Raw genomic sequence first — 49,646 nt, forward strand, 5'->3', positions numbered from 1 at the left:
GCCGCCTGCACCTGTGGTGATGAAGATACTGGGTACAGTACCGCGCACCTATGGACTGGAGCATGGCATTGAATTACAAACGCCTTTGGCGCTTGCTATTCCAACAGATCCTGCCCTTCCTAATATCACCGGCAATCCTGGTTTGTGGATGTTGCCTTCCGATCTGCAGGAAAAAGCAAGAAATGGTGTTACTACCCTGTATGAAATATTAACAGTGCAACAAGGTACAGCTGCAGGAAGCAAAGCTGTTCAGATCAACAGCAGTACCTATGGCACGCTCATTCCGTTTAAAGTGAAACGGATGAATGACAGTTCATCGCAGTTCAATCTGATGGGTGTAGATACCGATAAACGCAACCTGCTGATTACACTCAGTAACTGGCTGCGCCAACAGGGCAGTACCGATAAAACCACCGTAAACCTGCTGCTTGCCCCTGCTCCTAATGCAACCAATACTTCGGGACTAACAATACTTTCAACAACTGCGGCAAATGCATTTTTAATAAAAACCAATCTGTCTACCGTATCAGTTCCGCCTGCTATGTTGACAAGGGCGGCGAACCTGAAAGACACAGGTAATAGTGTTTATTATGCAACCCTGGCTTCCCTGGCCGATTTCCTCGAATTGTTATGGGAAGGAAGCGTAGTAGGCGGGATAGGTTATTATTTCAGTCCGGGTATGCAACTCCCGGGAAGCGCATTCGACCAACAGGGAAATATTACCCTTCAATTATTGGTGATCGCAGGTACACAACAATCGCTCGCTCCTAATGGACGCAGCCTGCTTCCTTTCAATAACTGCGCATTGATTGGCCCTGGCGCTTACAATGCCCAGTTCTCTCTTTTCATGGAAAGCGCTGGCAGCACCGATCCTTCCGAAACCATTGCGCAGGCATTGGTTCCGCCGGGTAATGTAGGTTTTGAGCTGGTTACTGCCAATCCGGATACCATTACACCTGCCCCCCCTGTCCCGGTAAAATTATTACGTAACCTGTACAGCCTGTTGAGTTTTGAAGTGGCGCAACAAACTGGATCTCCTTTCTATGCACCACCATCAGGTATGCCCGTGATGCCCGATCCTTCGGACAATTCAAGACAACAGGCGTGGGAAAAAGCGCGTGCTCTTCGCAAAGCGATTGCAGCTAAACTTGTAACAACAGCAGATACAAGTGCTAAACCTTACTGGCGTTATGCACAGGTATTACCTGTGTCGCGGTTTATACGGCCTGGCACAACGCTTGCTGGCGCAGATGTAACGGGACTGCCTCCTTTCAATGAAGATCCTTACCAGGGATTCGGCACCCAGACAGCTTTGCCCGTTGCTAATTTTGTGTTTGGTTTCGGCGATGTATTGGGTAACCGTACCGGCGCCAACGGAACCGGACAAGGCACTACGCCTGTTAAAGTGGGTTATACTGACAACATAGTTTCGGTGGGCGACTGGTCATCTGTTGCCCGTTATTTCAATGTACAGCAATCGGGTTCCAATGCAGTGCTCACTATTTACATTGCACCGCGCCCTTCCGAATTACTGCCAACACCTGCACAGCCGGGCGATGTAAACAATGACCTGCTTAAACAGCAACAAAAGTTATTCAGTCAAACGTATTACCAACTCATACAACCCGGACTCACCGCCTGGCTGGTTACTTCACTGAATTATATCAGCGACCCGAACTATGGAAACAAAGGTGTTGCTATCAGTGACAGCAGCCCCTTATGGAAATTCGCAGCCGGCTCCTATGCTATTACAACATCGCTACGCAGCTTCCTGCCGGCGAAACCTACAGGCATTACTACGCTGGGTGATATCATTACAAAGTATGGTGTTGAGAAACGTTATGCAGAGCTGGCCCAGGCTAATGCCGGTTATGCAGTACAACAATTGTTTGGCACTACTGTTCCCGTTGTGCCTGCATATTTTCCTTTTGTAGAACACCTTTCCATCACAGCGTTAGCAGCATTGCCTCCGGCAGGCTGGCCTGTACCGCCTGTTGCTACCACCTTACTTACTTATACAGAAAACACTTCACTGTTGCTGAAAGCCGGTACACTGCTGGTGATCCCAGGTAAAACAATTACAACAGGAACAACACCACCTACTGCTTGCCTGCAAGACCTTGCAGACGGCGCTCATACTACGGTGATACATCTTGCAGTGCAGAATAGCGAGCAGCCCGTTCTGCAAACCGGTTTCGAATTTACCGTAGACGTAGATGAGCATACAGAAGTAGTGGTAACAGTAGATGCCGCTACCAATAGTCTTAAACTGGTGGTTGATGCATTCGCCAATAATGGCGTGAATACTACGGTAGAAGCGCTGGCAACTACGCATAATAAAAAAACAGGCATGCTTGCCCTCGACAAAACACTCGATGTAAAAGCATACCTAGTGAAAGACGGCAATACGCTTGCCGACAATCAGAGTGGTGTAAGCGTCACAGACCTGGCCAATAACAATGGCAATACGCCGGATCTTTTCGACACGGGAGCCCTGATCTATTTCGGAAACTTTGCAAACGTTATTACCGGAACGGCTCCTGTTTCCCTGCAACAGTTTGCAGACAGGTATGCTTGCCCGGTTGCGTTGCTGCTCAGCAATAATTCAGGTCTTACACTTCCATCCAACAGCGCTTTCGTTTTGCCAGGTACCCTGGCCTGGCCAACTGATACCGGTTCTATCAAGATTCCGTATACCGTGCGGAATACCGACACACTAAACAACATAGCTCAACAGTTCGATTTCAATACTGCCACTGTTTCTGCTGCCCTACAACTGGCAACGAATAATACCAATATGCCAGGCACATTGATTCCTAATATTGATGTTACGATAACTGTTGGCACTAATACCTACCCGGTCAATACCGGTTCAGGCAACCCGTCTTTCACTTCATTTTTAAAGGCCTTGCAGCAGAAAGCACCTGCGGGTACATTGCAGGATATCGTTAATTCAATGGGAGGAAGCACCGGTGTATTGAACCCGGGCGCTTTATTCCTTTGTCCGCCTGCCAAATTCCAGCAAGACACGATGCCTGTCAACATACCAGACATGTATGGTGTAAGTGCAGCTGCCTTTGCATTAGCCAATACAGCCATACAAGGCATTATTGCTCCACAAAAAACCTTACAGGCATCTGTAGAACTGGGAAGTATTACGATTCAAACAGGTGACGACGACACATTCAATACACTGATCGTGCGCTTTGCGGCAAAAGGAATTAGTCTTAGTGCAAGTGAGATCGTCGATATCAATGCAAATGTAGCCTTCATTAAATCGTGCGCTCTTGCCATGCTCCCTCCTGCCGTCATCAGCTTTAGTACATCGCTTGATCAGAACGGTCCTTATGAATCACCCATCGTACCATTGAAAGTATCCCTCCGCCTGCTTCGTCCCAAAGCGCTGATCTATCCGGGCTTTGAAACAACAAAAGGAACAGGGGCAGTAGAAATGGCCGAATCCGATTTCCCTGCACCTGTAAAAGACAATAATAAGACCAGTGGTCTTACCCTGAATGATTTTGTTGCCAATATGAAAACCGCCTTGCCACAGCTGCGTTTGGGAACCGCGCAGGTAACCGGTGTAGTGCAGGACCTGTGGCAGGTAAACTTCACCAGCAGCGGGTTTAAAAAAGTAGAACTCATTGGGGCAATCATCATAAACAACGAACAGAAACCCCGATACTTTGCCCTGAAGCCATTGTACCAGCAACTGGTAACGCGCCCGGTAACAGTAAGTCCTTTGAAAATCGATGGCACGCTGGATGCAGGACAGCAGCGTTCCTTTCAGAGTATTGATGTGGAACTATGGGCGCGACGTTTTGTAGAGGACATGGACCGCTTCCTCTCCGGCCCTTATGCAGCAGCTATTTATAACAATACCAATATTCGTAACCAGTTAAAGCTGGTACTCGATGCAAAGACCGGGCTGATCCCTGCTATTGCAGCAGGGTTGAGTAATGTATTGAATGTACAGGATGCCAATAAAGTACCGGCATTGGCCAGTGCAGTAGATGCGCTGGAACAACAACTGGGTGTGAGTCTTGCAAAAACCTATGAATCAACCGTGCTTATTCAGTATGATTCAAAAACAGAAGCTGCTGTTCTGCCAAAGCCAGCCGGTCTATACGGTAATGGAAAGATCATCGATACTACTACCAATGAACCTCTTTTCGGGCTCAGCATGATCGCCGCCAAAACGGATCTTTCCAAAGCCAGCTCCTATGTGAATTTCCTGATGACACTGGACAACCCGGCGTTTCATAAAGATGTATTAGGTTACTTCTTCTACGACATATCGCATCTTGAATTTAACATCAGCAGCGATCACCTGCCGCAAAATTTCAAAGCATCCGACTGGCTTAGTTTTATTCCGCTACTGTCTAAACCAGAAAAGCCTGCTGCCTTATCTGGCACAGACCCAGCCATTAAAATTGATGTGCCCATTCCATTGCGGAATTTCCCCGATATGCCCAAGATCGTTTCGCAACAGGCGAAGCAGACCTTCCCAGATGGAACTGAAACAGTTAACCAGCTAGGCGTTTGGAATTACGATTACGTATATACCCACCAGCATGCAGAGCAGGATTATGTGGTATTGAAAGCAGAGTTCAACCTTAAGCTGCCGGCTGCTGTACGGAAAATGACAGACCCGCTGCGCGACCTGTTCACCGAATTGGCCCAGTACATTACGGTAGCCGATCCGTTATGGCAACTCATCAACGGATTAACCGACCCGAAAACAAAATTGCCCATCGGCTATATTGAGAATGCAGTACGGACCTTTGCTACGCTCGCCGGAAATATCAACCAGTATTGGAGTGCACGAATATCACAAAAAGAAATAGCAACCAATAAACTCGACCTGGTGGTGGCAGCCCTCAGCTATGAGTTCAATGCACGGGTAAGTTACCGGAATAACCACGATCTGGATACGCTTACATTAAAAAGATTAGGCAGTCAGCCCGGCCCTAACAATAGCTGGCCCGACGCATTTGCACAGTCACCCGATGGTACTTTCACACAATTGGATATGCAAAGCAATGCGCCGGATACGGCCATATACAAAGTTCCTGCCGGGATGAGCATACCTCCTGTTACCTGGCCTGTATTCAAATTAACCTGGGGCAGCCTGAACCTGGCAACCGTACAGAATGCACGCTCACAAATGCATGTGCAGCGCAACCAGGACCTGATCGATTATGCGAGTACCAATACTGATTTTATTTTCTCAACAGATACCATCATTGCACCCGGTATCGTTACCCCGCTCAACACATTCGGTAAACGTGTTGACATCAGCGCTTTGGGCAGCAATCTCACCGATGCACTGAATGCCTGCTTTAATGGTTTGTTCGGACCAGCCATGAACGGGCAGCCAGTAACCATTCAGCTGAGTTACGGTTTTGAACTGGTAGCGCCTTCTGGTCCTGATGATGAAGGGCTTATTACTTATCTGCCAATCGGGCTGTATCCTAACCAAACCTTATCCGCCACTACAGCAAACGACCTGAACAATGTTATTGTTGAATGGAAAAGGGACAATAACCCGGCTGAAAAAGGAGGTGCATGGGTCTTTTCTTTGAAACAGTATTCTCAACTTACGGATTACCCGCAGACTTTATTGAATATTGAACACCTGGTGTATCGTATTCCGCCGAAGCAGGGTTAAAAAAGTTAGTCAGGGTGTGTCAGGCGACAGACAGTATTAAAATACAATTCGGAAAAAGGTTAAATTAAAAAGTTCTATCACCGCTGTAATACACTCTCTAAATAAAACCTGCAGTTATGACCTGATGTATATAGCGAAAACGGGGTGTCAGTGGCGGACGTTTCCGAAGTAGCAGCTGGTCCATTACTACTACCGTAAGTGGATTGGGCATCAAGGCAATTTGACGTTCAAATTAAATTATCCAAACCTTAAAATATTTACTATGCCTACAGTAACATTTACCGTAACCATTAACTCGGGCGTGGGAGACACCTCCATAAATATATTCAACCACCGGGTGACATTAGAACATTTTTTCGACCGCAGTGACAGTTGGGATCAGATTCTAGCCCAGGAATCATATAACATTGGCATTGCCGGCCATTGTCCTCCCGGCGGCAATATTTCGATAGATATTAAGGGTATAACGTCTAGCAGTAAAACCCTCCCCTTGACAGTAAATTCCGCAGGCCCCTTCTTAAAAAGCCTTACAATAAGCGTATAAATATATTTTATGAAAACCAGACAAATACTGCTGACAACTTTCCTCTCATTAAATATTGTGTTTGCTTTGAGCCAAAATACAAATAGAGACAAAAAAATCAATGATTCCGTCAATAGCAGAGCAACAGAGGAATATAATAACCAATTGACATCATACTTCAGAGTGGTAGCAGATCACATTACAAGCGGCACCAGCGGTTATACTTTTAAAATGTCGCTAATGTCTTTAAAATCAATTAAAGATTCCGCTAAGTGGGCCATTGATACAAATTTCGTTAAACCTAAAAATCGTTTTCTACGATACACCGAAATTAATGCAGGTGTCAATATGGATAAGTCTCAAAATATCACCAATATTAATTTAGGATCTGTATTTACCATTTTGAATAAAAGAGATAGTGCCATTTATGTATACCGGAACAAACAAAGTGAGCTTAACGCTTTATCAATAATGCGCATAGCCAAAATTAAATATTATGACGATTTAATCAAATCCGGCAAGTCAGAACCCGAAGCAGATAACATCACTAACACCGCATTTAATACTATTAATTTGGAAGGAGGAAAATCAATCGGCGAAATAGACAAAAATTACCTGAAATATTTGAATGCTGTTACTGATTCAATTACAAAATCTAAGGCACTATCATTCCTTGATTATTATACAGGATGGCACAAGGATTTTAATCTGTTCGCAAAATCCATACAGAGAAAACCCTTATGGATTGCATACCCGGCCATATCCTACAATTATCAGTATGGAGCATTTTCAAAACTGGGAGCAGGAAGTAATCTATTAGTTTCATTAAACAAAAATCCGGAGAAAAAACCATTGGAATTGATTAGTACAGTGTCTTATTATTTCCAAGATGATACTGCCACTACCAAAGTCAGTTTAGAGCAGTCGATAGGAGACTTCTCATTGGGAGTTAACAAAATTCTGTTGGAAAATGAGAAAGGCGAATCTCAAATGGAATTAAAATTCAGTGGCGACTACTCCTACGTATTTAACACTGCTAAGGACAGGGGAAAACTAACTGCAAATGCAGTTTTTAAATATAAACTGTTTCAGAGTGTGTGGTTTCCATTGACAGTAAGCTATGATCCTTCAAAGGGAAATCTATTTGGATTTATTAGCGTCACGATCAATTTCATGCCATCTTCCAAATAGATGCCAATTTTGTCAGCATATTAAATAATTCCACAAGTTGCAGGACTATTCCCTAATGACTTTATTATACGGTACCTTTTATTGGAGATATCAATATATTAACATTTTATATTTCGGAATAAGCCATTTTGTCGGGGCGAAAAATGGGACAAATCGGCTGAAACTCAATATGGACAAGGGTCGCAGACTGTTTTCCCATCACTGACCTACCAAAACAAAAAAGACCAAACTTTCGTTTGATCTCTTCTTCGTCGGGAAGACAAGATTCGAACTTGCGACCCCTTGCACCCCATACAAGTGCGCTACCGGGCTGCGCCACTTCCCGAACATGGGTTGAATTGGGCTGCAAATATAGGGATGTAAACGCAAATAGAAAATTTCAGATTATATTGCATAAAATTTTACACTGCTACATGAAGATTCTCATCAGCCAGGTTAAAATTACCGACCCACTCTCCCCCTTTAACGGTTCCGTAAAAGACATTCTAATCGACGATCATCATATCTCAAAAATCGCAGATAAAATCAGCGAGAAAGCAGATATCCAACTACAGGAAAAAGACTTGCAGGTTTCGCCAGGTTGGGTAGATCCTTTCGTTCATTTTTGTGATCCTGGATACGAATTCAAAGAAACATTGGATACCGGAGCAGCAGCCGCGGCGGCTGGCGGCTTTACCAGGGTTTTTACCCTGCCCGATACACAGCCGGTAACCGATAATAAAGCGCAGGTTGAATACATCGCACAACGCGCTGTTTCACTGCCCGTCACCATTCACCCAATAGGTACCGTTACCAAGAAAAAAGAAGGCAAAGAATTAGCAGAGATGTACGATATGCGCAACAGCGGGGCTATCGCTTTTTCAGACGGACTGGAGCCGGTACAATCAGCCGGACTGTTCCTGAAAGCGCTGCAATATGTAAAAGCATTCGACGGTGTACTGGTACAAATTCCCATTGATAAAAGCATTGGTGCAGGCGGACTCATGAACGAGGGCATCATCTCTACCCGGTTAGGCCTGCCTGGCTTGCCCGCCATAGCAGAAGAACTGATGATCCGCAGAGACCTTGAACTGCTGCGCTATACGCAATCGAAACTGCATATCACAGCTGTGAGCACGCAGAAAAGCCTGGAACTGATCAAAGCCGCTAAGCAAGATGGTTTGCAGGTAACTTGCAGTGTTACACCTTACCACCTCTTCTTCTCCGACGAACACATGCAGCGTTACGATACCAATCTCAAACTGAATCCGCCACTCAGAAGCAAGGCCGATGTACTCGCCTTGCGCAAAGCAGTATTGGACGGCACTGTGGACTGCCTTGCTTCACATCACCTGCCACAGGATTGGGATCATAAGACCTGCGAATTTGAATACGCACTGCCCGGCATGCTGGGCCTGCAAACACTGTTTGCTGTAGTCAATGAAGTACTGCCTGAATTAACAGATGCAAGACTGGTTCAACTGCTGGGTTCCAATGCCCGCGCCATCTTCGCGCTCCCCCCTGTTACCATTGCTGAAGGAGCCGAGGCTGAATTGAGCCTGTTCAGTAAAAAAGAAAACACCCTGCTTACCAAAGCAACCATCAGGAGTAAATCGGCTAACACGCCCTTCCTTGACAAGCCGTTGAAAGGAAAAGTTTTCGGAATTATCCATAAAGGAAAACTATCTTTAAACAACTAAAACCAAACCTAAACAGCATATCATGGAAAACAAAATCACTCCACCCTGGCTGAAGGGCTTGCTCATCAGTCTTATATTGATCGTGATCGGACTGATCATCTATTTCGCCGGACAAGCACAGAATAAATCCCTCGGATGGATACAGTTCTGCATCATGATAGCTGCTATTATCTGGGCATGTACCAATTATGCCAAGCAGATGCAGGGCAATGTAACTTTTGGCAATGTGTTCGCACACGGTTTTAAAGTAACGGCCGCTATTGCTGCCATCACCGCTGTATATGTTTTCCTGGCTTTCAAATTCATTTATCCTGAAATGATCGACGCTTCTATAGAAGAAGCACGAAAGAACATGGAAGCAAAAGGCAATATGTCCGATGACCAAATCAAACAGGGACTGGATATGATGAGGAAATTTTTCATGCCTTTTGCCATCGGCGGCATGCTGATCATGAGCGCTATATTGGGCGCCATAGCATCGCTGATCGGCGCCGCAGTTGCTAAAAAGAATCCCAACCCAACTTTAGAGCAGTAAGCATATATGGATGTATCGATCGTAGTTCCCCTGTTCAATGAAGATGAATCGCTGCCCGAACTGTGCAGCTGGATTGAATCTGTTGCCACCACCCACCAGCTCAGCTATGAAGTGATACTGGTAGACGACGGAAGTACCGATGACAGTTGGAAAGTGATCGAAGAGATCCATCAACACAATAACCGTTTCAGGGGCATCAAATTCCAACGGAACTATGGTAAATCAGCTGCGTTAAACGAAGGCTTTAAAGCAGCCCAAGGCGATGTAGTCATTACCATGGATGCCGATATGCAGGACTCTCCCGACGAGATTCCCGAACTGCGCAGAATGATCGTTGAAGAAGGTTATGATATGGTGAGCGGTTGGAAAAAGAAGCGATACGATAATACTTTTACCAAAAACATTCCTTCCAAAATATACAATGCTGCGGCACGGAAAAGTTCCGGCATCATGCTGCACGATTTTAACTGCGGTCTCAAATCATACAAACGCAAAGTGGTTAAAAGCATTGAAGTGTTTGGGGAGATGCACCGCTACATTCCTATCCTGGCCAAATGGGCAGGCTTTCGTAAGATCGGTGAGAAAGTGGTGGAACACCGCCCCCGCAAATACGGCGTAACCAAATTTGGCTGGAACCGTTTTGTAAACGGGTTCCTCGACCTGGCCACCATCATGTTCCTGGGTAAGTTCGGCAAGCGCCCCATGCAATTCTTCGGACTGCTGGGAACAGTGTTCTTCCTGATCGGTTTTATTGCCAGTATATACCTGGTGATTGCCAAATTTACCGTTGCCGATTTTGCATTGACCAACAGGCCCAGTTTTTACATCGCACTCACCACCATGATCATTGGTATGCAACTTTTCCTTACTGGTTTCATAGCAGAGTTGGTTGCCCGCAATGCCAGTGAAAGGAATGCATACCTGGTCGAAAAGAAATTGGACTGACCGCTCTTTTGTTGATATTTGGATCATGAAGAAAAAGCTGATCATCATAGGTCCCGCCTGGCCGCTGCGCGGCGGCGGTTTGGCAACTTTCAATGAAAGGTTGGCACTGGAATATATCAGGCAGGGATTTGATACTACCATCTATACTTTTTCATTACAATACCCCAATTTTTTATTTCCCGGGAGTTCGCAATACACTGATGAACCTGCGCCTGAAAGCATACCTATTAAAGTACGCATCAATTCCATCAACCCCTTTAACTGGTGGAAAGTTGGCAGGGAATTGAAAGCATTGGCTCCCGATTACATTGTAGTACGCTACTGGATTCCATTCATGGGCCCCTGTTTTGGTACCATCCTGCGAATAGTAAAAACGAATAAGTTTACCCGGATCATCTGCATCGCAGATAATATCATCCCGCATGAAAAACGTCCCGGCGACAAACTTTTCACACAATATTTTATACAACCGGTGCACGGGTTCATCACCATGAGCAAACAGGTGCAACAGGATCTGCAACAGTTCACCAACAAACCATCGCAACTGGTACCGCATCCGTTGTACGATAATTTCGGTCCGGCCATACCAAAAGATGTTGCAAGAGGCAAGTTGAAACTACCGGCAAACGATCAAATCATTTTATTCTTCGGCTTCATCCGTAAATACAAGGGACTCGACCTGTTACTGGAAGCGATAAACGATGAACGCATCCGAAAAGCAGGGATCAAATTGTTGGTTGCTGGCGAGTTCTATGAAAACCGCGAACCTTACGACCAGCTGATAGAACGGTTACAGATCGCCCCGCAACTGTTGTTGCATACGGGGTTCATACCCAATCACGAAGTGGCTTATTATGTCAGCGCCGCTGATTTCATTATTCAGCCTTACCGTGATGCAACCCAAAGCGGCGTAACACCACTGGCATATCATTTCGAAAAGCCCATGCTGGTTACCAATGTTGGCGGATTGCCCGACCTGGTGCCGGATGGTAAAGTGGGAGTGGTTGTTGAACCGAATGCCGCAGCCATTGCCGCCGGTATCTTGCAACTGTATGAATTAGGTGAAAATTATTTTTTGCCGCATCTTCGCAATGAAAAACAGCGGTATAGCTGGACAAGGCTCACCGAAACCATTACAACCCTAGTTCCATGAACGGAAAAATAAAAGAGCTCATTGCAGCATCCATTGAAGTGAAGCGCCAGGTGCTGGAAGATGCAGCTCTCCAACAAACCATACAGCAGGTAATTGATATAGTGACCACCGCCTTCCAAAAAGGCAATAAAGTATTGTTTTGTGGCAATGGTGGCAGTGCTGCCGATGCCCAGCACCTGGCAGCCGAATTCTCCGGCAGGTTTTATAAAGACCGTAAAGCGCTTCCTTCCGAAGCACTGCACTGCAACACTTCGTACATAACAGCCGTTGCCAATGATTATAGTTACGATGTAATTTATTCAAGACTGGTAGACGGCATGTGTGTAGCCGGTGATGTATTGATCGGACTGAGCACATCGGGTAATTCGGGTAATATCCTCAAAGCTTTTGAAACAGCAAAAGAAAAAGGAGTGATCACGATTGGCATGACAGGCGCAAGCGGAGGAAAAATGAAAGCCATCAGCGATTACCTCATCAACGTGCCTTCCACTGATACACCACGTATACAAGAATCACATATACTGATCGGACATATTATTTGCCAGTTGGTAGAAGCTAATATTTTCGGATAATCATGCTGCCACTCAAAGAGATTGATCATAACTGGACCCTCTTCCTCGACCGCGACGGAGTGATCAACCACGAAAAGGATAATGACTATATCCTCAACTGGAGTGAATTTGTATTTTACCCCGAAAGCCTGCAAGCGCTTCCCTTGCTGGCCAGGCATTTTCGCAGAATCATATTAGTGACTAACCAGAAAGGCATTGGAAAAGGCTTGATGAGCGAAGCCGATCTTACCAACATCCACAGGCATATGTTGGATGAAATTGAAACCAGGGGCGGGCGCATCGATCGCATCTATTTTTGCTCCGACCTCAACAACCTTTCCCCAAACCGGAAACCCCAGCCAGGTATGGCTTTCCAGGCACAAAAAGATGCTCCTGAAATCGTATTCAGCAAGAGCATCATGGTTGGTAACCGTTTAAGCGATATGCAATTCGGACGCAATGCAGGCATGCACACGGTTTTCCTGGCCACTACGCATCCCGAAGTACCCTATCCCGATCCGCTGATCGACCTGCGGGTGGACAGCCTGTTGGAATTTGCCCGCCTGCTCTAACAAAATCTTTACATAAGATTCCTGATATTTGTTCATATCCTTCGTTATGAAAAGAACAGGTTTTGTTTGCCTGCTGCTGTTGACAACATCTTTACTCAATGCACAAAAATCTACCAATGAATATGTGCAAAAAATACAGGGCATTGAAACGGTTATCAAACCTTATGCTACGGCCATTATGGAGTCGGAAGAAATGCCGGACCGGTTCAGGGCAGACAGTTTCTTTACACGCGGACTGGTGCAGGCTTTGCGTGTTCCGTATTCTTTTTCTTACCCCTTCGATTCACTGACCACCATTTCAAAATTATACGCGCCTGATAGCAGTTTTCGCATCTTTACCTGGCAGGTGATGAAAGATTACTCGTATTACCGCCAGAAAGGTGTGATACAAATACATACAACCGATGGTTCGCTGAAGATATTCCCTCTGTTTGATTTTTCTGAATTCACCGAAGCGCCGGTGGACTCTGTACGCAGCAACCGCAACTGGATCGGCGCTATTTATTACAGCATCATCCTCAAAGAATACAACCACAAAAAATATTATACCTTGATAGGGTATGACGAGAACGATGCACGCACCACCAAAAAATGGGTTGAAGTACTAACGTTTGCTACCGATGGTAGTCCGCAATTCGGCGGCCGTTATTTCAGCTATCCCAACGATGCGCTGAAACCGCCGCAGCCCGCTTACCGTTTCTGCCTGGAATTTAAAAAAGGCGCCAACGCCAAACTCAATTACGACCGCGACCTGGACCTCATTATATTCTCACATCTTACCAGTGAGACTGGTGAGACTGCACAGAAACATACACTAGTGCCCGAAGGAAGCTATGAAGGCTTTCAATGGATTTCCGGCAAGTGGGTGTACAAACGGGTGGTTGCAGAAGTAGATCCCAGTTCCAAGGTTAATCCGCCGCGACAATGAGTTGAGAGTTGTTAGATGTTAGTTGTTAGAAATATGAAAGATAATCTACCAACTGACAACTAATCTAATTTGAGTACAGCCAAAAACGCTTCCTGCGGCACTTCTACGTTACCGATCTGTCGCATGCGTTTCTTTCCTTCTTTTTGTTTTTCCAGGAGTTTCCGCTTACGGCTGATATCACCACCATAACATTTGGCGGTAACGTCTTTGCGCATAGCGCTGATATTTTCGCGCGCAATGATCTTGGCGCCGATGGCAGCCTGGATGGCTATCTGGAACTGTTGCCTGGGTAGCAACTCTTTTAATTTTTCGCAAAGCTTCCTGCCGAAATCCTGCGCACGGCTGCGGTGGATAAGGGCGCTGAGGGCATCCACTTTATCATTGTTGAGGAGGATATCCATTTTTACGATATCTGCTTCGCGCCAGTCGATCGGTGTATAATCGAAAGAAGCATAGCCCCGTGTAGAGCTTTTCAATTTATCGTAGAAATCAAATACGATCTCAGTAAGCGGCATTTCAAAGATCAGCTCAACACGTGTGGGTGTGAGATAACTTTGATTGATGAGTATGCCCCGTTTACCCAGGCAAAGCGTCATGATGTTGCCGATGTACTCCGGCAAAGTGATGATCTGTGCCTTGATAAAAGGCTCTTCAATCCTGTCTATCTTAACAGGGTCGGGCATTTCGGCCGGGTTATTGACAATGATCTTCTCCCCTCTTGTAGTATAAGCGTGGAAGCTAACGTTGGGTACAGTGGTAATAACCGTTTGGTTAAACTCCCGCTCCAGCCGCTCCTGTATGATTTCCATGTGCAGGAGACCCAGGAAGCCGCAACGGAAACCAAAGCCCAGCGCCTGGGAAGTTTCCAGTTCGAAAGTAAGTGAGGCATCATTCAACTGCAGCTTGTCCATACAATCACGCAGTTCTTCGAATTCATCTGTATTCACCGGGAAGATACCGGCAAATACCATGGGCTTCACTTCCTCGAAACCATGGATCATTTCACCGGGATTGTTGGCAAGGGTAATGGTATCACCCACTTTCACCTCTTTGGCGTTCTTGATGCCCGTAATGATGTATCCTACATCTCCTGCCGCAACTTCATTTTTGGGCGTCATGCTGAGCTTGAGCACCCCTACTTCATCTGCAAAATAATCGTTACCGGTAGATATGAAACGTATCTTATCGCCTTTGCGGATCACCCCGTTGAGGATGCGGTAATATACAATAATACCCCTGAAACTATTGAACACGCTATCGAATATCAGGGCCTGCAAAGGAGCGTCTACATTGCCTTCAGGAGCAGGTATACGCTCAACAATAGCCTGTAAAATTTCTTCGATACCAATACCCGATTTGCCGCTGGCCAGCAGGATGTCTTCCTGCTTACAACCAATGAGGTCCACGATCTGGTCGGTCACTTCAGGTATCTTGGCACCATCCATATCGATCTTATTGATAACCGGGATGATCTCAAGGTCATTGTCAATTGCCAGGTATAAGTTACTGATTGTCTGAGCCTGTATGCCCTGTGAAGCATCCACCAGCAAGAGGGCTCCTTCACAGGCGGCCAGTGCGCGGCTCACTTCATAACTGAAATCCACGTGGCCGGGTGTATCGATCAGGTTCAGTACATATTGTTCGTCCTTATATGAGTAGTTGATCTGTATCGCATGGCTTTTAATAGTAATACCTTTCTCCCGCTCAAGGTCCATATCGTCCAGCACCTGGTCCATCATCTCCCGCTCGCCAATGGTCTTGGTATGTTCCAATAACCTGTCAGCCAGCGTACTCTTACCATGGTCGATATGCGCAATGATGCAAAAATTCCTGATCTTCTTCATAGAGCAGCAAAGATAATTGATCAATTCGGCAATTCGGCAATTCGACAATTGACGCATATTTTCATTGTCGAATTGCCGAATTAACTAATTGGCAAATTGTCTAATTGTTTTTCAGTGCATTGATAATAGCCACAAATTCGTCGGCAATAAGAGAAGCGCCACCTACCAGTCCGCCGTCAACATCAGGCTGACCAAAAATTTCGCCTGCATTGGCTGCCTTCACGCTCCCACCGTAAAGAATGGTGATTTCATTGGCTGTTGCAGCACCATATTTGGCAGTGAGTTGTTCGCGGATGAAAGCGTGCATTTCCTGCGCCTGTGCACTGGTGGCTGTTTTGCCGGTACCGATGGCCCAGATGGGTTCATAAGCGATCACTACCTGTTTCAGTTGTTCGGCACTGAGGTGGTATAAAGATTCTTCGAGTTGTTTGGCAACAAAAGCATTCTGTGTATTGGCTTCGCGAATGCTCAATGGCTCGCCGCAGCAGAAGATGGGATGTATGTTGTATTCCAGGCAGATATTGATCTTTTCTGCAAGGAACTGGTTGCTTTCCTGAAAATATTCGCGGCGCTCGGAATGTCCCAGCACCACATAAGATATGCCCAGCGACTGCAGCATTTCAACCGATACCTCACCGGTATAGGCACCGCTTTTTTTGCTGTAGCAGTTCTGTGCTGCAATAAATACATTTTGTTTACCGGCCAGTTGCTGCTGGGCCATGGGTAGGTATGGGAAGGGAACGGCAAATATGGCCAGTTGGTTAGCGCCTAATGTATGAGGCTTGGATTGAATATCTTTCAGTAATTGTTCTCCCTGTGAAAGGGTCAGGTTCATTTTCCAGTTGGCGGCGGCTATTTGCTTTCTCATGTTAGGGGGTTCCTTTATTTTGAATGATGCGCAAAGATAAAGGCCAGCACCGAAGCTTCCGCCTCCGAAACTGTTTGCTGCTTCATTTTTTTCCAATTACCGATGTCTTCCAGGGCTTTATCGAGTTCATAAACAGCTCCTTCCGTTCCCCAACTGAAATCTTTGATCCTTTTGGGCAGCAGTCCGTTCCCAAATACATTACAGCTCACCCCTATTACCGACCCGGTATTGATCGCTGCATTGATAGCCACGCGGGAATAATCGCCCATAAATACACCGCATTTTTGTGCAGCAGGTATAAAGGCTCCGCTCTGCTCGTCCCATACCTGTACCATTCCGGCCGTATTCTTGACATTACTGTTGGTAGCCCCCGCCCCGAAATTGCACCACTCACCCACTACCGAGTCGCCTAAATAACCATCGTGCGCTTTGTTGGAGTAGCCCATGAGTATGCTGTTCTTGATCTCGCCACCACCCAGGCACCAGGGGCCAATGGTGGTAGCGCCATAAATGCGGCTGTTCATTTTCACAGCGGCCCCTTCACCCAATGCAAAAGGTCCGCGTATGGCTGAACCTTCCATTATAGTGGCATTCTTACCTATATAAACCGGTCCGGTAGCTGCATTGATGATGCAATGTTCAACCACCGCTCCTTCTTCAATAAAAATCACTTCCGGTTGACTAACACGATTGGTTTCCGGAATAGGCTGCGAATTACGGCCTTCAACCAGCAGGTCGAAATCCTGCCGCAGCAAAAAATCATTGTATTGCGTCAGGTGCCAGGGATGTTGTATCCTCCTGGCCTGTGCATACTTACGCACTTCTTTAAAATAATGCAAGCTGTTAGCAGGATTAAACGACTCAAAAGCTATTTGCGCTTTCCCTGCAATCAACCCCTGTTCATCTGCCAGGCATACGCCTTCTTCAATGTCTGATAAAGCACTTAACAGCTCAGCAGAAGGCAATGCCGTAGCATCGATCCATAAATGCGTTTCTGCAGCCGGACTTTCATATAACTGTTGCAGGTAGCCGGTTGTGTGCACATACACTGGCTCGCGTGTCCACAATGACCATCGTTCACGAATGGTCGCAATGCCCATGCGCAATCCGGCAATGGCGCGGGTTTGGGTAAGCGGGTAGAAATGAGCCCTTACAGCATTATCGAACAGAATGATGGCCATGCAATCAGTTAACCGGAGGTATATGACAGGGTTTGCCTTTCTGAGGCCCACCACCATCTTCTGCACGCTTGCAAACCGGCGGTAGTTTTTTGTACGCTTCAGGTTCCGCTTTCTCTGCATCAGCATCAAAGCCTGCATTATTCAGCGCTGCTTTGATGGCACCTGTGGTGGTTCTGTCGGGTAAAAACTGAACACGTATTTCACCCTGCAATAAATTTATTTTCCACTGCAAAATACCATTGTCGGTATTGTCCTTTTCCAGCAACAGGTATCTGTCTAACCGCTCTTTACATTCCCAACAACGCAGGTTCGCCGATTTGATGGTTACCCATTCCGGTTTGGGTTGCTGTGCCCTTAAACAAAGGGAACTTCCCAAAATGAATACTACTAAAAAGTAAATTGTTCTTTTCATAAAGCTTTATACATTGCTCAATGGACTCCTTTCCAATTCGCCGGATCATTTCTCCATTCCAGCAATACAGGCTCCAGTGATGAAGCTACCTGTCCTTTTTCAATGGCCAGTTCAATCAGATTGCTGTAATTGGTGAGCGACCGGAATGGCACACCCGCCGTTTCAAAAGCTGTGTCCGCTATCGAAAAACCATAATTGAAAATGGAAACCATGCCCACCACTTCCACACCGGCGCCGCGCAATACATCAACCACCTGCAAGCTGCTCTTACCGGTAGAAATGAGGTCTTCTATGACCAGCACTTTTTGTCCGGCTGTATAAGCCCCCTCTATCTGGTTGCCTAATCCATGTTCCTTGGGTTTGGGACGCACATATATATAAGGCAATTTCAGTTGATCAGCAGCCATGGCTCCCCAGGGGATGCCGGCAGTAGCTACACCGGCCAATACTTCCGCTTCCGGGAATTTCTCAAAAATCACATTGCACAGCTCACTTTTAATAAAATCACGCACAAAGGGAAATGATAATACTTTACGGTTGTCGCAGTAAATAGGGCTCTTCCAGCCACTGGCCCAGGTAAATGGGGCATCGGGACTTAACTTCACTGCTCCAACCTGCAAGAGTTTCTCGGCTACGGCTTTTTCATTGGTCATGCTGCGAAAATACGTAAAACAAGTTGGTAGTTGTTACCTCAGTATCCCTTCGATCAGCGCCAGCTCTTCTGAACTGAACTGGTAATTTTTGATGCATTGCAATGAATCCGTTACTTGCTCCGGTTTACTGGCGCCTATCAATACCGAAGTAATGCGGGGATCCTTCAGCACCCATGCCAGCGCCATTTGCGCGAGCGACTGTCCACGCTGCTCTGCCAATACATTCAAGCGTTTCACTTTATCCAGCTTCTCCGGTGTTACCTGGTCTTCTTCCATGGCACCATTCCCCCTGTGCGATGCAGCCCGTGAATCTGTTGGCACACCTTTCAGGTATTTATTGGTAAGCATGCCTTGTGCAAGCGGGGAGAAAGGTATACAACCCACTCCTTCACGTTCCAATACATCGAGCAAACCATTTTCTACCCAACGCTCGAACATCGAGTATTTGGGTTGATGAATAAGACAAGGCGTACCCAATTCCCTTAAGATGGCAATGGCTTTGGCCGCTTCTGCCGGCTGATAGCTGGAGATACCTACATACAAAGCTTTACCCTGGCGAACAATGAGATCGAGTGTAGACATGGTCTCTTCCAAGGGTGTATGCGGATCGGGACGATGGTGGTAATAAATATCTACATAATCAAGTCCCATTCTTTTCAGGCTCTGGTCAAGACTGGCCACCAGGTATTTCCGGGAGCCCCAGTCGCCATAAGGCCCTTCCCACATCTTCCATCCTGCTTTGGTGGAGATGATGAGCTCGTCGCGGTAAGGCAGGAAATCCGCTTTGAAAAGCTGTCCAAAATTTTTCTCTGCCGATCCGGGAGGCGGGCCATAATTATTGGCCAGATCGAAATGCGTAATGCCGTGGTCGAACGCTGTGCGCAAGATATCACGCGCTTTATCCATTGAATCGATATCACCGAAATTATGCCACAGGCCCAGCGAAACGGCCGGCAGCATGAGACCGCTGTTGCCGCATCGGCGGTATTCCATCTGTTCATAACGATTGGAGCTTGCTGTATAAGACATGGTTATTGAGAATTGATGAATGATAAATAAGGCTAAAAATACGTGACAGGATAAAACTAATCGTAACTTTTCAAAAATCTTTTCCCTGTATTGAATCGCAAAACCGCAAGCCTGGTTTTAGCCATTGCTTTGGTCAACGGCATTTCGGCCCAGCAACCCGCAGGCAGCGATTCCTCCATTGCTCATGCCAAAAAAATATTGTTGCAAACCCGGATGCGGAAAGATACCCTTGGTTCGCTTATCCCATTGCGAGACCTGGGAATAGCTTTTTATCTTGCCAAGCAGTACGACTCTGCCATCCTGTACTTTAAAGAGGGATTGAACCTGGCCATTTCCCGGCGCCAATACTATTTGGAATTGCATGATTTCAGGCCAGTCCTGAACAACAATTTTTTCCTGCTGGGTAATTATACCGCCGCCATGGAGATTTCGGTAGATGGACTGGCCAGGGCCGAAGCCCTCAACAACCCTGAACGGATAGCCCATTTCAAAGGAGTGATCGGTTATATTCTAATGAAGCAGGGTAAGCTGGTAGCCGCCAAACAATATTTTATCGATTTCCTGAAGCTCGCCACCGGGCTGCACAATAAATTGCTGGAAGCAAAAGGACTCTTTTACCTGGCCGACCTGTCGATCCTGGAAAAAAACTATGCCAATGCCATCTCTTATATCCATAAAGCCATGACTGTTTTCGATGATCCTAAAACAGTGCTTAGCATCAATAAAAATGAGCAACTGGCTTATGCGAACAACAAACTGGCCGAAGTTTATGCGCAGATGAACGACCTGCCGCATTCCCTGCAATACAGCCTTACTGCCATCCGTATCAGTGAACAAAACATTCAATGGATCAACCGTTATGACATGGCACGTTATTATGTGAACGGAGGTACTACCTATAACCGGCTGAAGCAGTACCAGCAAGCGCTCTCATTGCTGAGGAAGGGATTGTCCATTTCCAAAGAACCCATGTACATGGAATGTATACAGGATGCCGATGAGCAATTGTCCATTGCTTTTGCCTCATTGCGCAATTACGACAGCGCTTATGCCTACCATCTTCGTTTTACACAGGTGAGGGACAACATCATGGCCGAAAACAACCAGCGCGTACTGCTGGAAAAAGAGACCCGTTACAAGATGGAAGCCCAGCAGCGGTTGCAGGACGCCGCACTGAACCGGCAAAAGCTATGGAAAGACCTCAGTATTTGCATCGCTTGCGCCAGTATCCTGATCGCGTGGTTGCTCTACAAATGGTATAGCCTGCGGCAAAGGAATCATTTCCAGGCTGCATTGAACATGCAACAGCAGGAAAACCTGCGCGCTACCATTTCAGCGGCCGACAGGGAAAGAAAAAGAATTGCCGATGACTTGCATGATACACTGGGTTCGCTCTTATCGGCTACCAAACTCAAGCTGTCGGCCATAGAAGAAACAGGCACCATGCCCGGGCAGGAAAAAGAAGACCTGAAAGAAGTACTTGCATTGCTGGATGAAGCCATGCAGGAAATGAAAAACATTGCTTATAATATCATGCCGGCTACCTTATCTCGACTGGGCGTGATCGCTGCATTGCAGAGCCTGTTTAACAGGATCAGTCATCAATCGGTTATACACATCAATTACACTACATACGGATTCACAGAACGGCTGCATGAGACAGTAGAGCTGGGTATTTATCAGGTGGTGTTGGAAGCCATGAACAATATTGTAAAGCATGCACATGCCAGGAACGGAACAGTGCAATTGGTTCGTTATGAGCGCCATATCAATATTACCATTGAAGACGATGGCCGTGGCTTTGATGCGCTGCGTGAAAATACGGTGGGAAACGGACTCAACAATATGCAGTCGCGCACCAAAAATATGCGCGGAACCATTGACATCGACAGCCAGCCTGGCATGGGAACCACCATCATCATTGAAATTCCATACACCTGATACCGGGTTGCTACCGGAATATTGGTATTGTGAAACAGCGGCGCAGCCTTTAGATTTACGTATATGAAAGCAGTGGCATCGAAAAGGATACAACTATTGATTGCCGACGATCACCGGGTACTACTCGACGGTTTGGTTTCATTACTTAGAACAGAACCCAATTTCGAGATCGCTGCAACAGCGGAAAACGGCGAGCAGGTAATTGATTGGCTAAACAAAACGGAAGTGGACGTATGCCTGATCGATATCAGCATGCCCAGGCCGGATGGCATGGAGTTGACACGATGGATACAACAACACAAGCCACAGATAAAGATCCTCATTCTCACCACGCACGACGAAGAAGAGATCATTGCCGAAATGGTACAGGCAGGCATAGCCGGATATCTGTTAAAAAGCTGCACCCGGCACGAGTTGGTAGAAGGTATCAACCGTGTTATGAGCGGACAGTTTTTCTTTAGCGAAGCAGTCAGCAACCGCATCATCGATAGCTATAAAGAACAAAAAAAGGAAACCGCAGAAGAGCCCGTAACATTTACAGAGCGCGAAAAAGAGATCGTACAACTTTTGGCGAAAGAATATACCAATGAAAAAATAGCCCAAACCCTACACATCAGTTACAGAACGGTGGAAACCCATCGCAAGAACATGATGCTGAAAACCAAAGCACGCAACCTGGCGGGCTTATTGCGTTTCGCTTCCAATCAGGGCCTGATCAGGCTATAAATCATCCGAACCGTTTGTTTAAAAGTGAAAAGCCAGTGCATGCACCTGTTATCTGTGTTGGGTACAACATAAACAGGAAATGCAACTGGCTTACGTATCCTCCCCTCAGAAGATCCGTTTCAATGAAATGTTGTGGGAACAGGTACTCGTTGTTCCATTACCCGTTACAGTGCCTGTGATAGAACTTGCATCACTACTGATGGTAAGAGAACCAGACTCACCTCCCATGCTCATCTGGACCTGATTGCCACTAACAGTTCCTGTACCTCCTCCATGCTCGCCAGTAGTGGCAAGGTATGTTCCCATAGCTGAACTGCCGGCTGTCCATACATTCACAACAGCATTCACACATTTTCCTCCATTGCTGCTTACCGGTGAGGCTGAACCCTGGTATACCCTCACTGGATTCGAAGATGTTTCTTTTGCAATGGCTGCATATACCGGCCCCTGGTGGCTGGGGAAATACACAGAATCTATCGAAGGATTGCTGCCGGTAGCAGTCACAGAGAACCATATTTTCGCCCCGCTGGTGCCGGTAAACAATGCTTTGGAAAGCGCCTGACCACTTTGCCAGTTACCCAATGAAGCGGCGGGTAAACTATCAGAAGCACTGGCCGGATCAGTCCATTGATAAACCACATAAGGTTTAGCAGCCTGCAGGTTAACCACAAAATAACCGCTTGAGCCCGTCAGCGTACCTTTATAAATACCACCACTCTGGTTATCATAGGCCGCCTGGGCAGTGGTTCCGGAAGTATTATTTCCCGATCCTGGCGAATTGCTGCCGGATGATTTGCTGCAGCTATTACCAATCAACAATAAAGCCGAAACAGCGGCAATGAGAGCACAAAAACTGATAAGCTGTTTCATAGGTATTTGTTTGTATCGATGAATGAATCTTGATAGTAAAAATAACCGGCAAAAGGCTGAGCAGGAATACCATGACCACGGTATTTTCATCTACCAATAAGTTGGTATGAACCAGTTGTTAAAACAAGTTGGCCGTTTAAACCGGCCGTATTTATTTTTGGGGAATGGAACCGATAAAAATCATAGCGGGCGGCGGATTGGTCTTTAATGAGGCAGGCGCCTTACTCATGATCTTCAGGCGTGGCAAATGGGATCTTCCCAAAGGCAAGCTCGACGAAGGAGAAACGATTGAAGACTGCGCGCTGAGAGAAGTGAAAGAAGAAACCGGCCTCGCAGAAGTAATACGTGAAGAGCTCATATCCATTGGTTATCATCATTATTTCGATCTTCATTTAAACAACAACGTCATCAAAGAAACCCATTGGTTCCGTATGCATGCTGCCGGCAACCAGCCATTGACACCGCAAACGGAAGAAGACATTACAGATATCCGTTGGGTGCAAGGCACCGAATTGGAAGCCTGCTTGAACGATAGTTATCCTAATATCGTAGAGGTAATAAAAAAGGTATTCTATTAGTCCTCATCAACCCTAATACTTTCATTATCTCTTTGTCGAATTGTCTCATTGCCCCATTGAAACTATCTTTGCCCCCTAATCAAACTGTATGAAAGTAGGTATTCTCGGCGGTGGCCAGTTGGGCAGGATGTTATTACAGGCTTCGGCCAATTATGTGGTGGAGACATCGGTACTGGATAAAGAAAGCGATTGCCCGGCAGCGCATTTATGCCATCATTTTGTACAGGGCGATATTACTGATTTTGACACCGTATATCGTTTTGGAAAAGGCCTGGATGCCATCACCATAGAAATCGAATCCGTTAATGTGGATGCGCTTGAGAAATTAGAAGCCGAAGGCGTACCTGTATATCCCAGGCCTTCGGCAATCCGTACCATCAAAAACAAGATCACACAAAAAGCTTTCTACCGTCAGCACGATATACCTACTTCGGAATTCATTATCACGGAAGCCAGGAAGGAATTGCAGGAACACCTTTCTTTCCTGCCGGCTGTTCACAAAACCGGAGAAGGCGGCTATGACGGCAAAGGAGTGCAAGTGCTGAAAGAGCTCAAAGACATTGACCTGGGCTTCGATGTACCCGCCGTGTTGGAAAAAATGGTTCCCATTCACAAAGAGATCGCTGTAATTGTAGCCATGAGCAACCAGGGCGAAGTAACCCTCTACCCTCCTGCTGAAATGATCTTCGATCCCGTGCTGAACCTGCTGGATTACCAGTTGAGTCCGGCTATTCTTCCCGAACAGGTACTGTGGAAAGCAGAAGCCATTGCACTGAAAGTGGTAAAACACCTGAACAGTCCCGGATTGTTTGCCATTGAATTGTTTGTTGATAAAAACCAGGAAGTGCTCGTGAATGAAACGGCGCCCCGTGTCCACAACAGCGGCCATCATACTATCGAAGCCAATTATAGCAGCCAATACGATATGTTGTGGCGAATCATACTCAATTACCCGCTGGGCAATACCGATCCCATTCTGCCTTCAGCCATTGTGAACCTGCTGGGCGCTGAAGGTTACACCGGAAAAGCCAAATATGAAAACCTCGAAGATGTATTGAAGACCGACAATGTGTTTGTTCATCTCTATGGTAAAACAGAAACCAAACCCGGTCGCAAAATGGGACATGTAACCATCATCAGTAAAGACTACCAGGACCTGGCTTACCAGGCCAATAAGATCAAGCACCTTTTGAAGGTGATAGCCTGACCGCCCTTTTCACTACCTGCTGCACACTGTCGATCACCGGTATAATCGGAGGAAGCGGTGGCGGCGGCAACAGTTTGGGTTGACGAACGGCTTTCCTCACTGCCAGCGGATGCTGGAAGCCGATACCAATCAGGCTTTTCAACTGCAACCCGGGTGAATTTTTATTGGCTCCGAATAACCGCACATTATCGTCGTAGATCATGTCTAAGTTATAAGTGGCGGTGAACGCTTTATTGATGCGGAAAGAAAACATATTCGTCATGAAAAAATCCACATTCTGCGGCTGATCGGCATAATTCGAAAACAGGTCGAGCCTCCCTTTATAACCCACGTTTTTACCAATCGATGTCATGTAATTGATGGTGGCAAATGCACCGATCTGGTTGATGCTGTGCGATCCGGGCGGTACGCCATAGAGTCCTTTTCTGGCCAGTGAATCGTGTGCAATGATGGTCATACGCGATGTAAGCGGAGAAAGGAAAAGCGAGAATTTATCACTGGGTTTGTAATCCATACCCAACGACAATATGATATAAGCCGGCGACAGAAAAGAAGATGCCAGCGTTGGCACGTTATTGCTGTAACTGAACCCGTCGAAAAACTGTGACCGGAAATTGAACAAGGTAGACACATATACTTTTCCCACGCTGTCTATCTTATAACCATACTTACTCAGGAAATCGATGCGGTCGTCGTTCTTGCGGCCACTCAGACTGGTGGTCTGCACATAACCCAAGTTTACATCCAGGTTATTATCCCAGGTGTACCGCTTCTTTTTATGATAGAAAAAATAGTTGAAATAACCACTTGCCGCGAGAGAGAAATTGTCGCCACCGGCCGACCAGTTGCTCAATGATCCTTGAGAAATGTTAAAACTTAACAGCCCGCCTCTTTTCCAGTCCCATTTGGTGGTATCTGCCTCTTTTCTGATCGTCCTGGCGGTTTCGGCCTTTATCTTGTTCAATACATCCTGTGCCTGTCCAAATTGAATACCAATGGCCATTATAGCCAACAGAATACATTTATTCATCGATTGTATATGCTGATTTATGCGTAAAAATAAGGAATGACACCATTCATCAAATCGGGTGCTGACAAACTGGCATAAACAAGCGAATTTTACGTAGTTTTGCCCTCTAAATTTTCAAACGCATGGAAATGCTGGCTATAGCTGGAAAAGAACATGATGAAAGTCGACAGGGTGAAACCTTGAAGCCTTTTGAAAACGACCCCAATCAATACCGGAAACGTTTCTATATAGAAAGTTATGGCTGTGCCATGAATTTTGCCGACAGTGAAGTGGTAGCTTCCATATTGAACCACGAAGGCTTCGGCGCAACCCGGCTGGCAGAAGAGGCCGACCTGATACTGGTGAATACCTGTTCTATCAGGGAAAAAGCGGAACAAACCGTTCGCAAACGCCTGCATGAATTCAGGAAACTCAAGGAAAAGCGCAAGGGCATACTCATTGGCGTGCTGGGTTGTATGGCCGAGCGTTTGAAATCGCAATTACTGGAAGAAGAAAAACTGGTAGACATCGTAGTGGGTCCTGATGCTTATCGAAGTCTCCCCTCTCTGATCTCCGAAGCGGAAACCGGACAGAAAGCAGTGAATGTGTTGCTGAGCCGTGAAGAGACTTATGCCGATATCTCCCCTATCCGTATCGACAGCAATGGCATCAACGCTTTTGTATCGATCATGCGGGGATGTAACAATATGTGCAGCTTCTGTGTAGTACCATTTACACGTGGCAGGGAGCGCAGCCGCGATGCCGTTTCTATTGTGGCCGAGTCGCAGGATCTGTTCAACAAAGGCTATAAAGAGATCACGCTGCTCGGACAGAACGTAGACAGCTATTACTGGATCGATGAAGCAAAAGATGAGACCATAACATTTGCCAGGCTGCTCGAAAAAGTGGCTTTGATCAGTCCCGATCTGCGTGTACGTTTCAGCACCTCACATCCGAAAGATATCACCGACGAAGTATTATACACCATTGCAAAATATGAGAACATCTGCAATTATATCCATCTGCCCGTACAGAGCGGCAGCACGAGGATGTTGCAGTTAATGAACCGTACTTATACACGCGAATGGTATAAAGCCAAAGTGGATCGTATCCGCGAGATCATCCCCGATTGTGGTATCAGTTCCGATATCATTGCCGGTTTCTGTACCGAAACGGAAAAAGATCACCAGGACACCCTAAGCATTATGGAGTACGGCCGGTTCGATATGAGCTATATGTACTTCTACAGCGAGAGACCCGGCACATTGGCTGCCAGGCGCTATACAGACGATATTCCAGAAACAGTGAAGAAAAGAAGGCTGCAGGAAATCGTAGATCTCCAGGGAATTTTATCACACCAAAGCAACCAGCTCGACCTCGGCAAAACATTTAAAGTATTGATCGAAGGCAATAGCAAGAAAAGCGATGCGCAATGGTATGGAAGGAACAGTCAGAATAAAGTGATCGTATTCCCTAAAGGCAACCATCCTTACAAACCCGCTGATTACGTGATGGTGAAAGTGGTGGATTGCACCAAGGCAACTTTGGTGGGAGAAATCGTTGATAATTTGGCAATTTGATAATTCGACAATTTGATAATTTTTGCACTACGTTTCATTGACGAATTGTCGAATTGTCAAATTGTGTAATTAAAAAAATATGGATTTACAGAGCATAAAGAACAGATTCGGTATCATTGGCAACTCCCCAGCCCTCAACTACGCCCTGAATACAGCAGCGCAGGTAGCGGCTACCGATCTCACCGTGTTGATCGTAGGTGAAAGCGGCGTGGGTAAAGAAGTATTTTCACAGATCATACACGCATTATCTGCCCGCAAACACAACCCGTTCATAGCGGTGAACTGTGGTGCTATACCGGAGGGCACCATCGACTCGGAATTGTTTGGTCACGAGAAAGGCGCTTTCACGGGAGCGGTAGACAGCCGGAAAGGATATTTTGAGACCGTTAACGGGGGCACTATTTTCCTGGACGAGATCGGAGAAATGCCATTGGGCACGCAGGCCAGGCTGTTACGCGTATTGGAAACCGGCGAATTCATTCGTGTGGGATCATCTAAAGTACAGAAAACCGATGTGCGCGTTATTGCAGCTACCAACAGGGAATTATTGGAGTTCACACAAAAAGGAAGATTCAGGGAAGACCTCTATTATCGTTTGAGCACTGTACCCATCAGGGTGCCTGCATTGCGCGACAGGAAAGAAGACATTCCTTTACTCTTCAGAAAATTCGTGGTAGACTTTTCAGAAAAATACAAGACCGCACCAGTACAGCTCGACGACGATGCGAAAAACCTGTTAATTAACCATCCCTGGCAGGGCAATGTGCGTGAATTGAAGAATATTGCAGAGCAGATATCTGTACTCAGTACATCACCCATTATTACGGCAGTCGAATTGAGCAGGTTCCTGCCCAACCAGGATAAATTCAACCGGATGCCGGTGCTTGCCGGACATGCTGCATCAACCGGTGAATTCGCCAATGAAAGAGAGATCCTGTACAAACTATTTTTCGACATGAAGAAAGATGTAACGGAGCTGAAGAAAATGTTCCTTGAAATATTGCAGAACCCTTCACTGGCAGGCGCCGCTGCTAATTTTACCCGGGATTCACTTATCCAGGAATACCACAACAATGGTGAGGCTCAATCCATCATCACTCCTCCTTCAATTGCTTCGCCGGCCAGTCCCGCTGCAACAACTTACTACCCATCAACACATGGATCACAGCCTGTACTACTGCACGATGAGGGTATTCATCAGCACGAAGAGGTAGAGGAATCGCTGAATATCATGGACAAGGAAAAAGAACTGATCGTGAAAGCGCTGAAGAAACACAAGGGAAAGAGAAGGGACGCCTCGCTCGACCTGGGTATCAGCGAAAGAACGCTTTACCGGAAACTGAAAGAATATGACATTGATGAATAGTATTAAAAGTCGAATTGTTGTCTGCCTCTTATTATTGTTTTTGATGAGTGGATGCGGGGTGTATTCTTTTAAGGATGCTACCATTCCGGCCAATGTCAAAACCATCAAGATTGGCTTCATTGAAAACAAGGCACGTTATGTAAACCCGCAGGTAAGCCAGAAACTGACCGATAAGCTGCAGCAAAAGATCGTTGGAAGCACCAAACTCACCCGTACCAACAGCGACGATGCACATTATGTGCTCAACGGACAGATCACCAATTATGATCCTTCGCAGACCGTTGGTGTGAGCGCACAACAGCCTACGACCAACCGGTTGACCGTTACTGTTCACATGACATTGAGGAAGACACTGGAGAATACAACCGAAGAATTCGATGTAAGCAGAAGTTTCGACTATTCGGCCAACCTTACTTTGCAGCAGGCCGAAAGCGGATTGCTCGACGAGATCGTTCGCAGTATTACCGATGATATTTTTAACCGCATTTTCTCCAACTGGTAATCAAATTGTATTTTTAGTACTATGAATGCTTCCCTGGAAAAGACCTTATTGCACCTGACCGGTAAAACCAACTTCAGTGAAGTAAGCGTAGCGCAACTGGAAGGGCTCGTTGCTGCCCATCCGTATTTCGCACCGGCGCAATTACTGCTGGCTGCCAAATTAAAAAATACACAACACCCCCAGGCGCTTGCCCAAAGCACTAAAACAGCTTTATACTTTACCAATCCTTTTTGGCTGCAGCTCCAGTTGAGTAAAGATGCACATGACGAACAGGTAACCAGTGTGGCGCCGGTGACTGCTAAGATATCTTCCCTGTTATCCGATCAGTTGGCGAGTTTTAAAAAGCCGCTGGAAGCAGATGCCAAACTCGATATAGAAGCAAAGCAGGAAAAATTGTATACCACTGATTATTTTGCTTCGCAAGGCATTAAAATCGATTTGGATGCGATTCCGCAGGACAAGCTGGTTTCCCAGATGCGTAAGTTTACCGACTGGCTCAAGCAAATGAAGCCCGCCGATACCAATATAGACCTGGGCGTATCGTCTAAACAGGAAAAAGACGTGATACAAAGCGCCGAGAGCTCTAACGAACAACGCGAAGTGGTTACCGAAAGTATGGCAGAAGTGCTGGGAAAGCAGGGACAAACAGACAAAGCCATCCAACTCTATATTAAATTAAGTTTCTTAAATCCTGAAAAAACCGCTTATTTTGCGGCCAGGATACAACAATTAAAAGGTATATAAAATGATCATTCTGTTTTTGATTCTGATTGTAATAGCTTCTGTGGTGCTTGGTTTCATTGTATTGGTGCAGAACCCCAAGGGAGGTGGACTTTCCGGCACTGTTGGCGGATTCAGCAACCAGTTCATGGGTGTAAAGCAAACGACCGACGTATTAGAAAAAGGTACCTGGATTTTTTCAGGCATCATTGCCCTGCTGGCGCTTTCTTCTACTCTTTTTCTGAAAGGCGGTACATCAGGTGGTGTTGATACTTCCATCATTCAGAAAGTGAACACTACTACCAGCGCTCCTGCAGCACCGGCCAATACTGTTCCGGCTAATGCTGCTACTGCGAAGCCCGCTGATTCTGCTAAAAAATAAACAATAGCTGATAAAAGATATTTCAGACCCTGCCTGTGTATTCAGACAGGGTTTTTTAATTAATTTAAATACCGGAAGAGGGCATGGTTATTGCCAATCCGTTCTAAATAATACCGGATGAAAAAGATCCTTTTGATATTATTGCTTTTGTTCATTGTTACAGCAGGTATTTTTTCCTGGCAAAGTCTCACATCAGGCACCAGCTTTGAAGAAAAAAGCCGTTACCTCGTGGTGGAAGAAGGCAGGAATACACAAAAAGATGTGATACAAACACTGCAACAGGAACACTTGGTCAAACATCCGGGCACTTTCTCATTGCTGGCAACGGCATGGGGTATTTGGAATAAACTGAAGCCCGGCAAATACGAAATTAAAAAGGGCGATAACCTGTTCAGCATCGCACGCATGCTGAGAAACAACCGGCAGGCATCCATCAAACTGGTCATCAATAAATTGAGGGTGAAAGAAGACCTGGCACACCTGGTTGGTAAAAACTTCAATACAGATTCTGTTGCAGTAATGAATTTTTTGCAGTCGAACGATTCGTTGAAGCCTTTTGGAGTAGATACGAATACCGTATTTACCCTTATATTGCCCGATACGTATTCTTTCTATTGGAATACTTCTTTCAATAAAATATTACGTAAGCTTGCCGATACCAGGAATGCTTTCTGGGGCCGCGATGACCGTATGCAAAAAGCCCAGCAACTTTCCTTCACTCCCGAAGAAGCATATACCCTGGCTTCCATTGTAGAAGAAGAAACCAATTTCGAATCCGACAAATCCAAGATCGCCGGCGTGTACATCAACCGGCTGGGAAAAGATATGCCCTTGCAGGCATGCCCCACGATCAAATATGCCATGAAGGATTTTACGCTCACCCGTATCTATGAAAAATACCTGAGCAATCCATCGCCTTACAATACGTACCGGAAGAAAGGATTGCCTCCCGGCCCTATCTGTACCCCATCACCCAAAACCATCGACATTGTATTGAATGCACCGCGTACAGATTATCTTTATTTTGTTGCCAAAAGCGATTTCAGCGGCTACCACCATTTCAGCAGCACATATGAAGAGCACATGCAATACGCCAGAGAATACCAGAAAGCATTGGATATCTATATGGCCAAAAAACAAAACTCGCCTGAGCATTGACAAAAATTGAACGACACATTGTTAACCTCGCTCCCATTGCCTGGCTCATCAACAAGAGCAAGACACTGGTCATTCCCGGGTTCAGGGGCCTTCCCTTATATGATGTGGTACGTTTTTTCTTCCGGCAGATCAATAAAGTAGGATTGAACGAAAGGGCCGCCGCCATTTCATTCAACTTTATCATGGCCATGCCGGCGGCTCTCTTGTTTTTATTTGCACTGGTGCCTTATTTCCCAGCTTCGGCCAGTTTTGAAACGGAAATACTCAAATTATTCAAAGACATTTCTCCCGACTCTGCCACTTATCGTTTCATCAAAGACATACTGGACGGACTGCTGGAAAAACACGTAGGTGTATTTTCTTTCGGTTTCATATTGCTCATCTTTTACGCTTCCAATGCCATCATCGGCATCATACGCACGTTCGACCGGTCGATACAGGAGCAGAAAGGTTTTTTCCTGTACCAGCGCTGGCGCGCTATCCGGCTCACCGGCATCCTTGTATTGCTGGTCATTGCTTCTGCATTGGTATTGATAGGACAGGAACAGCTCACCGGCCTTCTTAAAAATCTCTTCCATATGCGCAGGAGGGCCAGGCTACCCTGGTGGAACGGGATCCGCTGGTTCATCATTACTGGCTTGCTCTTCTATTGCGTGGCGATGATCTATAAGTTTGCTCCTTCTGTAAAAAAGAGATGGCATTTGGTATCGCCTGGCTCTCTACTGGCCACCGCATTGATACTGGTTACCACCATTGCATTCTCCTCATGGGTAAGCCTCTTCGCGAGCTCCAATTATAACCGCGTTTACGGCTCCATCGGAACCGTGCTCATCCTGATGCTGCTGATCTATATCAATTCGCTAATTCTGCTCATCGGGTTTGAATTAAACGTTAGTATTACGTACCTCACCAGGAAGGCAGAAGAAAGAAATACATGAAAAATACATGACAGTTGCAATATGATGCAGCCTTAGTCCCTTAAGAATAATTTTCCTGATTTTTTATGGATTCGGTACAACTCTTATATAAAAGGGGGCTGCTCAAACTGAGCAGCCCCCTTGATTCAGAAAATAATAATCCCTTTGATTACTTCCTCGCTTTGATCAGTTGTACGACCTTACGCTTGGATCCCTGAATAAATTCTGCAAAGTAGGTCCCGCTCTGGTAGTTTTCTCCTACCTGCAAGCTACTATTGCTATGCAGTCCTGATCTCGCTTCTATCGCTCTTCCTGATGCATCCATCACCCGTAAATTCACCGGTGTCTCATACCTGCTTTGGATCTTCAGTGTGAAGTAAGTGCTGGTTGGGTTTGGAGCTACCGTTACTTTCAGTTCTGATTCTTCTGAGCTTACTTTCACTTTGTCTTCAGTAGCTGTTTGTGTAAGGGTGGTATTGCCCCCAGTTGCTGATGACGTTACTACCGGTCCAACACTGCAATCATAACTGTTCCAGATCACATTGCTGTTTTCACTCTGTATCTCCCGGGCTATAAACAGACCCGTCATATGCGTACTGTCCCTGTTACCCTGTACTTCCAGCTGGCCATTCGGCGCATATACATTCGCATTCACCCAGGTATCCGTTTCCCTGGTACCGCGGCCATCCTGGTGGTCTCCACCCTGCTCCTCTCTATAACCATCATCTCTTCCATGTTCATCTCCTTCTTCGCCTCCATGCACCGTGAAGTAACCTCCTTCATCACCTCCGTCAAACTGGTGACTCTCTTCTCCCTCATGCTGGTGGTCTTCTTCCACCCTTGGTTTCTGCCCTACATAGAACGTAACTTTATAACGATCTGCATTGATCTTGCTCTTCTTACCTATCTCTACCCCATTGCTTACAAGCACCTGGCTGTTGCCTGCAAAACGTACATTCGTATAGTCTCCTGTAGATGAACCGCCGCTTACATGCAACCTGCCTATATTGATCACAGGGCTCGTAAACAATACCGTTGCTCCCGGGCCTATCTCTATCGATCCAAATACCGTTCCACCCAACGTAACAACTGCACCTTGACCAATATTCACTTCTTTGTAATTACTACTTACCGTTACTGTTGTATTCTTGCGAACCTTAAAATTGGGCAGTCCTCTTGTGCTTGTCGTGTTATACACCATCGTTGGTAAGTCAACAGCAGCTACCTCATAGATCTTCTGGTTGATCACCGCTCCACTCTCTGCGTCTATTCTTGGTGCTTTTACAAATGCCCCCGCCGATGCTACGGTTGTCTTTTCTCCAAACTTAGCCCTGCCCCTTGCGCTCATCACACCCACACTGCCGCCGGACACTATATTGTGGTCGCTCAACTCTACCTGTCTGCCTCCCAGGATCGTGTAGCTGCTTACGAGCGTCTCTTTGGCATACATGTAGGTGGCCGCAAATTCACTCCTGCAACCATTACCATCTGTAGTATACAGGCTGTATACGCCATCTCCATTTGTTAAGTCTAAGCTGATCTGCTGTGTAGCGGCAAAGCTGCCCATACTGTACAGCCACTGGTAGCCAAACGGTCCGTTTAACGTACTGCTGCCAGTAAGGGTTAGCTTGTTACAGAACGCATCCGCATTGCTCGGTGCGATACTGGCTACCGGTAGCGGGTTCACTTTCACTGTGAAGCTGCAAGTACTTACATTACCATGTATATCCGTTACTGTATAACTTACTGTTGATGTACCGATATTGAATACACCACTTACATCGATACCCGCGCCGTTTCTTGTTGTGGCGCCTGTTACCGTATACAGGGTACTGGCTATTCCGCAATTATCTCCCTGGCTTAGTACAGGGATTGTGTAATTGGTATTACCGCCAGTATTAGCACAGAATACCTGGTTGCCCGCGCAGGCTATCACCGGCGCTTCATTATCTGTAACAACCACTGTCTGTACAGTGCTATTCGTATTGCCATGGATATCTGTTACCGTCCAGGTTACTACTGTAGTGCCTACAGGGTAAGTAGCCGACGGATGGTCATTCACTACACGCTGTACACCGCAGTTGTCTTTGGTAACCGGGATGCCTAAGCTCACCGTGGCCGAACACTTGCCCGGGTCATTGCTCACACTGATATTCACCGTGCTGATCGTTGGATTCTCAGTATCAGCAACTACTATGGTAAAGGTTCCCGAAGACGCGTTACCACTTACATCGGTAGCGGTCACATTTACAGTAGTAACACCTACGGGGAAAACTGTTCCGGGATTCTGGCTATACGTAATCGCAACCGGACCGCAAATATCCGAAGCCGTTGCAGCAAAGTTGATTATTGCTCCGCATATACCTTTATCATTCACTGCGTTTATGGCAGAAGGTGTAGTTAATGTTGGCGCAGTAATATCATGAACGGTGATCACCTGCACTGCAGAAGAAGTATTTCCACATGCGTCTTTGGCTGTCCAGGTTCTGGTAATAGTATAATTGTAATGACCCGCATTATTGATATCGGCATTCTGCGTGCTTGTCTGTGCAAATACTACTACAGGCGATGCATCACAATTATCTGTTGCTGTTAAAGTAGCTGCTGCAGGTACTGCGTTACAGTCTACAGTAATGTTAGCAGGCGCTGCACCCAAAACTGGCGCTGTTCTATCCAGTACCGTGATGGTCTGTACAAAGTTATTGGCGCTTGTATTGCCACTTGCATCGGTAAAGTTCCAGGTTCTTACCTGTGTATAGGAACTACCACAGCCTGCGGTCTTTACATCGCTTAAAACATGTATGGTTGTTGTACTGCAATTATCAGTAGCTACTGGGGCCAACGTCAATGCTTTGGCCAGAGAAGTAGCGTCGGAACACTCAACCGTTGCATCCAGGCTACCCGGCGCTGTTGTAATCACAGGTGGAGTAACATCTTTGATAATAACGGCCTGTGTTTGAGTAGCGGTATTTCCACTGGCATCCTGGTATGTCCAGTGCATGATATAAGTACCCTGATTGCTATAAGTAAGTGGATCACTGGTAGTTCCTGTTACCATACCCGAGCAATTGTCTTTAGCAGTAGGCGCTGTAATTGTTGCAGCGCATTCGGCCGTAACAGCGGGCAGGGCATTTATCTGGTAATTTATCGTAAGTGTGCCTCCTCGGAAATAACCTACCCAGCCAGGATAACCGGTGAAATTCATCTGCAAAGTATTATTGCCGCCATAATTATATCCAGGGATACTTCCGTTATAATTGATGGTGAATGACTGCGCGTAATGGAATAACTGGTTATCGCCGATATGGGTACCCGAAACATACATATGATCGTAATCACCGGTTCCGCCCCATCCCTGGTCTACAGCTGTATAGGATAAGCTCGCGCCAGTTACAACAGCTCCAGCGGGTAAAGGATCAGAAAAATTAAATATCCACGGACTCCAGCTATTGGTATTACCATAAGGCACTGAAATGGTCTTTGAACCTGTTACTGAAGTGGTTGGTACCGGCGCTTCATTGTCTTTTACCGTTACAGTGAACGAAGCGCTGGCTGTATTACCTGCCGCATCGGTTACGATAAAACTGTTGGTAGTGGTTCCAACAGGGAATACCGAACCGCTGGGCAAACCAGCCGTTTGCTGCATGGTTGGAACGCCGCAATTGTCGCTATAATTTACTGTATATGCTACGCTCGCGCCGCATTTACCGGGATCATTATTGACCGTAATGGGGCCCGGGCTCGAAATAGTTGGTGGTACCATATCTTTTTCCCCTAGGTACTGGCCATTGGGTATGGAAAGACCATGTGTTACCTGGCAAGGGAAAGCAGCATCTATTACTTTAACCATAGTACTGTTACTGGCCCCATAGGGTATGGAAATGGTTACATCTGTTGTTACCCCGGCATTGTAATTAAACGGTCCATAGGAAACATTCGCCCCTGAAGGATCGTAAATTACCTTAAAGCTTTTGGTACCTGTAATGGATGCACAGGAAAGATGGTTGACCCTTATGCTAGCAGTGGTATAATCATCTGTAGGATTACAGGGTGTTCCATTATTATTACCTGGCAATATAACTGTATTGCTCCAGCCTGTTATCGGGCAACTTGTACAAACCGGGGGTGGAGGTGGTGTAAAATTACCGGAGCCTCCTACCAAAAAAGCCCAGCATACATTGTTTGAATAAGGGGCTACGCTCAGTGTAGTACCCAGGAACGGGGTATGAACAGTAGCATAGCTGTTAAAGCCAAAGCCCAGGTAAATAGATGATGCCGCAGCAAAAATAGTGGGACTCAATGAAGATGCATTTCCGGCAAATTCTGCGTCAATAGGGTAATTGACCCCGTTAATAGTGAGCCCCGCGCCCGAATGGCCGCATTCATTTACCTGATGGTAGGTCATCAGATACCATGTTAAAGAGCCATCTTGGGCCTGGTTAACACGTATTTCCGTAACGTGTGCGAACGAAAGGATTGTAACAAAAAGGCATGTTACAAAGAGTAGAATTTTTTTCATAAATTAATTTTGATAATGACCATTAATCATGATCTCAGAAAATTATCCTTCTAAGCATTCTGTTGCACTTAGTTTTTATATGTTTTTTTTACAGACAGGCCCGAAGGGTCAAATCCAGTGGGAAGACTGATCTTCAAATCATTCAAAGCATCGCTATCGCAATCAGGCTTATTGAACACGCCTTTTTTGCTGGCGAAGTTGAAATCTTTCGACAAATTCTGACCGTCTCCTTTATTTGTAATAGTGATGGCAAACTGCGCATTTTGATCTGCAGGACCGTCATTAAAGACGCTGATCTGTACCTGGTTTGTGTTGTTACATTTAACAACACGGTAAAAGATCTCTATTGAGTTCCTGGTTTCAGGAAAAACCTGCCAGTTTTTATACACGGTTTCAGAAGACTGGCCAAAAGAAATGCTTACAGAGCCCATAACCAGCATAAAAAAGAGTAGTCGTTTTAACATAATCAAGTTTTTAATTATTAAAAAATTATTGAATACAGTTGGAAGCCGCATATTCGATAGGAAATAAGGTCGGGGTAAAAAGCACAGGTACTTTTCAATTGAACAGCGCAAGGTTCATATGCAGGTTTTTAGTTAGGTTGATTGTAGTAGCATCTGTAAATTACTGTAGAGAAATATCTACAAGGATGTAATTTGACAAATTGCCAATTCCAGGCAAAATTGAGTTGATAACACAATGATTTTAATAGACTAGGGCATTGATTTCGTAGATGAGAAGAAAAAACAGCTTAATTTCAGGCAAAATTCTAGCTCAGTACCTTTACTAACCCCTGCCAAGATGAAATACCGTTGTATCATAATAGATGATAACATTATTGAATGCGATTCGCTTGCGCTGAAACTGAAACAAATTGCCTGCCTGGAAATATACGCTACCCTGTCAAGTGGATTGGAAGCAGTGAATATTTTGAGAGACAACAAAATAGATATTGTTTTTTCTGACATAGATATGCCGGGCCTGTCTGGCATAGAACTGCTGAAAAGCACCAAAAATCACCCCGTTTTTATTTTTATTTCATCCCATCCGGAGTATGCTGTGGAGAGCTTCAGCCTGAATGTGATCGATTATATTGTAAAACCGGTTAAACTGGAACGACTGATCCATGCCGCCAACAAGGCGATTGAATACATCCAGTTAAAGAAGTTGCTGAATAACCAGGCGAGCCCTAAAGCATCTTCTCCGGATACCGGTAACAATCTGATCAAGACCATCGACGCTCAAGCCTATTTCTTCATCAAAGATGCCAGTGGTTATACCAGGCTTGATATGGGCGACGTGTTATATATTGAAAGTATGGGGGATTTTTCCAAAATACATACTACGAGCCAGAAAACACATTTGGTCCTGGTGAGTTTAAAGAACCTGGAAAAGCAATTGCCCGCCAGCTTCTTCATACGCGTTCACAAACAGTATATGGTTAATCTGCTGTATATTAAAAATATTACAGTGGGCGAAATACTGCTGAAAGACAACAATATAATCCCAATCAGTACAGCCTATAAACAGGCATTGCTGGATACGGTAGTACATAAAAAAACATTGACCCGCTTTGGGGAATAATACCTTCATGCCGCGGGTAAGGTTATATGAAATATACTGCCTGCCCCGGGACGGCTGTTCACAGTGATATTCCCATGTAATATAGCTGCAAAATGCTTGCTTAACAGTAAGCCAAGACCGGTTCCTTTTTCTCTATTGGTCCCGTGGGTGCTTTCAATTGATTTTATGGCGACATCATTGATCTGCTGCACTTTTGTTTCGCTGATTCCTACACCATTATCTCTTACTGAGAGCACCATCCCTTTGCCGTCTCTCTTCGCAAAAATTTCCAATAACCCATCCTGGCCGGAAAATTTAATGGCATTGCTAACCAGGTTACGAACGATCAGTTCTACCATGTTGCGGTCGCCCAATACCCTTACCCCCTCCTTGACGCTGTTGTTCACCGTCAGGTTTTTTGTTCCTATTGTATGGTGCGCACCATTGATAACATGTTCCACAATAGCTGCCATATCAATATCTTCTATAACGGGTGCAAAACCCTGCATCTGGCTGGCCGACCAGTTAAGCAGGTTATCCATTAAGCTGGCAGTATGATCCAGTGTGCCTTTTATCAATTCTGTATATTGAGCCAGTCTCTTTTGCTCAATATGCCCGTTTGCCAGCAGTGAACTGAAAGAGATCAGGTTATTGACCGGCGTTCTGAGATCGTGACTCACAATACCGAATATTGTATCTTTTACCGATACCAGCTCTTCCAAAGTCTGCTTTTGCTTCGAGACCAATTTGTTTAGCTTAACGGTTTTATAGTGGTTGTAAAATACCAGTATTCCAGCAGCAAAAGTGGTAATGGCAATTATTGCCAGTGCGGTTGATAATTTTGCATCGAATTCGATCTGTGCCTGCTGGGCGCTGATCCTGCTGTCTTTAATCTTTTTATCGAAACGAGCCCTTAATTGCTCCTTTTGCAACCGGGTGATTTCCAATTTCTTTGCGTTTTCCAGGTCTGCCTCTTTTTTAAGAAAGGCAACCCTTTGAAGGCTTTTTTCCTGATCACTGATCTCTAATTGCTGCTTTCTGAGAATGATCTCCTGCTGTTGTTGTTTTGCCAGCAGTATCTGCTGTTTCAGGCTTTCATCGGTCAACTGCTGGGTCAGTTTATATTCCCTTTCCTTAATATTAAAATCGAGTTGCAATTGCTTGCGCGTGATCTCCCTTTCCTTTTCATTATTATAGATGCTGTCACGCATGACAATATACTCCCGGTAATAAAAAAGCGAACTGTCGAAACGGCCTGTTGTTTCATATAAATTACTCAGGCTTTCCAATGCATTTTTTTGTACTCCTGAAACATTGATCTGTCTTGCTATATCCAGGCCCTGTTTCAGGTTAATAAAACCATTCCCATAATCTTTATTTTTTGTATAATACCTGCCCAGGTTTAGGTAATTTTCTGCCAGCGTAAGTTTTTCATTGGCTTTCTTGTTTACTTCCATGGAGGTCAGGTAATATTTCAGCGCAGTTTCTTTGTTTTGCCGGGCTTCGTATATTTTGCCAATGCCCGTCATAATGGAAGATTTCATCGAATAATCCTCTTCTTTCTCTGCTATTGGCAGTGCCCTGTTAAATAGCTGGAGTGCTTTTTCATATTTTTCCGCCGGCCTGATCCGCATGTTCATAAGCTCGTTATCTGAGGCCATCATTAAGATATTTCCAAGTGCTTCACAGGCAACAGCCACTCCTCTGCTTGTACTGCTTGCATCTTCAAATATTTTTAAAGCTTTGTGTATGTATTCCGATGCCTGTTTAAACTGGCCAAGACCCTCATAGATCTCCCCGATATTCATGTAACAACTGGCCACTTCGCCTTTTTTCCCCAAGTGCGCATATAAAATAATTGCATTCTGATGGGCTTCCAGCGATTTAGCGTAATCCGGAATATCATTGTACAGCGCTCCCATATTCAGATACGTATCAGCCATATGCACTTTATCGGCAGCTTCCTTTCCCACTTCGAGTGCTTTCTCGTAATAAGAAAGGGCTTTGAGATAATCTGACACGCCGTGATAAGAGGCGCCCAATTTATAATAGGTAACTTCCAGTATACTTTTATTGGGTAGTTTTTTTGCGAGGGAAACAGCCGCTTCGCCGAAGCTTTCCACTTTATCGAACTGTTTCAAAATTGCATACTGTCCGAAAATATAGCGCAGGTAAATAACCTTTAAAGAATCTTCTTTCTGATAAGCCTCGTTTACGCGTAATAAGCTATCTAATTTTGCCTGCTGTGTCCATCCCACACCTATACAACCGGTGAGTATCTCAAGCATCAACAATATCTTCTTCATAAAAGGTTCAGTAGTTTCGACGCCCTGTTTAAATCAACCAGGGTTAGTTCGTTTAAAATTAAATGAATAACCCATAACATTGTCTAACAATATAAATAAAAAACAATGCAACCTTTCGTATGTATTAAAAAAAATATTCTTTGAATAAAACACCTCTTTCCTCTGCTATCCCTCGAAGTGTTGCATTCTGTTCAAATTTTTTCAATACGTTTTTTGTAGTAGTAACCTTATTGAGTAATTCGTATGCGTCGCGGCTGGAATGTATTATTCGGTCAATTTCTTCAATTCAAGAACCAGCCTTGTCTCTGGTAACTGGTGATTAAAAAATTGCCGGTAATGCTTTTTATTGTTTACCATCAGGGTCACCGGGATGGTGCCGTCCCAGGATTTGTCTATCATCGGACAAAAAACATTGGGATCTTGTTCATCGAGCCATATAATACTGGAATGGTAATGCTGCTTTTGGGCAAAAGCGGCGATCGCTTTGGGATAATCATCGGGGAAGTCGAGACTCACTAATATCAATTTCACGCCTTTTGATTTGAAAGCTGCCACCTGTTTTTCAAACCAGGGAATCTCGTGCACACAAGGACCGCACCAGCTTGCCCAAAAATTAAAGACGGTAGGTGCGGAACTGGTATCAACCATCTTCAACAGTTCACCGATCTTCATTTTAGGGATCGACTGGGCCTCCGTCATTACTGATAGCAGGCAGCAGAATAAGCAAATAAATAGTTTTTTCATGGCGATACATTCAATAATTCTGGGTTGTAATACCCCATTCGGTCATTAGTTGATCTGATTGAGCTTTCGGCAGAGACCGCTCCTCATAATGCCCTGCAAGGGTTTTCTGTCGCATGGCTTCATAAATACTCACAGCGCAGGCAACAGACACATTCAGGCTTTGGATGATGCCAACCTGGGGGATGATGAAATTACCGTCAGCCAGCAACCTGATCTCTTCACTCACTCCGGAATGCTCATTGCCGAACACAAGCGCTACACTCACTGTAAAATTGATATCATACACACTTACAGCATCGGCGGCAAGATGCGTGGTAAAAATGCGACTGTATTGCTGTCTTAATTGTGCAAAGCACGCTGCAGCATTATCGAAATGATGCACGGTCAACCATTTGGCTGCGCTGCTGCTGCTTTTAGGTCCGAACTTGTCGTGACGTGGAATTTTTGTATTTAGAATATATATATCCTGTATGCCTACCGCATCACAGGTTCGCATGACTGCGGCAATATTATGCGGGTCCTGTATATTTTCCATCACTACAGTCAGGTTGGGTTGGCGTTTATTCAATACTTGTATCAATTTATTTTTCCTTTCCGGTGTCATGCACTTGTTCTTGCCTCGAAATTCGACAACAACAGAGAAGAAACCAAATAAAAACCCCCTTGCCCCGGGCTTAAGTCCGGGGCAAGAGGGTTTTTATGGTCACTGTCAAAACCATGCGTGTTTAGTCTCTTTCGCGACGGTCCCAGCCTCTGCCGTGTTCGCGCTCACGTTCACCGCGGTCTCCCCAACGGCCACCACGGTCATCATCGTCGCGGTCTCCCCTGTCCCATTTGCGGTTATCGTGGCCATTGTAGAATTTGTCTTTCCATTTTCCGCCATAACCATAACGATCGCCACCATAAGCCGGGTATCTGTTGTCCACTACCACGGGCCTTCTGTAAGTATTGTAATAATCACGATAACGATCTCGGTAATAATCGCAACGATACCAGGGTCTGGGTTCATTGATGGCTACTTTATATCCGCCATAAAGATCATAATCACTATACATAGCAGGCAAAGAAGCGCCGATCACCCAGCGTCCATCGCTCAGGTAAATGAATGAGCGATGGGGAATATCGTAATAACTATCGATCTCAGGGAGGTAATAATAATCGCCCTCATATTCATCGGGCAATCCCCAGGCAGGTCTTCCTATGTTGAGGTTCACATTCAGTCGAACCTGTGCTTCTGTATAACTGCTCATCAGCACAGCTGCGAGCAATAAGGTGGGTAGAATTAACTTTTTCATGGTAGAACGTTTTATACTGTATATAAGCCAAACGCAATGCCAGAAACGACTAAATCTGTTAAACAAATGTAAATCTGCATCTTATAAGGGACTGATACCCAGGCCAGGTTTTCCTGATACACGAACAGTTCCGAAATCATAAGTAAGCCCTTGTGCTACATCTTGTGATAACAGCAAGGGGCCGTCCAGGTCTGCATGGTCCAGTTGCGGCAGAAAATGCGCAATAGCCGATGAACCAATTGTAGATTCATTCATACTTCCCATCATTACCTGCATGCCCAATGAACGTGCTTTTGTGATCATTCGCCTGGCAGGCGTGATGCCACTGCATTTGGTGAGTTTGATATTGATCCCGTGAAAATGACCATGGCATTTTTCCACGTCTGTTTCCGATACGCAACTTTCATCTGCAAATAATGGAAGTGATGATCGTTCAAATAAAACTTTCATCCCCTCCCAATTGTCTTTCGCAAGTGGTTGTTCGATGAACTCTACCCCCAGTTCGGCCAGTTGCGGTATTTTTTCCAATGCTTCTTCGGTTGTCCATCCGGCATTGGCATCGATCCTGAAACGGGCATCGGTATTGACTCGCAATGCTTTTACAATGGCGATGTCTTCATCGGTTCCCAGTTTGATCTTGTATACCGGCCAGGGTTTTGCTTTCATTTTGCCCACCATTTGGTCTATCTGGTCAATACCAATGGTATAGTCTGTGATAGCAGTGTGTTCCCATTCCGTATCCCACAACGCATAGAGCGGCCGGCCTTTCATTTTTCCGTACAGGTCCCAGCAGGCTATGTCCAATGCACATACAAGGAATGGATTGTTTGGAAAAAGATGGTGCAGGTAATGCCAGTATCTTTCGGGGTCGGTGAGTGCAAATTTCTCCACCAATGTTTTTTTGCTTTCCAGGTCTGCCATCATTTGTTCCACTGTGATATTGTAATACACAATGGCCGGCGCTTCGCCGATGCCGGTAAAAGGCCCCAACTCCAGTGTTACTACTAATGCAGGCTGATGGGTTTTGGTACGTCCGTTCGAAATGGAGAACGGGTATTGAAAAGGGAGGTTCTGCTGCCAGTATCGAAGTTTCAAAGCTGTTAGTTTAAATTAATCAGACAATCTGCCACTGGCTATTACATAACCATGAAATTCTTCATTGAATGCATTGGCCGCAAGTAATGATTCCAAAGTAAGGTGCATGCGGTATTGCCAGTAATGGCGGGGATTGGCGGGTACGTTGATGCGTTCTTCACCGGGGTTCTCACGGCGTAATTGCTCGCTTATGCCCAGGATATCCTGCAATTGAAAAATGCTCCACATGGCAGGTGAATGTAGGTGCTGCAATACAATGGCTTTGTTGATCCATGGCTCACAATAATAAGGCGCCGTTCCGGGCTCCCCAAGTTCCTCGTTGTAGAATTGCTGTATCGTTGTTTTGTCTTCTTCCCACCAGCCGCGTATGGTACTCATATCGTGTGTAGAAGGCGTTACCACACTCAGGTAAGGCGCATCTTTGGGATTGAAGAATTTTGTATGACTGGCCTTGGGCATCCGCTGTATCTCAAGGCTCAGCAGTCCCAATTGGTGCATCACATCAGGTACACAAGCCGGCACGAGGCCCAGGTCTTCCCCGCATACCAGCATATTGGTCACCCGCTTCAAAGCAGGCAGCTTCAGCAACGCTTCTTTCTTCCAGAACTCATCTTGTCTGCGGAAAAAATAATCTATATACAGCTCATGCAGGGCCTGTTTTGTCTGCTCATCGAGGTGGCGATATGAACTGGTATTTTCCATCCCGAAACGGAAATGAAAATGCATGCCATCAGCCTGCTCTGCTTCGAACAATATCACATTGCTGATCAAATCGAAAAGACCGGTCTTGACTTTCTGGTGATGCTCATCATTTTCCAGCGTTGCGAAATAAGTCTCTACCTGCCGTTGTGTAGCAAAAGCAGGTTTGAGAGAATACGAACCATCTCCAGCAGATTGCAGAAATTCTTTTTTAACCAGATCGTTGTCGTGTCCGAATATTTCCCATAATACCTGATCTGAGATATATGGCTGGATAAAACGATGCAGATCTACATTGATCTTCCTGCTATGAAATTCATTGATACGTACCGGAATAGCAGGCACAAAATGTCCCATGATACCTTCTATTGCATGCATGGGGATGCTAAATATCCGGAAGAAACCCAATATATGATCGATACGGAAAGCATCGAAATAGTAACTCATCTGTTCAAAACGCTGCTTCCACCAGGCGAAGCCATCTTCACGCATACGCTCCCAGTTGTATGTGGGAAATCCCCAGTTCTGCCCCTTCACTGCAAAATCATCGGGTGGCGCACCCGCCTGAGCATCCATGTGATACAATTCAGGATTCTGCCATGCATCCACACCATGCCTGTATACTCCAATGGGGATATCTCCTTTAACAATGATGCCATTCTCATGTGCATAAGCGGTGGCTTCTTTCAGTTGTAAGTGCAGGTTGTACTGGATATAATAATGTAACCCTATTTCATCCTGGTGTGAACCGATCAGTGTTTGAATGGCGGCTGCATCGTACCTCGCATATTGAGGCCACTGGTTGAAATCAACCGTTCCATACAGGTCTCGCAGGTGACAAAAAGCAGCATAGGGTTCCAGCCAATGTTTGTTCTGTTCAAAATAATCCTGGTAATCTTTGTGCAGGGAAAAATCATTTTTTGCTTCTGCATACAGCTCTTTAATGATCAACCATTTGATCTTGATCACCGATTCGTAATCCACTTCCGGTAAATGATTCAGCCGCTCTCTTTCTTTGGATATTTTTTGCCGTATGGTTTTATTTTTGGTACCGGCAAGCACTTCCACATTCAGGTAAATAGGATGCAATGCAAAAGCCGAAATCGCTGCATACGGATAAGAATCTGTCCAGCTATGTGTAGCCGTTGTATCGTTCACCGGCAACAGCTGTATCAGTTTCAAGCCGGTAGTACGTGCCCAGTTGACCAGCAGTTTCAGGTCGGTAAACTCTCCTACTCCCAGGCTCTGCTCACTGCGCAGGCCGAACACAGGAATAGCAACGCCTGCACCCTTCCAGGTATTATCGGGCAATATGGTGAATCCATCATTCACAGTCACCTGCTTGTTTTTGGCGCCAGGGTCGTTCAATATCCTGTTGTCGCCATCTTCATATAGCAGGAAAATATTTTTCTCCGTATCGTATACACCATACTTGTAAGCAATCGGGAAAGACGCGTGGCCCAGATCGAGCGATGCTGTAAAGCAATCCTCCCCTTCCTGCCTGTTCATCAATACCGGTGCAACAGTATCCCAATTCCCCAATTCAACAGTATTGCCCAGTATGCACAGGGTTTGGCCGGCTTGCAAGAGCGGACTCTTTACCATCAGCACATGCGTTGTTTTTCCAACATGATCGCTTTTTATAGCTGTATGGTTGTGTTTCAGTAAAACCTGCTTGAAGGGCTCTGTATAAAATGCGTTCTCAAAATAACCGGCGTAATTCCAGGCATCGTAAAAAATAGTCTCTGCTTTACAGAGTTTGGCAGGATTGAATTTTTTATCGGCGCCCCAGTCAAAACTGATGAGGCCATCTGCATTTTTCAGTACGTAATTATACGTAATCTCTTGGTCGGTGCATTGCGCTTCATTCAATTCGATAACAGCCCGCCAATAATCGCCGTTTTCATATTCCATGGACAATGCGCCTGCTAAATCGTTATTGCCTAGCAACAAATGATTTCCCACGATGAACAGTTCTTGTCCGAATAACGTATGAAATTTCAGCTGGAAGGTTATTTTCCGAAATACGCCTGGCGCTTTTTTTACCACAGCAGTTGCAGGCACAGCAGGAGCATGATATTGTCTGGCAGAAGGCAAGCGATCCGTTTTCAATTCTTACAATATAGGGTTAGGGTGCTAAAGTAGTAAATAATGTGTATTTATAACACAATAAAAAGATCCAGCTTGCAAAATAAGCTTTCGCTCGCATTTATCCTGTTTTCGTGCTAACAATCCTAGCCCTATCTTTGGCATACTAACAATTGTTCGTAGATGAAGCATGAATTCAACCGCAACGAAGACTGGATGAAGTTGGCTGTATCGCAGATGCGCAGCCGGTTTGAGCAGGTTTGCCAGGGAGGTGGTAAGAAAGCCCTTGCCCGCCAGGCAGAGCGTAACAAACTCACTGCCCGCGAAAGGATCACTTACCTGTGTGACAGTGACCAACCTTTTCATGAAATAGGCGCTTTCGCCGGTTATGATATGTATGAGGCTGAAGGCGGGTGCCCGGCCGGCGGAACCGTTGCCGGCATCGGTTACATCAGTGGCAGGCAATGCGTGGTGGTGGCTAATGACCAGACCGTGAAAGCGGGCGCCTGGTTTCCCATCACCGGTAAAAAAAACCTGCGCTTGCAGGAAATAGCTATGGAGAACAGGTTGCCCATCATTTACCTGGTGGATAGTGCAGGTGTATTCCTTCCCATGCAGGATGAAATATTTCCCGACAAAGAACATTTTGGCAGGATATTCCGCAACAATGCCCGCATGAGCGCTATGGGCATTACACAGATCGCGGCTGTGATGGGCGCATGCGTGGCAGGTGGCGCTTACCTGCCCATCATGAGTGATGAAACACTGATGGTAGAAGGCAACGGCAGTATTTTTTTAGCAGGGCCATATCTTGTTAAGGCAGCCATTGGCGAAGAAGTGGATGCAGAAACATTGGGCGGCGCTGAAACACACAATGCCATCAGCGGCATTGCCGATTATAAATTCAGCAATGAACAGGAATGCCTCGATCACATCAAAAAAATGGTATCTAAATTAGGGCCGCAACCATTGGCAGGGTTCAACAGAACAACTGCCCTGCCACCTAAAAAAGATCCTGCGCATTTATATGGCATCATTCCCGAAGGTAACCTTAGACCTTACGATATGCGCGAGATCATCGCCTGTATTACGGATGACAGTGTATTCGAAGAATTTAAACAGGAATATGGACAAACCATTCTCTGTGGATATGCCCGTATCGACGGATGGGCAGTAGGTATTGTGGCTAACCAACGGCTCATAAGCAAAACAAAAAAAGGAGAAATGCAATTGGGCGGTGTTATTTACAATGATAGTGCCGATAAAGCAGCCCGTTTCATTCTCAATTGTAACCAGAAAAAAATACCACTTGTTTTTTTACAGGATGTGACCGGCTTCATGGTAGGCAGCCGCAGCGAACACAGTGGCATCATCAAAGACGGCGCCAAGCTGGTGAATGCAGTGGCCAATTCTGTGGTGCCCAAGATCACCATCATAGTAGGCAATAGCTATGGCGCCGGTAATTATGCCATGTGCGGCAAAGCCTATGATCCGCGTTTCATTTATGCATGGCCTTCGGCCAGGATCGCGGTGATGGGTGGTGAGCAGGCTGCTAAAACTTTATTACAGATACAGGTAGCGGCCATGAAGCAACAAGGCAAAGAAATATCGTCCGAAGAAGAACAGCAATTGTTGCAAACCATCAAAGACCGTTACGAAAGCCAGACCTCTCCTTATTATGCAGCGGCCAGGTTATGGGTAGATGATATCATTGACCCCATTCAAACACGCGAACTGATCTCTGCCGGTATTCATGCAGCCAATCAAAATGCCGTCATTGACGAATTTAAAACCGGTGTATTTCAGGTCTGAGATCACATTGAAAATATTGCGCTAATTTTAACGCCTCATCATTATCTATTCCATGTCATTACCCATTTATATTGCCAATGCATTTACACATACGATGTTCGGCGGCAATCCGGCAGCTGTATGTCCGCTTGAGTCCTGGCTTCCCACCGATACCATGCAACAATTAGCCAATCAAAACAATTTATCTGAGACTGCTTTTTTTGTGCAACGGAAAGACGGCGCTTATGATATCCGCTGGTTCACTCCTGAATTTGAAATAGACCTTGCCGGGCATCCAACACTGGCTACTGCATTCATCATTTTCACAGAACTGGGATACGATCGGCCATCTATCCGCTTTTATTGCAAAAGCGGCGAACTCAACGTTACCCGTAAAGAAGATATATTGGAAATGAATTTCCCCGCACGCATGCCCGTTGCTGTAGAAGCGCCGGTTGAATTGCTGAAGGGACTGAGTATCCCTCCTGCCCGTGTACTGAAGTCGCGCGATTATTTTTTGGTGTACAACACACAGGAAGAGGTAGAAAAAGTAGTACCCGATTTTTTACACCTAAACCGGGTGCTCAATACAATAGGCATTATTGTTACCGCCAAAGGGCATGAAGCAGATTTCGTTTCAAGATTTTTTGTCCCCAACTCCGTTATCGGAGAAGACCCTGTTACCGGATCAGCCCATGCTACACTCATTCCATTCTGGGCCAATGAACTACAGCGAACAGATATGAAAGCCATTCAAATGTCAGTGTTGTTTCGATGTTGAATAAATAAGTTCTTTGAAATTATTGTCTGTATTGGGTTCTAGCAGATTTTGCAATGGAAACGATTTGAAAATTG

Annotated in this window: 39 protein-coding genes and 1 tRNA gene (1 of these 40 only partly in view); 23 read left to right on the forward strand and 17 right to left on the reverse strand. The window is 45.6% G+C overall.

Features of this window, described 5'->3' with window-relative positions; all coding sequences use genetic code 11:
* Positions 1 to 5,671 carry the final stretch of a LysM peptidoglycan-binding domain-containing protein gene (locus tag BLU98_RS14315; RefSeq protein WP_092725926.1) on the forward strand. The gene continues 6,248 nt to the left of window position 1, outside the view, so only the last 5,671 of its 11,919 coding nucleotides appear in the window; the start codon falls outside the window, past its left edge; it ends in the stop codon at positions 5,669 to 5,671.
* A 553-nt stretch (positions 5,672 to 6,224) separates the two neighbouring features.
* Entirely contained in the window at positions 6,225 to 7,385 is a 1,161-nt protein-coding gene (locus tag BLU98_RS14320) for a hypothetical protein (RefSeq protein ID WP_092725929.1), read from the forward strand.
* Between the two features lie 251 nt (positions 7,386 to 7,636).
* Here the strand turns inward: BLU98_RS14320 and BLU98_RS14325 are convergent.
* Positions 7,637 to 7,710 (reverse strand) — tRNA-Pro (locus tag BLU98_RS14325).
* Between the two features lie 88 nt (positions 7,711 to 7,798).
* On the opposite strand from BLU98_RS14325, the gene BLU98_RS14330 reads away from it, so the two are divergent.
* Genes BLU98_RS14330 through BLU98_RS14360 form a run of 7 tightly spaced genes read left to right on the forward strand, consistent with a single transcriptional unit; the run spans position 7,799 to position 13,748 of the window.
* A complete protein-coding gene (locus tag BLU98_RS14330) occupies positions 7,799 to 9,064 on the forward strand; it encodes a dihydroorotase (RefSeq protein ID WP_092725931.1) in 1,266 nt (421 codons plus the stop codon).
* A gap of 22 nt (positions 9,065 to 9,086) precedes the next feature.
* Positions 9,087 to 9,599: a DUF4199 domain-containing protein gene (locus BLU98_RS14335; RefSeq protein WP_092725935.1), complete on the forward strand. Its 513-nt coding sequence runs from the start codon at positions 9,087 to 9,089 to the stop codon at positions 9,597 to 9,599.
* A gap of 6 nt (positions 9,600 to 9,605) precedes the next feature.
* Positions 9,606 to 10,544: a glycosyltransferase family 2 protein gene (locus BLU98_RS14340; protein WP_092725938.1), complete on the forward strand. Its 939-nt coding sequence runs from the start codon at positions 9,606 to 9,608 to the stop codon at positions 10,542 to 10,544.
* A gap of 25 nt (positions 10,545 to 10,569) precedes the next feature.
* Positions 10,570 to 11,697: a glycosyltransferase gene (locus BLU98_RS14345; protein WP_257575009.1), complete on the forward strand. Its 1,128-nt coding sequence runs from the start codon at positions 10,570 to 10,572 to the stop codon at positions 11,695 to 11,697.
* Entirely contained in the window at positions 11,694 to 12,269 is a 576-nt protein-coding gene (locus tag BLU98_RS14350; RefSeq protein ID WP_092725940.1) for a D-sedoheptulose-7-phosphate isomerase, read from the forward strand. Before BLU98_RS14345 ends, BLU98_RS14350 begins: the two co-directional genes overlap by 4 nt.
* A gap of 2 nt (positions 12,270 to 12,271) precedes the next feature.
* Positions 12,272 to 12,820: a D-glycero-alpha-D-manno-heptose-1,7-bisphosphate 7-phosphatase gene (locus tag BLU98_RS14355; protein ID WP_092725942.1), complete on the forward strand. Its 549-nt coding sequence runs from the start codon at positions 12,272 to 12,274 to the stop codon at positions 12,818 to 12,820.
* 46 nt (positions 12,821 to 12,866) lie between these two features.
* Entirely contained in the window at positions 12,867 to 13,748 is an 882-nt protein-coding gene (locus BLU98_RS14360) for a hypothetical protein (RefSeq protein ID WP_139173957.1), read from the forward strand.
* Between the two features lie 59 nt (positions 13,749 to 13,807).
* On the opposite strand, the gene lepA is transcribed toward BLU98_RS14360, so the two are convergent.
* The 6 genes from lepA to mgrA all read right to left on the reverse strand — a co-directional run bounded on the left by lepA (position 13,808) and on the right by mgrA (position 19,735).
* Positions 13,808 to 15,592 carry a translation elongation factor 4 gene (gene lepA / locus BLU98_RS14365; RefSeq protein WP_092725947.1) on the reverse strand — a complete coding sequence of 595 codons (1,785 nt, stop codon included), beginning with the start codon at positions 15,590 to 15,592 and terminating at the stop codon, positions 13,808 to 13,810.
* A 100-nt stretch (positions 15,593 to 15,692) separates the two neighbouring features.
* Positions 15,693 to 16,460 carry a triose-phosphate isomerase gene (gene tpiA, locus BLU98_RS14370; RefSeq protein WP_026774712.1) on the reverse strand — a complete coding sequence of 256 codons (768 nt, stop codon included), beginning with the start codon at positions 16,458 to 16,460 and terminating at the stop codon, positions 15,693 to 15,695.
* A 14-nt stretch (positions 16,461 to 16,474) separates the two neighbouring features.
* Positions 16,475 to 17,641 carry a putative sugar nucleotidyl transferase gene (locus BLU98_RS14375; protein ID WP_092725951.1) on the reverse strand — a complete coding sequence of 389 codons (1,167 nt, stop codon included), beginning with the start codon at positions 17,639 to 17,641 and terminating at the stop codon, positions 16,475 to 16,477.
* A gap of 4 nt (positions 17,642 to 17,645) precedes the next feature.
* The gene (locus BLU98_RS14380; protein WP_092725953.1) at positions 17,646 to 18,053 is read right to left on the reverse strand and encodes a hypothetical protein; all 408 of its coding nucleotides are present in this window, start codon (positions 18,051 to 18,053) and stop codon (positions 17,646 to 17,648) included.
* Between the two features lie 17 nt (positions 18,054 to 18,070).
* Complete coding sequence (pyrE, locus tag BLU98_RS14385) at positions 18,071 to 18,706, reverse strand: orotate phosphoribosyltransferase (protein ID WP_092725955.1); 636 nt, start codon at positions 18,704 to 18,706, stop codon at positions 18,071 to 18,073.
* A gap of 33 nt (positions 18,707 to 18,739) precedes the next feature.
* Positions 18,740 to 19,735 (reverse strand): L-glyceraldehyde 3-phosphate reductase, encoded by a 996-nt coding sequence (mgrA, locus tag BLU98_RS14390; protein WP_092725958.1) that lies wholly within the window; start codon positions 19,733 to 19,735, stop codon positions 18,740 to 18,742.
* A 90-nt stretch (positions 19,736 to 19,825) separates the two neighbouring features.
* On the opposite strand from mgrA, the gene BLU98_RS14395 reads away from it, so the two are divergent.
* Together BLU98_RS14395 and BLU98_RS14400 are read left to right on the forward strand one after the other, a co-directional pair.
* Positions 19,826 to 21,676 carry a tetratricopeptide repeat-containing sensor histidine kinase gene (locus BLU98_RS14395; RefSeq protein ID WP_092725961.1) on the forward strand — a complete coding sequence of 617 codons (1,851 nt, stop codon included), beginning with the start codon at positions 19,826 to 19,828 and terminating at the stop codon, positions 21,674 to 21,676.
* Positions 21,677 to 21,739: 63 nt separating this feature from the next.
* The gene (locus BLU98_RS14400; protein ID WP_092725964.1) at positions 21,740 to 22,402 is read left to right on the forward strand and encodes a response regulator transcription factor; all 663 of its coding nucleotides are present in this window, start codon (positions 21,740 to 21,742) and stop codon (positions 22,400 to 22,402) included.
* 105 nt (positions 22,403 to 22,507) lie between these two features.
* Here BLU98_RS14400 and BLU98_RS14405 read toward each other — a convergent pair whose 3' ends face one another.
* Complete coding sequence (locus BLU98_RS14405) at positions 22,508 to 23,272, reverse strand: hypothetical protein (RefSeq protein WP_092725967.1); 765 nt, start codon at positions 23,270 to 23,272, stop codon at positions 22,508 to 22,510.
* Positions 23,273 to 23,436: 164 nt separating this feature from the next.
* Here BLU98_RS14405 and BLU98_RS14410 point away from each other — a divergent pair, with 164 nt between their 5' ends.
* On the forward strand, positions 23,437 to 23,850 hold the full coding sequence (locus BLU98_RS14410) for an NUDIX hydrolase (protein ID WP_092725970.1): 414 nt from the start codon (positions 23,437 to 23,439) through the stop codon (positions 23,848 to 23,850).
* 88 nt (positions 23,851 to 23,938) lie between these two features.
* A complete protein-coding gene (locus tag BLU98_RS14415; RefSeq protein WP_092725973.1) occupies positions 23,939 to 25,057 on the forward strand; it encodes a 5-(carboxyamino)imidazole ribonucleotide synthase in 1,119 nt (372 codons plus the stop codon).
* Here BLU98_RS14415 and BLU98_RS14420 read toward each other — a convergent pair.
* Positions 25,029 to 26,087 (reverse strand): DUF3078 domain-containing protein, encoded by a 1,059-nt coding sequence (locus BLU98_RS14420; protein WP_092725977.1) that lies wholly within the window; start codon positions 26,085 to 26,087, stop codon positions 25,029 to 25,031. The two genes, BLU98_RS14415 and BLU98_RS14420, sit on opposite strands and share 29 nt — an antisense overlap.
* Before the next feature lie 128 nt (positions 26,088 to 26,215).
* On the opposite strand from BLU98_RS14420, the gene miaB reads away from it, so the two are divergent.
* From miaB to BLU98_RS14455, 7 genes are all read left to right on the forward strand, one after another.
* Positions 26,216 to 27,646: a tRNA (N6-isopentenyl adenosine(37)-C2)-methylthiotransferase MiaB gene (gene miaB, locus BLU98_RS14425; RefSeq protein ID WP_092725980.1), complete on the forward strand. Its 1,431-nt coding sequence runs from the start codon at positions 26,216 to 26,218 to the stop codon at positions 27,644 to 27,646.
* A 79-nt stretch (positions 27,647 to 27,725) separates the two neighbouring features.
* The gene (locus BLU98_RS14430; protein ID WP_092725983.1) at positions 27,726 to 29,012 is read left to right on the forward strand and encodes a sigma-54 interaction domain-containing protein; all 1,287 of its coding nucleotides are present in this window, start codon (positions 27,726 to 27,728) and stop codon (positions 29,010 to 29,012) included.
* Positions 29,005 to 29,514: an LptE family protein gene (locus tag BLU98_RS14435; protein ID WP_092726029.1), complete on the forward strand. Its 510-nt coding sequence runs from the start codon at positions 29,005 to 29,007 to the stop codon at positions 29,512 to 29,514. Before BLU98_RS14430 ends, BLU98_RS14435 begins: the two co-directional genes overlap by 8 nt.
* A 21-nt stretch (positions 29,515 to 29,535) precedes the next feature.
* The gene (locus BLU98_RS14440; RefSeq protein WP_092725985.1) at positions 29,536 to 30,258 is read left to right on the forward strand and encodes a DUF8458 domain-containing protein; all 723 of its coding nucleotides are present in this window, start codon (positions 29,536 to 29,538) and stop codon (positions 30,256 to 30,258) included.
* Position 30,259: 1 nt separating this feature from the next.
* A complete protein-coding gene (gene secG / locus BLU98_RS14445) occupies positions 30,260 to 30,616 on the forward strand; it encodes a preprotein translocase subunit SecG (protein ID WP_092725988.1) in 357 nt (118 codons plus the stop codon).
* Positions 30,617 to 30,733: 117 nt separating this feature from the next.
* Positions 30,734 to 31,774: an endolytic transglycosylase MltG gene (gene mltG / locus BLU98_RS14450; RefSeq protein WP_092725990.1), complete on the forward strand. Its 1,041-nt coding sequence runs from the start codon at positions 30,734 to 30,736 to the stop codon at positions 31,772 to 31,774.
* Entirely contained in the window at positions 31,771 to 32,712 is a 942-nt protein-coding gene (locus BLU98_RS14455) for a YihY/virulence factor BrkB family protein (RefSeq protein WP_092725992.1), read from the forward strand. Before mltG ends, BLU98_RS14455 begins: the two co-directional genes overlap by 4 nt.
* A 148-nt stretch (positions 32,713 to 32,860) precedes the next feature.
* Here BLU98_RS14455 and BLU98_RS14460 read toward each other — a convergent pair whose 3' ends face one another.
* On the reverse strand, positions 32,861 to 37,096 hold the full coding sequence (locus tag BLU98_RS14460) for an HYR domain-containing protein (protein ID WP_257575011.1): 4,236 nt from the start codon (positions 37,094 to 37,096) through the stop codon (positions 32,861 to 32,863).
* Between the two features lie 182 nt (positions 37,097 to 37,278).
* A complete protein-coding gene (locus BLU98_RS14465) occupies positions 37,279 to 37,674 on the reverse strand; it encodes a hypothetical protein (RefSeq protein ID WP_139173960.1) in 396 nt (131 codons plus the stop codon).
* A gap of 337 nt (positions 37,675 to 38,011) precedes the next feature.
* Here BLU98_RS14465 and BLU98_RS14470 point away from each other — a divergent pair, with 337 nt between their 5' ends.
* Complete coding sequence (locus BLU98_RS14470) at positions 38,012 to 38,794, forward strand: LytR/AlgR family response regulator transcription factor (protein WP_092725998.1); 783 nt, start codon at positions 38,012 to 38,014, stop codon at positions 38,792 to 38,794.
* A 5-nt stretch (positions 38,795 to 38,799) separates the two neighbouring features.
* On the opposite strand, the gene BLU98_RS14475 is transcribed toward BLU98_RS14470, so the two are convergent.
* From BLU98_RS14475 to BLU98_RS14500, 6 genes are all read right to left on the reverse strand, one after another.
* Complete coding sequence (locus tag BLU98_RS14475; protein ID WP_092726001.1) at positions 38,800 to 41,079, reverse strand: tetratricopeptide repeat protein; 2,280 nt, start codon at positions 41,077 to 41,079, stop codon at positions 38,800 to 38,802.
* Between the two features lie 264 nt (positions 41,080 to 41,343).
* A complete protein-coding gene (locus BLU98_RS14480; protein ID WP_092726003.1) occupies positions 41,344 to 41,823 on the reverse strand; it encodes a TlpA disulfide reductase family protein in 480 nt (159 codons plus the stop codon).
* Positions 41,824 to 41,833: 10 nt separating this feature from the next.
* A complete protein-coding gene (locus BLU98_RS14485; protein WP_092726007.1) occupies positions 41,834 to 42,427 on the reverse strand; it encodes a TrmH family RNA methyltransferase in 594 nt (197 codons plus the stop codon).
* Between the two features lie 121 nt (positions 42,428 to 42,548).
* Entirely contained in the window at positions 42,549 to 43,118 is a 570-nt protein-coding gene (locus tag BLU98_RS14490; protein ID WP_092726010.1) for a hypothetical protein, read from the reverse strand.
* Between the two features lie 81 nt (positions 43,119 to 43,199).
* Positions 43,200 to 44,213, reverse strand: a complete 1,014-nt coding sequence (locus tag BLU98_RS14495) for a dipeptide epimerase (RefSeq protein ID WP_092726013.1) — start codon at positions 44,211 to 44,213, stop codon at positions 43,200 to 43,202.
* 15 nt (positions 44,214 to 44,228) lie between these two features.
* The gene (locus BLU98_RS14500) at positions 44,229 to 47,009 is read right to left on the reverse strand and encodes a 4-alpha-glucanotransferase (protein ID WP_257575012.1); all 2,781 of its coding nucleotides are present in this window, start codon (positions 47,007 to 47,009) and stop codon (positions 44,229 to 44,231) included.
* Between the two features lie 174 nt (positions 47,010 to 47,183).
* On the opposite strand from BLU98_RS14500, the gene BLU98_RS14505 reads away from it, so the two are divergent.
* Positions 47,184 to 48,812, forward strand: a complete 1,629-nt coding sequence (locus tag BLU98_RS14505; protein WP_092726015.1) for an acyl-CoA carboxylase subunit beta — start codon at positions 47,184 to 47,186, stop codon at positions 48,810 to 48,812.
* A gap of 52 nt (positions 48,813 to 48,864) precedes the next feature.
* Complete coding sequence (locus BLU98_RS14510; RefSeq protein ID WP_092726017.1) at positions 48,865 to 49,572, forward strand: PhzF family phenazine biosynthesis protein; 708 nt, start codon at positions 48,865 to 48,867, stop codon at positions 49,570 to 49,572.
* Positions 49,573 to 49,646: the final 74 nt, after the last annotated feature.

The organism is Hydrobacter penzbergensis (assembly GCF_900106985.1).
GTDB classification, from domain to species: Bacteria; Bacteroidota; Bacteroidia; order Chitinophagales; family Chitinophagaceae; genus Sediminibacterium; species Sediminibacterium magnilacihabitans.

Bases quoted from the DNA above. Each gene is read 5' to 3' on its own strand.
- BLU98_RS14320 (WP_092725929.1), top strand. From the start codon at position 6,225: ATGAAAACCAGACAAATACTGCTGACAACTTTCCTCTCATTAAATATT.
- BLU98_RS14330 (WP_092725931.1), top strand. From the start codon at position 7,799: ATGAAGATTCTCATCAGCCAGGTTAAAATTACCGACCCACTCTCCCCC.
- BLU98_RS14335 (WP_092725935.1), top strand. From the start codon at position 9,087: ATGGAAAACAAAATCACTCCACCCTGGCTGAAGGGCTTGCTCATCAGT.
- BLU98_RS14340 (WP_092725938.1), top strand. From the start codon at position 9,606: ATGGATGTATCGATCGTAGTTCCCCTGTTCAATGAAGATGAATCGCTG.
- BLU98_RS14345 (WP_257575009.1), top strand. From the start codon at position 10,570: ATGAAGAAAAAGCTGATCATCATAGGTCCCGCCTGGCCGCTGCGCGGC.
- BLU98_RS14350 (WP_092725940.1), top strand. From the start codon at position 11,694: ATGAACGGAAAAATAAAAGAGCTCATTGCAGCATCCATTGAAGTGAAG.
- BLU98_RS14355 (WP_092725942.1), top strand. From the start codon at position 12,272: ATGCTGCCACTCAAAGAGATTGATCATAACTGGACCCTCTTCCTCGAC.
- BLU98_RS14360 (WP_139173957.1), top strand. From the start codon at position 12,867: ATGAAAAGAACAGGTTTTGTTTGCCTGCTGCTGTTGACAACATCTTTA.
- lepA (WP_092725947.1), bottom strand. From the start codon at position 15,592: ATGAAGAAGATCAGGAATTTTTGCATCATTGCGCATATCGACCATGGT.
- tpiA (WP_026774712.1), bottom strand. From the start codon at position 16,460: ATGAGAAAGCAAATAGCCGCCGCCAACTGGAAAATGAACCTGACCCTT.
- BLU98_RS14375 (WP_092725951.1), bottom strand. From the start codon at position 17,641: ATGGCCATCATTCTGTTCGATAATGCTGTAAGGGCTCATTTCTACCCG.
- BLU98_RS14380 (WP_092725953.1), bottom strand. From the start codon at position 18,053: ATGAAAAGAACAATTTACTTTTTAGTAGTATTCATTTTGGGAAGTTCC.
- pyrE (WP_092725955.1), bottom strand. From the start codon at position 18,706: ATGACCAATGAAAAAGCCGTAGCCGAGAAACTCTTGCAGGTTGGAGCA.
- mgrA (WP_092725958.1), bottom strand. From the start codon at position 19,735: ATGTCTTATACAGCAAGCTCCAATCGTTATGAACAGATGGAATACCGC.
- BLU98_RS14400 (WP_092725964.1), top strand. From the start codon at position 21,740: ATGAAAGCAGTGGCATCGAAAAGGATACAACTATTGATTGCCGACGAT.
- BLU98_RS14405 (WP_092725967.1), bottom strand. From the start codon at position 23,272: ATGAAACAGCTTATCAGTTTTTGTGCTCTCATTGCCGCTGTTTCGGCT.
- BLU98_RS14410 (WP_092725970.1), top strand. From the start codon at position 23,437: ATGGAACCGATAAAAATCATAGCGGGCGGCGGATTGGTCTTTAATGAG.
- BLU98_RS14415 (WP_092725973.1), top strand. From the start codon at position 23,939: ATGAAAGTAGGTATTCTCGGCGGTGGCCAGTTGGGCAGGATGTTATTA.
- BLU98_RS14420 (WP_092725977.1), bottom strand. From the start codon at position 26,087: ATGAATAAATGTATTCTGTTGGCTATAATGGCCATTGGTATTCAATTT.
- miaB (WP_092725980.1), top strand. From the start codon at position 26,216: ATGCTGGCTATAGCTGGAAAAGAACATGATGAAAGTCGACAGGGTGAA.
- BLU98_RS14430 (WP_092725983.1), top strand. From the start codon at position 27,726: ATGGATTTACAGAGCATAAAGAACAGATTCGGTATCATTGGCAACTCC.
- BLU98_RS14435 (WP_092726029.1), top strand. From the start codon at position 29,005: ATGAATAGTATTAAAAGTCGAATTGTTGTCTGCCTCTTATTATTGTTT.
- BLU98_RS14440 (WP_092725985.1), top strand. From the start codon at position 29,536: ATGAATGCTTCCCTGGAAAAGACCTTATTGCACCTGACCGGTAAAACC.
- secG (WP_092725988.1), top strand. From the start codon at position 30,260: ATGATCATTCTGTTTTTGATTCTGATTGTAATAGCTTCTGTGGTGCTT.
- mltG (WP_092725990.1), top strand. From the start codon at position 30,734: ATGAAAAAGATCCTTTTGATATTATTGCTTTTGTTCATTGTTACAGCA.
- BLU98_RS14460 (WP_257575011.1), bottom strand. From the start codon at position 37,096: ATGACCTACCATCAGGTAAATGAATGCGGCCATTCGGGCGCGGGGCTC.
- BLU98_RS14465 (WP_139173960.1), bottom strand. From the start codon at position 37,674: ATGTTAAAACGACTACTCTTTTTTATGCTGGTTATGGGCTCTGTAAGC.
- BLU98_RS14470 (WP_092725998.1), top strand. From the start codon at position 38,012: ATGAAATACCGTTGTATCATAATAGATGATAACATTATTGAATGCGAT.
- BLU98_RS14475 (WP_092726001.1), bottom strand. From the start codon at position 41,079: ATGAAGAAGATATTGTTGATGCTTGAGATACTCACCGGTTGTATAGGT.
- BLU98_RS14480 (WP_092726003.1), bottom strand. From the start codon at position 41,823: ATGAAAAAACTATTTATTTGCTTATTCTGCTGCCTGCTATCAGTAATG.
- BLU98_RS14485 (WP_092726007.1), bottom strand. From the start codon at position 42,427: ATGACACCGGAAAGGAAAAATAAATTGATACAAGTATTGAATAAACGC.
- BLU98_RS14490 (WP_092726010.1), bottom strand. From the start codon at position 43,118: ATGAAAAAGTTAATTCTACCCACCTTATTGCTCGCAGCTGTGCTGATG.
- BLU98_RS14505 (WP_092726015.1), top strand. From the start codon at position 47,184: ATGAAGCATGAATTCAACCGCAACGAAGACTGGATGAAGTTGGCTGTA.
- BLU98_RS14510 (WP_092726017.1), top strand. From the start codon at position 48,865: ATGTCATTACCCATTTATATTGCCAATGCATTTACACATACGATGTTC.